54 protein-coding genes, 1 tRNA gene and 2 pseudogenes (2 of these 57 running past the window's edge) are annotated in these 55,349 nt (G+C 64.9%); 17 read left to right on the top strand and 40 right to left on the bottom strand.

Features of this window, described 5'->3' with window-relative positions:
* The 3 genes in view from ACFJI2_RS27350 to ACFJI2_RS27340 are tightly spaced (at most 4 nt apart) and all read right to left on the bottom strand, a layout consistent with a single transcriptional unit that may run on beyond the window.
* Positions 1-39, bottom strand: the beginning of a protein-coding gene (locus ACFJI2_RS27350) for a cysteine-rich CWC family protein (RefSeq protein WP_377702683.1). Its footprint begins 168 nt before the window's first position; only the first 39 of its 207 coding nucleotides appear in the window; it begins with the start codon at positions 37-39; the stop codon falls past the left edge of the window.
* The gene (locus tag ACFJI2_RS27345; protein ID WP_377702682.1) at positions 36-227 is read right to left on the bottom strand and encodes a zf-HC2 domain-containing protein; all 192 of its coding nucleotides are present in this window, start codon (positions 225-227) and stop codon (positions 36-38) included. Before ACFJI2_RS27345 ends, ACFJI2_RS27350 begins: the two co-directional genes overlap by 4 nt.
* Positions 228-231: 4 nt before the next feature.
* The gene (locus ACFJI2_RS27340; protein WP_107869656.1) at positions 232-801 is read right to left on the bottom strand and encodes a sigma-70 family RNA polymerase sigma factor; all 570 of its coding nucleotides are present in this window, start codon (positions 799-801) and stop codon (positions 232-234) included.
* A gap of 112 nt (positions 802-913) precedes the next feature.
* Between ACFJI2_RS27340 and argB the strand changes: the two genes are divergently transcribed.
* Together argB and ACFJI2_RS27330 are read left to right on the top strand one after the other, a co-directional pair.
* The gene (argB, locus tag ACFJI2_RS27335) at positions 914-1,840 is read left to right on the top strand and encodes an acetylglutamate kinase (protein ID WP_107869655.1); all 927 of its coding nucleotides are present in this window, start codon (positions 914-916) and stop codon (positions 1,838-1,840) included.
* A gap of 43 nt (positions 1,841-1,883) precedes the next feature.
* Positions 1,884-1,958: transfer RNA gene (locus tag ACFJI2_RS27330), tRNA-Thr, on the top strand.
* Between the two features lie 33 nt (positions 1,959-1,991).
* Here the strand turns inward: ACFJI2_RS27330 and ACFJI2_RS27325 are convergent.
* Positions 1,992-2,885 carry a TraB/GumN family protein gene (locus ACFJI2_RS27325; protein ID WP_377702681.1) on the bottom strand — a complete coding sequence of 298 codons (894 nt, stop codon included), beginning with the start codon at positions 2,883-2,885 and terminating at the stop codon, positions 1,992-1,994.
* A 77-nt stretch (positions 2,886-2,962) separates the two neighbouring features.
* Between ACFJI2_RS27325 and ACFJI2_RS27320 the strand changes: the two genes are divergently transcribed.
* The 4 genes from ACFJI2_RS27320 to ACFJI2_RS27305 all read left to right on the top strand — a co-directional run bounded on the left by ACFJI2_RS27320 (position 2,963) and on the right by ACFJI2_RS27305 (position 6,879).
* Positions 2,963-3,664, top strand: a complete 702-nt coding sequence (locus tag ACFJI2_RS27320) for a pyrimidine 5'-nucleotidase (RefSeq protein WP_377702680.1) — start codon at positions 2,963-2,965, stop codon at positions 3,662-3,664.
* A 26-nt stretch (positions 3,665-3,690) separates the two neighbouring features.
* Positions 3,691-4,266 (top strand): nucleoid occlusion factor SlmA, encoded by a 576-nt coding sequence (gene slmA / locus ACFJI2_RS27315; protein WP_107869652.1) that lies wholly within the window; start codon positions 3,691-3,693, stop codon positions 4,264-4,266.
* Positions 4,267-4,311: 45 nt separating this feature from the next.
* Positions 4,312-6,180 carry an aminodeoxychorismate synthase component I gene (gene pabB / locus ACFJI2_RS27310; RefSeq protein WP_377702679.1) on the top strand — a complete coding sequence of 623 codons (1,869 nt, stop codon included), beginning with the start codon at positions 4,312-4,314 and terminating at the stop codon, positions 6,178-6,180.
* Between the two features lie 84 nt (positions 6,181-6,264).
* The gene (locus ACFJI2_RS27305) at positions 6,265-6,879 is read left to right on the top strand and encodes a DUF6058 family natural product biosynthesis protein (RefSeq protein WP_377702678.1); all 615 of its coding nucleotides are present in this window, start codon (positions 6,265-6,267) and stop codon (positions 6,877-6,879) included.
* Here ACFJI2_RS27305 and ACFJI2_RS27300 read toward each other — a convergent pair.
* Both ACFJI2_RS27300 and ftrA read right to left on the bottom strand, forming a co-directional pair.
* Positions 6,866-7,225, bottom strand: a complete 360-nt coding sequence (locus tag ACFJI2_RS27300) for a DUF1428 domain-containing protein (RefSeq protein ID WP_377702677.1) — start codon at positions 7,223-7,225, stop codon at positions 6,866-6,868. The genes ACFJI2_RS27305 and ACFJI2_RS27300 overlap by 14 nt on opposite strands.
* An 86-nt stretch (positions 7,226-7,311) precedes the next feature.
* A pseudogene (ftrA, locus tag ACFJI2_RS27295) lies at positions 7,312-8,267 on the bottom strand (transcriptional regulator FtrA).
* Between the two features lie 95 nt (positions 8,268-8,362).
* Here ftrA and ACFJI2_RS27290 point away from each other — a divergent pair.
* Complete coding sequence (locus ACFJI2_RS27290) at positions 8,363-8,770, top strand: rhodanese-like domain-containing protein (protein ID WP_377702676.1); 408 nt, start codon at positions 8,363-8,365, stop codon at positions 8,768-8,770.
* A gap of 8 nt (positions 8,771-8,778) precedes the next feature.
* Here the strand turns inward: ACFJI2_RS27290 and ACFJI2_RS27285 are convergent, their stop codons facing one another.
* Together ACFJI2_RS27285 and ACFJI2_RS27280 are read right to left on the bottom strand one after the other, a co-directional pair.
* Positions 8,779-10,047 carry an alpha/beta hydrolase gene (locus ACFJI2_RS27285; RefSeq protein ID WP_377702675.1) on the bottom strand — a complete coding sequence of 423 codons (1,269 nt, stop codon included), beginning with the start codon at positions 10,045-10,047 and terminating at the stop codon, positions 8,779-8,781.
* 12 nt (positions 10,048-10,059) lie between these two features.
* On the bottom strand, positions 10,060-10,659 hold the full coding sequence (locus ACFJI2_RS27280) for a glutathione peroxidase (RefSeq protein WP_377702674.1): 600 nt from the start codon (positions 10,657-10,659) through the stop codon (positions 10,060-10,062).
* Between the two features lie 145 nt (positions 10,660-10,804).
* On the opposite strand from ACFJI2_RS27280, the gene ACFJI2_RS27275 reads away from it, so the two are divergent.
* The gene (locus ACFJI2_RS27275; RefSeq protein ID WP_377702673.1) at positions 10,805-12,073 is read left to right on the top strand and encodes a PHA-depolymerase-like protein; all 1,269 of its coding nucleotides are present in this window, start codon (positions 10,805-10,807) and stop codon (positions 12,071-12,073) included.
* A 9-nt stretch (positions 12,074-12,082) separates the two neighbouring features.
* Complete coding sequence (locus tag ACFJI2_RS27270) at positions 12,083-12,508, top strand: hypothetical protein (protein ID WP_377702672.1); 426 nt, start codon at positions 12,083-12,085, stop codon at positions 12,506-12,508.
* On the opposite strand, the gene gabD is transcribed toward ACFJI2_RS27270, so the two are convergent.
* The 15 genes from gabD to ACFJI2_RS27195 all read right to left on the bottom strand — a co-directional run bounded on the left by gabD (position 12,505) and on the right by ACFJI2_RS27195 (position 32,422).
* Positions 12,505-13,956 carry an NADP-dependent succinate-semialdehyde dehydrogenase gene (gene gabD, locus ACFJI2_RS27265; protein WP_377702671.1) on the bottom strand — a complete coding sequence of 484 codons (1,452 nt, stop codon included), beginning with the start codon at positions 13,954-13,956 and terminating at the stop codon, positions 12,505-12,507. The genes ACFJI2_RS27270 and gabD overlap by 4 nt on opposite strands.
* Positions 13,957-14,030: 74 nt before the next feature.
* Entirely contained in the window at positions 14,031-14,837 is an 807-nt protein-coding gene (locus ACFJI2_RS27260) for a PPK2 family polyphosphate kinase (protein WP_377702670.1), read from the bottom strand.
* Between the two features lie 61 nt (positions 14,838-14,898).
* Entirely contained in the window at positions 14,899-15,852 is a 954-nt protein-coding gene (locus ACFJI2_RS27255; protein WP_107869642.1) for a LysR substrate-binding domain-containing protein, read from the bottom strand.
* A gap of 25 nt (positions 15,853-15,877) precedes the next feature.
* Positions 15,878-16,651: an SDR family oxidoreductase gene (locus ACFJI2_RS27250; protein ID WP_377702669.1), complete on the bottom strand. Its 774-nt coding sequence runs from the start codon at positions 16,649-16,651 to the stop codon at positions 15,878-15,880.
* A gap of 9 nt (positions 16,652-16,660) precedes the next feature.
* Positions 16,661-17,728, bottom strand: a complete 1,068-nt coding sequence (gene araH, locus ACFJI2_RS27245; RefSeq protein ID WP_377702668.1) for an L-arabinose ABC transporter permease AraH — start codon at positions 17,726-17,728, stop codon at positions 16,661-16,663.
* Entirely contained in the window at positions 17,725-19,272 is a 1,548-nt protein-coding gene (gene araG, locus ACFJI2_RS27240; RefSeq protein WP_377702667.1) for an L-arabinose ABC transporter ATP-binding protein AraG, read from the bottom strand. The genes araH and araG overlap by 4 nt, the downstream gene beginning before the upstream one ends.
* A 1-nt stretch (position 19,273) precedes the next feature.
* Positions 19,274-20,254: an arabinose ABC transporter substrate-binding protein gene (locus ACFJI2_RS27235; RefSeq protein WP_107869638.1), complete on the bottom strand. Its 981-nt coding sequence runs from the start codon at positions 20,252-20,254 to the stop codon at positions 19,274-19,276.
* A 25-nt stretch (positions 20,255-20,279) separates the two neighbouring features.
* The gene (locus tag ACFJI2_RS27230) at positions 20,280-21,233 is read right to left on the bottom strand and encodes an SMP-30/gluconolactonase/LRE family protein (RefSeq protein ID WP_377702666.1); all 954 of its coding nucleotides are present in this window, start codon (positions 21,231-21,233) and stop codon (positions 20,280-20,282) included.
* On the bottom strand, positions 21,221-21,847 hold the full coding sequence (locus tag ACFJI2_RS27225; protein ID WP_377702665.1) for a 2-dehydro-3-deoxy-6-phosphogalactonate aldolase: 627 nt from the start codon (positions 21,845-21,847) through the stop codon (positions 21,221-21,223). Before ACFJI2_RS27225 ends, ACFJI2_RS27230 begins: the two co-directional genes overlap by 13 nt.
* Positions 21,844-22,833 (bottom strand): 2-dehydro-3-deoxygalactonokinase, encoded by a 990-nt coding sequence (locus ACFJI2_RS27220; protein WP_377702664.1) that lies wholly within the window; start codon positions 22,831-22,833, stop codon positions 21,844-21,846. The genes ACFJI2_RS27225 and ACFJI2_RS27220 overlap by 4 nt, the downstream gene beginning before the upstream one ends.
* Positions 22,827-23,975: a galactonate dehydratase gene (gene dgoD, locus ACFJI2_RS27215; RefSeq protein ID WP_107869634.1), complete on the bottom strand. Its 1,149-nt coding sequence runs from the start codon at positions 23,973-23,975 to the stop codon at positions 22,827-22,829. Before dgoD ends, ACFJI2_RS27220 begins: the two co-directional genes overlap by 7 nt.
* Positions 23,976-24,123: 148 nt before the next feature.
* Positions 24,124-26,697, bottom strand: a complete 2,574-nt coding sequence (locus ACFJI2_RS27210; protein WP_377702663.1) for a TonB-dependent receptor — start codon at positions 26,695-26,697, stop codon at positions 24,124-24,126.
* 27 nt (positions 26,698-26,724) lie between these two features.
* Positions 26,725-29,166, bottom strand: coding sequence for a beta-galactosidase (locus ACFJI2_RS27205; protein ID WP_377702662.1), 2,442 nt, complete (start codon positions 29,164-29,166; stop codon positions 26,725-26,727).
* 110 nt (positions 29,167-29,276) lie between these two features.
* The gene (locus tag ACFJI2_RS27200) at positions 29,277-30,911 is read right to left on the bottom strand and encodes an NAD(P)-binding protein (RefSeq protein ID WP_377702661.1); all 1,635 of its coding nucleotides are present in this window, start codon (positions 30,909-30,911) and stop codon (positions 29,277-29,279) included.
* A complete protein-coding gene (locus ACFJI2_RS27195) occupies positions 30,911-32,422 on the bottom strand; it encodes a polyamine aminopropyltransferase (RefSeq protein ID WP_377702660.1) in 1,512 nt (503 codons plus the stop codon). Before ACFJI2_RS27195 ends, ACFJI2_RS27200 begins: the two co-directional genes overlap by 1 nt.
* A gap of 61 nt (positions 32,423-32,483) precedes the next feature.
* Here ACFJI2_RS27195 and ACFJI2_RS27190 point away from each other — a divergent pair, with 61 nt between their 5' ends.
* From ACFJI2_RS27190 to ACFJI2_RS27160, 7 genes are all read left to right on the top strand, one after another.
* Positions 32,484-32,870 (top strand): DUF350 domain-containing protein, encoded by a 387-nt coding sequence (locus tag ACFJI2_RS27190; protein ID WP_028833692.1) that lies wholly within the window; start codon positions 32,484-32,486, stop codon positions 32,868-32,870.
* Between the two features lie 25 nt (positions 32,871-32,895).
* On the top strand, positions 32,896-33,951 hold the full coding sequence (locus tag ACFJI2_RS27185) for an SPFH domain-containing protein (protein ID WP_377702659.1): 1,056 nt from the start codon (positions 32,896-32,898) through the stop codon (positions 33,949-33,951).
* A 10-nt stretch (positions 33,952-33,961) separates the two neighbouring features.
* Complete coding sequence (locus ACFJI2_RS27180) at positions 33,962-35,428, top strand: DUF4178 domain-containing protein (protein WP_377702658.1); 1,467 nt, start codon at positions 33,962-33,964, stop codon at positions 35,426-35,428.
* A gap of 170 nt (positions 35,429-35,598) precedes the next feature.
* The gene (gene speD, locus ACFJI2_RS27175) at positions 35,599-35,967 is read left to right on the top strand and encodes an adenosylmethionine decarboxylase (RefSeq protein WP_377705920.1); all 369 of its coding nucleotides are present in this window, start codon (positions 35,599-35,601) and stop codon (positions 35,965-35,967) included.
* Between the two features lie 236 nt (positions 35,968-36,203).
* The gene (gene rsgA / locus ACFJI2_RS27170) at positions 36,204-37,253 is read left to right on the top strand and encodes a ribosome small subunit-dependent GTPase A (RefSeq protein ID WP_377702657.1); all 1,050 of its coding nucleotides are present in this window, start codon (positions 36,204-36,206) and stop codon (positions 37,251-37,253) included.
* A gap of 155 nt (positions 37,254-37,408) precedes the next feature.
* Entirely contained in the window at positions 37,409-37,774 is a 366-nt protein-coding gene (locus ACFJI2_RS27165; RefSeq protein WP_107869626.1) for a VOC family protein, read from the top strand.
* Positions 37,775-37,817: 43 nt separating this feature from the next.
* Entirely contained in the window at positions 37,818-38,369 is a 552-nt protein-coding gene (locus tag ACFJI2_RS27160; protein WP_377702656.1) for a hypothetical protein, read from the top strand.
* A 3-nt stretch (positions 38,370-38,372) separates the two neighbouring features.
* Here the strand turns inward: ACFJI2_RS27160 and ACFJI2_RS27155 are convergent, their stop codons facing one another.
* The 16 genes from ACFJI2_RS27155 to ACFJI2_RS27080 form a co-directional block, all read right to left on the bottom strand.
* Positions 38,373-38,771 carry a hypothetical protein gene (locus ACFJI2_RS27155; protein WP_377702655.1) on the bottom strand — a complete coding sequence of 133 codons (399 nt, stop codon included), beginning with the start codon at positions 38,769-38,771 and terminating at the stop codon, positions 38,373-38,375.
* A gap of 60 nt (positions 38,772-38,831) precedes the next feature.
* Entirely contained in the window at positions 38,832-39,350 is a 519-nt protein-coding gene (locus tag ACFJI2_RS27150) for a hypothetical protein (protein WP_377702654.1), read from the bottom strand.
* A 102-nt stretch (positions 39,351-39,452) separates the two neighbouring features.
* Positions 39,453-39,875 carry a F0F1 ATP synthase subunit epsilon gene (locus ACFJI2_RS27145; RefSeq protein ID WP_025595450.1) on the bottom strand — a complete coding sequence of 141 codons (423 nt, stop codon included), beginning with the start codon at positions 39,873-39,875 and terminating at the stop codon, positions 39,453-39,455.
* Between the two features lie 60 nt (positions 39,876-39,935).
* Positions 39,936-41,336: a F0F1 ATP synthase subunit beta gene (gene atpD, locus ACFJI2_RS27140; RefSeq protein ID WP_025595448.1), complete on the bottom strand. Its 1,401-nt coding sequence runs from the start codon at positions 41,334-41,336 to the stop codon at positions 39,936-39,938.
* Between the two features lie 30 nt (positions 41,337-41,366).
* Entirely contained in the window at positions 41,367-42,242 is an 876-nt protein-coding gene (atpG, locus tag ACFJI2_RS27135; protein ID WP_025595447.1) for a F0F1 ATP synthase subunit gamma, read from the bottom strand.
* 61 nt (positions 42,243-42,303) lie between these two features.
* On the bottom strand, positions 42,304-43,845 hold the full coding sequence (atpA, locus tag ACFJI2_RS27130; protein WP_025595446.1) for a F0F1 ATP synthase subunit alpha: 1,542 nt from the start codon (positions 43,843-43,845) through the stop codon (positions 42,304-42,306).
* Between the two features lie 71 nt (positions 43,846-43,916).
* A complete protein-coding gene (locus ACFJI2_RS27125) occupies positions 43,917-44,450 on the bottom strand; it encodes a F0F1 ATP synthase subunit delta (protein ID WP_025595444.1) in 534 nt (177 codons plus the stop codon).
* 2 nt (positions 44,451-44,452) lie between these two features.
* Positions 44,453-44,923 (bottom strand): F0F1 ATP synthase subunit B, encoded by a 471-nt coding sequence (locus ACFJI2_RS27120; protein ID WP_025595443.1) that lies wholly within the window; start codon positions 44,921-44,923, stop codon positions 44,453-44,455.
* A 38-nt stretch (positions 44,924-44,961) separates the two neighbouring features.
* Positions 44,962-45,237: a F0F1 ATP synthase subunit C gene (gene atpE, locus ACFJI2_RS27115; RefSeq protein WP_025595441.1), complete on the bottom strand. Its 276-nt coding sequence runs from the start codon at positions 45,235-45,237 to the stop codon at positions 44,962-44,964.
* 61 nt (positions 45,238-45,298) lie between these two features.
* Positions 45,299-46,096, bottom strand: a complete 798-nt coding sequence (gene atpB / locus ACFJI2_RS27110) for a F0F1 ATP synthase subunit A (protein ID WP_025595439.1) — start codon at positions 46,094-46,096, stop codon at positions 45,299-45,301.
* Positions 46,097-46,118: 22 nt separating this feature from the next.
* Positions 46,119-46,487 carry an ATP synthase subunit I gene (locus tag ACFJI2_RS27105; protein WP_025595438.1) on the bottom strand — a complete coding sequence of 123 codons (369 nt, stop codon included), beginning with the start codon at positions 46,485-46,487 and terminating at the stop codon, positions 46,119-46,121.
* Positions 46,488-46,692: 205 nt separating this feature from the next.
* Positions 46,693-47,580, bottom strand: coding sequence for a ParB/RepB/Spo0J family partition protein (locus ACFJI2_RS27100; RefSeq protein WP_377702653.1), 888 nt, complete (start codon positions 47,578-47,580; stop codon positions 46,693-46,695).
* 11 nt (positions 47,581-47,591) lie between these two features.
* Positions 47,592-48,362: a ParA family protein gene (locus ACFJI2_RS27095; RefSeq protein WP_025595436.1), complete on the bottom strand. Its 771-nt coding sequence runs from the start codon at positions 48,360-48,362 to the stop codon at positions 47,592-47,594.
* Between the two features lie 96 nt (positions 48,363-48,458).
* Positions 48,459-49,103, bottom strand: a complete 645-nt coding sequence (gene rsmG, locus ACFJI2_RS27090; RefSeq protein ID WP_377702652.1) for a 16S rRNA (guanine(527)-N(7))-methyltransferase RsmG — start codon at positions 49,101-49,103, stop codon at positions 48,459-48,461.
* Positions 49,100-51,031 (bottom strand): tRNA uridine-5-carboxymethylaminomethyl(34) synthesis enzyme MnmG, encoded by a 1,932-nt coding sequence (mnmG, locus tag ACFJI2_RS27085; RefSeq protein WP_025595434.1) that lies wholly within the window; start codon positions 51,029-51,031, stop codon positions 49,100-49,102. The genes rsmG and mnmG overlap by 4 nt, the downstream gene beginning before the upstream one ends.
* A 210-nt stretch (positions 51,032-51,241) precedes the next feature.
* On the bottom strand, positions 51,242-52,003 hold the full coding sequence (locus ACFJI2_RS27080) for a TSUP family transporter (RefSeq protein ID WP_107869620.1): 762 nt from the start codon (positions 52,001-52,003) through the stop codon (positions 51,242-51,244).
* 195 nt (positions 52,004-52,198) lie between these two features.
* On the opposite strand from ACFJI2_RS27080, the gene ACFJI2_RS27075 reads away from it, so the two are divergent.
* Positions 52,199-53,365, top strand: a complete 1,167-nt coding sequence (locus ACFJI2_RS27075) for an iron-containing alcohol dehydrogenase (RefSeq protein WP_377702651.1) — start codon at positions 52,199-52,201, stop codon at positions 53,363-53,365.
* A 67-nt stretch (positions 53,366-53,432) separates the two neighbouring features.
* Here ACFJI2_RS27075 and ACFJI2_RS27070 read toward each other — a convergent pair.
* Positions 53,433-55,349, bottom strand: a pseudogene (locus tag ACFJI2_RS27070) (3-hydroxybutyrate oligomer hydrolase family protein) (it continues 169 nt past the right edge of the window).

Raw genomic sequence — 55,349 nt, 5'->3', positions numbered from 1 at the left:
GCAGCTGAATTCCGCGCCGCAGCGCTTGCAGACGCTCATGGCTCGTCTCCGGGGAAAATCCGCATGGCCTTGCGCAGCGTGTCCATCTGGTTGTTGAAGCGCGTGCAGGCGCCGCACACCATCAGGTGCAGCCGCATGCGCGTGCGCTCCACCAGCGACAGGTCGCGGTCCATGCCTTCGGACACGAGCCGGTGCACTTCCTTGCAAGTCGGTTTCAAACGATCCATATTCCTATCCCCGTGCGCCGAACCAGTTCAGGTCCAGGCATTCGCGCAGGCGCAAGCGCGCGCGGTACAGCAGCACCCAGGCATTAGCCGAAGTGATCGCCAATTCCTTACAAATTTCTTCCGTTTCCAGCTCCAGCCACTCGCGCATCATGAAAATGCGCGCGTTCTTGGCGGGCAGCTTCTCCAGGCACACTTCCAGCACCTTGAAAAAATCCTTCTGCTCCAGCGTGCGGTCCGGATCGCCCCATTGGCGCGGCATCTCCACGGTGTGGCCGTCTGCGGCGAACAGCGCGTCGATGGCATCGTCCTCCGACTGGTCCTCTGCCGTGTCGATCTGGCGCTCGCGGGTGGCGGCGCGCAGGTTGTCGATGATCTTGAACTTCAGGATGCCGGTGACGTAGGTGCGCAGCGAGGACTGGCCCTGGAAGCGCTCCGGCTGCTCCAGCACCGCGATCAGCGTGTCCTGCACCGCGTCTTCGGCCAGCGATTCATTCCGCAATTGCAACAGTGCGAAGCGGACAAGCTGGGGCCGCATGGCTTCCAGCTGGCTATGAAGTGATTGGGATGGGTTCATTTCGGGCCAGCCTAGCGGAACATCCGGGAAATTACAACCGCAAAAAGCCCTATAATGCGTGCTGGAAGCCAGCCTTTGACTTAACATCGCTCACCTTTTTACCGGATTCGCCATGACCCAACTCACCAATTTGACCCTGGCCGTACCTTCTGACGACCTGACCGCGGTTTCGCCCGCGATCAAGGCGCAGATTCTGGCCGAGGCGCTGCCCTACATCCGCAATTTCCATGGCAAGACCATCGTCATCAAATACGGCGGCAACGCCATGACCGACGAACGCCTGAAACACGGCTTCGCGCGCGATGTGATCCTGTTGAAGCTGGTGGGCATGAATCCGGTGGTGGTGCACGGCGGCGGTCCCCAGATCGACAACGCGCTGAAGAAAATCGGCAAGCAAGGCACCTTCGTGCAGGGCATGCGCATCACCGACGAAGAAACCATGGAAGTGGTGGAGTGGGTACTGGGCGGCGAAGTACAGCAGGACATCGTGATGCTGATTAATCACTACGGCGGCCAGGCGGTGGGCCTGACCGGCAAGGACGGCGGCTTGATCCGCGCGCGCAAGATGGCCATGCCGGACCGCGACAATCCGGGCCAGTTCCTGGACATCGGCTTCGTCGGCGAGATCGACGCGATCAACCCGGCCGTGGTGAAGGCACTGCAGGACGACGCCTTCATTCCCATCATTTCGCCGATCGGCTTCGGCCAGGATGGCCAGGCCTACAACATCAACGCCGACGTGGTGGCCGGCAAGATCGCGGAAATCCTGAAAGCCGAAAAGCTGATCATGATGACCAATATCGCCGGCGTGCAGGACAAGAACGGCAACCTGGTGACCGACCTGTCGGCGCGTGAAATCGACGAGATGTTCGCCGACGGCACCATCTCCGGCGGCATGCTGCCTAAAATTTCGTCAGCGCTGGACGCGGCGAAGTCCGGCGTGAACACGGTGCACATCATCGACGGCCGCATCGAGCATTCTTTGTTGCTGGAAGTCTTGACGGAACAGGCTTTTGGCACTATGATCCGGTCTCACTAAAGTTTTGGCGGTGCTTTAAGCCACTTGCACCGCCGATGTGTATGCCCTTGTAGCTCAGTGGTAGAGCACTCCCTTGGTAAGGGAGAGGCCACGTGTTCAATCCACGTCAAGGGCACCATTCCTTCCCGCAGTACCTCCCGCTGTACACTCCCTAGTAAATCCGCTCCACCGCCACGCCGCGCTGCTTCAGCAATTCCGGTACGCTGCCCGTTCCCACCAGATGCAGGATGCCGATCGCCACCAGGCTGTTTTTTTCGCGCGCCATCAGTTTCACCACATTGTCCGCCAGCGCGGGATTGCGTCCGTCCAGCAGCACCTTCTGCACGAAGCGGCCCGAGAAGGTGTCGTCGTCGGCCGCTTTGCGCGCCAGCGCGTCCAGCGCGGCGGCATCGGCATGGCGCCACGCATTGGCGATCTCGCGCGCCTGCGTGGCCTGCTCCTGGTCTTCAATCGCGATAATGCCCTCCTGCAGGAACAGCGCCTGCTCGGCCATGGTCATGCGGTTGAACAGCGCCATCTGGCCCGCCACCGATTCCAGCTCCACCACGCGCAGCTTGCGCGCGCGGGCCTGCTGCGACAGCCAGGCGTCCACCGCCAGGCTGGCGTCATAGCCTTGCGCCGCGAATTCGCTCACGGTGAGCAGGCTGGCCAGCATCCACGGCTTCATGGCCGCCACGGCTTCGTCGGCAATGGAATAACGGCGCAGCAGGCGCTCCAGGCGCGGCCGGTATGGCGCGGGCAGCTCGGCCGACGCCGGGCCGCGCCCGCGCTGGTACAGGCCATGCTCGCGCACCGCGATGCCGATCTTGGCCGGGTCGCCCAGCGGATCGACTTCCAGCGCCAGCACGGTGGCGCGTTGCAAGGCTTGCATCACGCGCGGCTCGAGCGGATAGAAATCGGCGGCGCCGACGTGGATGGTGCCGAACAGATAAGCGGTGTGCCCGCCTTGCTCCAGTTTGAACAGCGCGCCCCGGTTCGGCACAGCGGTTTGCGGTCCCTCCGCATGGACGCCGCCGGGCAGCAGCAGGAAGAGACTGCAAAACATCACTATAATCTGGCGTCGCATGTTTACCTTTTGTACTGAGCTTAGCTGTGAATAATAAACCTTCCACCAGGGCGCCTGTGTGGCTGTTTGATCTGGACAATACGCTGCACAACGCGTCGCATGCCATTTTCCCGGCCATCACCGCCAATATGAACGCCTACATCGCGCGCGTGCTGGGCAAGGAAGGCGCGCCGGCCAGCACTGAAGAGGTGAACGCGGCGCGCAAGCTGTACTGGCAGCGCTACGGCGCCACCCTGCTGGGCCTGGTGAAGCACCACGGCGTGCGCTCGGAGCACTTCCTGCACGAGACGCACAGCATGCCCGACCTGGCGCGGATGATACGGGCCGAGAAGGGCCTGGGCCGCTTGCTGCGCGCCCTGCCCGGCCGCAAAATCCTGCTCACCAACGCGCCGCACCGCTATTCGGCCATGGTGCTGCGGCATATGGGCTTGCACCGCCACTTCTCGCACCACGTGGCCATCGAGTCGATGCGCATCCACCGCCAGCTGCGGCCCAAGCCTTCGCGCCTGATGCTGCGCAGCCTGATGCGCAAGCAGGGCGTGACGCCGCGCCGCTGCATTCTGGTGGAGGATACCCTGGCCAATCTGCGCACCGCGCACGGCCTGGGCATGCGCACCGCGTGGGTGACGCAATACCTGAAGATGGCCGACCCGATCGGCGCGGTCCACGTGCCAAAAAGACTAAATCGCCCCGCTTGGGTCGATGTCAAAGTAAAATCTGTAAGGCAACTGCCTGCGCATCTGTCCCGGCTGCGCTAACTTTTTCATTCACCCGTCGAGATCCCATGGCAAGCACACAGCCAGGCCAACGCAGGCAACAAATTCTGGAAGCTCTGGCCGAGATGCTGGAGCAGCCCAAAGGCGACAAGATCACCACCGCCGCGCTGGCCCGCAAACTGGAGTTTTCCGAAGCGGCCCTGTACCGCCATTTCGCCAGCAAGGCGCAGATGTTCGAGGGGCTGATCGAGTTCATCGAGGCCACCGTGTTCGGCCTGATCAACCAGATCGCCGAGCGCGAGGAAGACGGCCTGGCGCAGGCGCGCGGCATCGTCGGCATGCTGCTGCAGTTCGCCAGCAGCAATCCCGGCATGACGCGGGTGCTGATCGGCGACGCGCTGGTGAACGAGGACGAGCGCCTGCAAGCGCGCATGAACCAGTTCTACGACCGCGTGGAGCTGGCGCTGAAGCAGGCCTTGCGCCTGGCCGCCAGTGAAGGCAAGGGCCACGAGGCCGACGTGGCGGCCCGCGCGGCCATGCTGGTAAGCTATGTGACCGGCCGCTGGCACCGCTACGCCAAGAGCGGCTTCAAGCTGAACCCCGCGCAGGACGCCGCGGTGCAAATCGCCCTGCTGCTGAACTGAGCCGCAAACCAAGCGCGACCAACGAGCGCGAAACCGAGTAAGAACATGAGTGTTGAAACAAGTGCGCAGTGCTTCGCATTGCTGGACGACGCCAGCCCGGACGGCATGGCCACGGCGCGCTCGCGCCTGTACACCAGCCATGCCGTCACCTTGCGCTGCCACGACCTCGCCGGCTGGCACCGCATCCTCGAGCAGATGGAGACCGCGCTGGGCAACGGCCAGCACGCGGTGACGCTGTGCGCCTACGAACTGGGCGCGCATATCGCCGGCATGGCCGCCGCGCAGGCGGACCAGGCGGACCAGGCGGACCAGGCGGACCAGCCATTGGCGCAGATCCTGATCTTCAACCGTTGCGACCTGCTGTCGCAGGCCGAAGTGGCGGCCTGGCTGGCGGCGTGTTCGGAAGCGGATGAAACCCCGGCCGGCATTGCGGACATCCACGCCAATGTGGACCAGGCGCAGTTCACCGCCGCCATCGACCGCATCCGCGACTATATCGCCGCCGGCGACACCTACCAGGTGAACTACACCTACCGCCTGCGCTTCGACGCCTTCGGCTCCATCTTCGGCCTGTACGAGCGCCTGCGCGCGCGCCAGCCAGTGCCTTACGGCGCGCTGGTGGCGCTGGACGACGGCACGGCGGTGCTGTCGCTGTCGCCGGAACTGTTCGTGCGCCACGCGCACGGCGAGCTCACTGCGCGGCCGATGAAAGGCACGGCGCCCGCAGCGGCCGGCAATGACGATGAGGAGAACGTGAAGCGCGCCGCAGCGCTGGCGGCGGACACCAAGAACCGCGCCGAGAACCTGATGATCGTGGACCTGCTGCGCAACGACATCGGCCGCATCGCGCAAACCGGCACGGTGGAAGTGCCGGCGCTGTTTGAAGTGCGGCGCTACAGCAGCGTGCTGCAAATGACGTCCACCGTGCGCGCCAGGCTGCGCGACGACGTGGACATGGCCGCCATCTTCAGCGCGCTCTATCCCTGCGGCTCCATCACCGGCGCGCCCAAGCGGCGCACCATGGAAATCATCGCGGAGCTGGAGCCGGCGCCGCGCGGCCTGTACACCGGCGCCATCGGCTGGTTCCAGCCTTCGGACCACGGCGTGGGCGAGTTCTGCATGTCGGTGCCGATCCGCACGCTGGCGCTACAAGCGCCGCTTGATGGCACACCAGGCGGCGTACGGCGCGGCGAGATGGGCGTGGGCGCGGGCATCGTCTACGACAGCGAAGCGGCTGACGAATTCGCCGAGTGCCAGCTCAAGGCGCGCTTCCTCACCGGCCTGTCCAACGACTTCGAACTGTTCGAAACCATGTACGCCACGCGCGAGCACGGTGTGCGCAACCTGGAGCGGCATTTGCAGCGCCTGTCCGCGTCCGCGCGCTATTTCGGCTTCGCCTACAACGACAGCGCGGCGCGCGCCTATGTGGCGATGGCCTGCAATATGATGGCGCCCGCCACGCCCACGCGCCTGCGCCTGGCGCTGAACCAGGCCGGCGCCTTCGCCGTGCAGCAAGGCGTGCTGGCGCCGCTGGCCGAACCGGTGCGCGTGCTGCTGTCCGGCGACGCCATCGACAGCGGCGAGCTGTTCCTGCGCCACAAGACCAATCTGCGCGCCCGCTACGACGCCGCATGGCGCGCGGCCGAGGCGCAGGGCGCGTTCGACATGCTGTTCTTCAACCAGCGCGGCGAGCTGGCTGAAGGCGGCCGCAGCAGCGTGTTCGTCAAGCTGGAGGGCCGCTGGTACACGCCGCCGCTGGCCAGCGGCCTGCTGCCCGGCGTGATGCGCGCCGCCATGCTGGACGACCCGGCATGGAACGCGGAAGAGCGCGTGATCACGCGCGAGATGCTGGCGCAGGCGGAGGACATCGTGGTCTGCAACGCCTTGCGCGGCGCCCTGCGCGCCGTGCTGTAAGCATTCCACGTTTCGCCGCAGCTCGAAGCGAGGCTGCGGCCGTCGCCGTACAGTGAGCGCCATCGATCACCGCACGGGGCCAACATGGAACTGATACGCTACCTGGAAGACACTTACCTCACCGAAGCGCAACTGCTGTCCTCGAGCGGCTTGCGCGCCGCCGAGCTGGCGGACCTGCAGGCGCGCCGGCTGATGCCGCAGCCTTCCTACGCACTGCGGCTGGACATCGCCTGCGATTCCTATTTCGGCGCGCATGCGGAACAAACGAGCGTGCGCTACTACGCGCACGGCACCACACAATGGGCGGCTACTGTGCGAACGCTGGCGCACGAGGAAGATGGGTTCAACATGTTCGCCGGACGCTACCTGGCGCGGCTGGAAGCGCTGGGCGGTGCTGCGCACAAGCCGGACCTGCGCGAAGAGTGGCGGCACTTCCTGGGCGGCACTTACGGCCTGTGCACGCGCTCGGGACTGCCGGAGGACATCGCGGCCAAGGAACTGGCCGCCGCCACCATCCGCAGCCTGTCGACGCACGGCGTGGCGGAACTGGATGGCGCGCAGCGCGAGCGCCTGCTGGCGGCGATCGATTTGCTGGACCTGGCCAGCTCGCAGTTCGCGCCGCATGAGCGCACCCGCAGTTCGCGCCACAGCCTGATCGATGCGCTGCGCGCGCAGCTTGCCGTGTCTACAGGTCAATGATCATTTCAAAGCCGCCCCAGAACATGCGCTTGCCGTCAAACGGCATGCTTTCCGGCTTCATCCACTCGGCCAGGCGCGGGTCCTTCATCACCTTCTCGTTGACTTCATCGCGCTTGGCGCGCGACTCGTAAACGATCCACGAGAACACCACGGTCTCGCCCTCCTCCAGCTTCACGGCTTGCGGGAACGAGGTGTGCTCGCCCGGCTTCACATCGTCGCCGACGCACTCGCGGTACTCCAGCGCGCCATACTCGCGCCAGATAGCGCCGCAGGTATTGGACATCTTTTTGTACGCATCCAGGTTCTTCATGGGAACCGGCAATACAAATCCATCGACATAAGGCATGGCTGTCTCCTTCACGGTTGGTGAGCTTCCCAGATTAGGCCAAGCCCACCCGCAACACAAGCCGCGCACGATACGTGCAGGCACGGCTAAGGCGTGGCGGCGAAGCGGCGGCGGTAGGCGCCGGGGCTGGTGGCGGCGAGGCGGCGGAAATGGTGGCGCAGCGATTCTTCGGAGCCGAAGCCGGCACGCTCGGCCACCTGCGCGAGCGGGACGTCGGCCGCTTCCAGCAAGTCCTTGGCGATGGCGATGCGTTCGCGCGTGAGCCATTCGACCGGCCCCATGCCGGTGGCGTCCTGGAACTGGCGCTGCAGGGTGCGTGCACTCATGGCGGCGCGTTCGGCCATCGATTTCACGGTGTGCGGCTGCGCGGGGTTGGCGCGCAGCCAGTCCATCAGGCGCGACAGGCGGCCCTGCTCGTCGTGCGCCATGGGGCGCGGCAAGAACTGGGCCTGGCCGCCCTCACGGTGCGGCGCCACTACCAGCCGCTGCGCCACCAGGTTGCCGACGCGCGCGCCGTGGTCGCGCCGCACCAGGTGCAGCAGCATGTCGATGCCGGCTGCGGAGCCGGCCGAGGTGATGACCTGGCCCTGGTCCACGTACAGGTCGTCCGGCTGCACGACCACGCGGGGGTGGCGGCGTGCCAGCCGCTCCGTGTAGCGCCAGTGGGTGGTCGCGCGCAGGCCGTCCAGCACGCCGGCGGCGGCCAGCACGAACACGCCGGAGCAGATCGAGCACAAGCGGGCGCCGCGCGCGTGGGCGGCGCGGATGGCGTCCAGCAGCGCGGGCGGCGGCGGCTCGTCGGCGTCGCGCCAGCCGGGGATGACGATGGTGTCGGCCAGCGCCAGCAGTTCGGCTCGTAGGGCGCCTGCACGGTGATGCCGCCCGCCGCGCGGATCGGGCCGGGCTCGACGGCGCACACCTTGAAGTCGTACCAGTCCACGCCCAGCTCGGGGCGCTCCAGCGCGAACAGTTCGACCACGCAGCCGAATTCGAAGGTGCACAGCCGGTCATAGGCCAGCGCGACGACAAGATGTTTGTTCATGGCGCAATCTTACCGGATATTGGCATATGCGCCACTGCCGCATGTGGCGGCCGGCTTCGATAATGGCATCACCGCAACCAAACAGGAGAACCGCCATGTCGCTCGTCACCGAAACCGCCGCCGCCCCCAGCCAGCTCGCCCTGGCGCACTTCGAAGCCGCGTTCGCGTTCGAAACCGACTGCTGGGACGTGCACCACGCGCTCAGCACCGGCCAGCAGGATTTCGTGCTGCTCGACGTGCGCGGCACGGAAAAGTACGCGGCAGGCCACGTGCCGGGCGCGGTGGATTTGGCGCACCGCAAGATCATCGGCTCGAAGATGGCGGCCTACCCCGAGGGCACGCTGTTCGTGGTCTACTGCGCCGGCCCGCACTGCAACGGCGCCGCCCGCGCCGCCGTGCGCCTCGCCAAGCTTGGCCTGCCCGTCAAGCTCATGACCGGCGGCATCACCGGCTGGCTGGACGAAGGCTTCGAACTTGCCACCGCTGCCCTTGCCGCGGCATAAAGCCCCGCTCAGAGCCACTCGAGCAGCCGCGTAGCCGCTTGCGGGGAGTCGAGCAGTTCCATGTGGTTGACGCCGTATACGGTCGCCTGGCGTTCGGCGGGGATGGCGAGGGTGCGTTGCGGGTCGGGGTGCTGGCCCAGCGCGCTGGCAAGGGGGACGAGGCCGTCACCTGCGAGGCGGCCGCTCAGTTGGCCGGGGTCTTTGCCTATGGTGGCCGCCAGCGCGTAGCAGGCCACGCTGGCGGGCAGCGGGACAGGGGCTGGCGGGGCGCTGCGGTGGGAGAAGCGGTCTCGGCCGACCCAGTCGTCGTCGAGCAGGCTGCCATGGCGCAAGTCGGTAATGCCAGGGCTGCGCAGCTTGGCCAGGCGGGTGAAGGGGGCCGTGTAGGGGGTCAGGTCCGTCAGCAGATGCACCCAGTTGCCGCCGCGCTCCAGCGGCGCGCCATGGTGCGGCGATCCGAGGAAGACCAGCTTGCGCAGCTTCGACAGCCAGCGGTGCCCGGCTTGCGCGCCGTAGTGGCAGGCGCTGCGCGCGACCAGGCCGCCCATGCTGTGGCCCACGATAACCAGCTCGTCCACCGGCACCGGCCATTGCGCCAGCAGAGCTTCGAGGTGATGGGCGAAATCGTCGCCGTTTTCGGAAATGTGGCGGCCGGTGTTGTAGTGCAGGTAGACCGGCGTGTAGCCGCGTTCGCGCTCCAGCAGCGCGCCGTGGTCGTGGCCGTTGCGCTGCCACTGCAGGTCGTTCATGCAAAGGCCGTGCGCCAGCACGAGGATGCGGCTGCCGGGCGGCGCAGCGGTGGCGGCGGTGGCGGCGGAGGCGGACGCGGCGGCCGACGCGGCGCTGGCGCTGGCGGCAGCGGAGCCGACTGCGGGCATGTTTGCCAGCGGCTGGCCGTGGCGCCGGAATTGCATGCGGATGGCGAGCGGATTGTTGTCGCGCGCGAGCTGGTCGCCCAGCACGCCGTTCAGCGCGGCCAGCACGGCCTCGCGGCCGGCCCAGCCGCTACGCTCGCCCAGCAGGGGCTGCAGGCGCGCCAGTGCGTGCTCCACGCCGCCGCCTGCCAGCCCGGCCACGCCCCGCACGCTGCGGTACACCAGCGAGGTGGCCAACGCCAGCGGACGGCCCACCGGGGCGGGAATGTTGCCCAGGATGGCCATGTGCAGCGCTTGCGCCAAGTCGGCCACGCCGCCGACCGCGCCCGTCGCCAGGCGCGCGGCGCCGATCAGGTCGGCTACACGGGAAGGCGGGGCTGGCTGGCCTGGCTTGGCGACCATGGCGCGGGCCGCTTAGCCGCCCAGCGCTTTTTCCACCGCGCCGACCAGTTGCTTGTCGTCCGGCGTCACCTTGCTCGGGAAACTGTCCACGACCTTGCCATTGCGGTCGATCAGGTATTTATGGAAGTTCCAAGCCGGGGTCTTGCCGGTGGCCTTGATCAGGCTGGCGTAGAAGGGATTGGCGGCCGTTCCCGACACCACCGACTTGGCGAACATGGGGAACTTCACGCCATAGGTGTTGTAGCACAGGTCGGCGATCTCCTTGGCCGAGCCCGGCTCCTGCTTGCCGAAGTCGTTCGACGGGAAGCCCAGCACCACCAGGCCCTTGCCGCTGTACTTGCCGTACAGCGCTTCCAGCCCTTCGTACTGCTTGGTGTAGCCGCAGTAGCTGGCCGTGTTCACCACCAGGATCACCTTGCCGGCGTACTGGCACAAGTCCTGCGGCGCCTCGTCCTGCAGGCGGTTGAACGACTGTTTCAGGATGGCCGGGCAGGCGGCCGGCGCGACTGCGGCGGGTGCGGCGGCAGGGCCGGCCGATTGCGCATGGGCCGGCATGGCAGCCAGCGCGGCCAGCGAGGACACGAAAGCGAGGGAGAGGATTTTTTTGGACATGATGGGCGCGCAATCAGAGTAAAAAATCCATTCTATGCCAAACACCTGACTGCCGCACTTAAGTGCCGCACATTTGACGCAGATTAAACTCCGCCCCCCGCCCGGCCAGCACAATGGCTGTTTTCCTCAGCAACCGAGAGGCCTTATGCGTCACCCCCGCTCCCGCCGCCTGCTGCATGTGATCATCCTGCTGACGCTGGTCTGCATCGCACTGCTGCTGCTGCCCCTGCGCGCGCAACTGCCCGGCCTGCCCGCGATGAAGGCGGCCGACGTGTCCGTGTCCGGCCTGTCCTCCGGCGGCTACATGGCCGTGCAGTACAGCGTGGCCTATTCCGCCGGCCTGAAGGGCGCCGGCATCGTGGCCGGCGGCCCCTACAGCTGTTCCCACGGCAGCGTGGACACCGCCACCTCCGTCTGCAGCTGTACCGGCCTCGGCCTGTGCCGCGTGCGGCCCGGCGGCACCGACGTGGCGGGGCTGGCCGCGCTCACCGAGCAGTACGCCGCCAGCGGCAGCATCGACCCGGTGGCCAACCTGGCCAGCCAGCGCATCTGGATGTTTTCCGGCACCGAGGACACCGTGGTGCCGCAAGCCGTGATGAACGACCTGCACAGCTACTACCGCCGCTATATCGACAGCGCCAACATCAGCTACCGCAAGGACGTTGCCGCCCAGCACGCCATGCCCACCGACAGCTTCGGCAACGCCTGTTCCAAGCTCGGTTCGCCCTACATCAACAACTGCGGCGTCGACGCGGCCGGGCTGCTACTGCAATGGATCTACCCCGGCCTGGCGCCGCGCAGCACCAGCGCCCCGGCCGGCCGCCTGCTGGAATTCGACCAAGCCCAGTACCTGGCCGATCCCACCACGCACGGCATGGCCGCCAGCGGTTTCCTCTACATTCCGCCGGCCTGCGATGTCAGCGGCGGCAGCGGTGGCCAGGGCTGCAAGCTGCATGTGGCCTTCCACGGCTGCAAGCAGGATGCGCGCAGCATCGGCGACCAATTCATCCTCAACACCGGCTACCTGCCCTGGGCCGACAGCAACCGCATCCTGCTGCTGTTTCCGCAGGCGGCGCCGGTCTTTCCGCTGGCCAATCCGAACGCCTGCTGGGACTGGTTCAACTACGACGACGCCAATTTCGCCCGCAAGAACGGCCGCCAGATGGCCGCCGTCAAAGCCATGGTGGACCGCCTGACCGGCGCCACTGGCACGCCGCCCCCGCCGCCGCCGGACGGCGTGGCCTGCTTCACCGCCAGCAACCCGGACCATGTGCGCGCCGGCCGCGCCTACGAGCGCTTCTTTTTCGCGTATGCGCAGGGATCGGGCCAAAGCATGGGCCTGAACAGCCTGTTCATCCGCACCACGCTGCGGCGCACCGCGCCCGGCCATTTCGTTGTAGGCACCTGTCCATAGGAGGTCGTCATGTTTCCCCTGTTCTGGAATTGGTCACCGCAATATTTCCTGCCGTGGAGCGGCAGCGTCAAGCAGGACATCGAGCTGGACCGCTTTTTCAACGCCATCCCGCCATCGGCCGGCGACGGCCGGATCGAGGAAGCGGCGTTCAAGCGCGCCTCCTACGGCAGCCAGCTGGGCTGGCTCACCGAAGTGCTGCTGGAAACGATGAAGGATGTGCCGGCGGACGAGAAAAGCGCGCTGGGCAAGCTGCGCCTGGCCAACGCCGACATCCAGCGCCTGAAGCTGGCGCGGCGCGGCCCGGCGCCGGTGGAACTGAGCGGCGAACAAATCGCCGATTACCTGCACACGCTGCGCACGCAGGACAGGGCGCACTTCGACACGCTAAGCCGGCAGCTGCTGCTCCTGCTGCAGCCGCCGGCGCCGGGCGCTTAAATGCCGCCCAGGCAGATGTACTTGATGACGAGGTAGTCTTCCATGCCGTAAATCGACCCTTCGCGGCCCAGGCCGGACTGCTTGACGCCGCCGAAGGGGGCGATTTCATTGGAGATCAAGCCCGTGTTCACGCCCACCATGCCGGATTCCAGGCCTTCCGCCACGCGCCAGATGCGGCCGATGTCGCGCGAATAGAAGTAGCTGGCCAGGCCGAACTCGGTGCTGTTGGCCAGCGCCACGGCTTCGTCGTCGGTATGGAAGCGGAACAGCGGCGCCAGCGGGCCGAAGGTTTCCTCTTCGGACACGCGCATGGCCGGCGTCACGTCGGCGATCACGGTCGGCTCGAAGAAGCTGTGGCCCAGCGCATGGCGCTTGCCGCCCAGCAGCAGCCGGCCGCCCTTGGCCAGCGCGTCCGCCACGTGCTCCTCCACCTTCTGCACGGCCTTGCCGTCGATCAGCGGCCCCTGCGTCACGCCCGGTTCGGTGCCGTTGCCCACTTTCAGCTTCGACACAGCCGCCACGAACTTCTCGGCAAAGGCCTCGTACACGCCGTCCTGCACGTAGATGCGGTTGGCGCACACGCAGGTCTGGCCCGCATTGCGGTACTTGGACGCGATGGCGCCCTCCACGGCCGCGTCCAGGTCGGCGTCGTCGAACACGATGAAGGGCGCGTTGCCGCCCAGCTCCAGCGACAGCTTCTTGATGGTGGGCGCGCACTGCTCCATCAACAGGCGGCCCACGCCGGTGGAGCCGGTGAAGGTCAGCTTGCGCACGATGGGGTTGCTGGTCATTTCGCCGCCGATTTCCCTCGGCGAACCGGTCACCACGCTGAACACGCCAGCCGGCACGCCGGCGCGCTCGGCCAGCACGGCCAGCGCCAGCGCCGAGAACGGCGTCGCTTCGGCCGGCTTCAGCACCATGGGGCAGCCGGCCGCCAGCGCCGGGCCGGCCTTGCGGGTTATCATTGCTGTCGGGAAATTCCACGGCGTGATGGCGGCGCACACGCCGATCGGCTCCTTGGTCACGATCAGGCGCCGGTCCGGCCATGGCGAAGCCAGCGTGTCACCAGCGACGCGCTTGCCCTCTTCCGCGAACCATTCGATGAAGGAAGCGCCAAAGATCACCTCGCCCTTGGACTCGGCCAGCGGCTTGCCCTGCTCGGTGGTCATCAGCAGCGCCAGATCGTCCACGTTTTCCACGATCAGGTCGGCCCACTTGCGCAGCACGGCGGCGCGCTCCTTGGCGGTCTTCTTGCGCCAGGCGGGCCAGGCTGCGTTGGCGGCCTCGATGGCGCGGCGCGTTTCAGCGGCGCCGCAATCGGGCATGGTGCCGATCTGCTCGCCCGTTGCGGGGTTGAACACGGCATGGGTCTTGCCGCTGTCCGCATCGGTCCACTCGCCGTTGATATAGGCTTGCTGGCGCAGCAGGGTAGGATCTTTCAATTGCATAGCGGGTCTCCGTGCATAGTGAATATCATTGACTACTATGCCACATCGCCCGCACGCGTGCAGGAGGCGCCCGATTATTTGAATTTGAGCTTGAGCAGCTCGGGATCGGGCTTGGGCCAGCTCAGTCTCAGCTCTTCCAGCGTTTCCAGCAGCAGCGAGGCGATGGCCAGGTTGCGGTGCGCCTTGGAGTCGGCCGGCACCACGTACCAGGGCGCGTGGTCGGCGTCGGTCTCGCGCAGGGCTTCCCCGTAGGCGCGCTGGAAGGCGGGCCATTTCTTGCGCTGCTCGAAGTCGGCCGGGTCCAGCTTCCACTGCTTCTCCGGGTCGTCCAGGCGGTCCTGCAGGCGTTCGCGCTGCTCGTCCTTGGAAATGTGCAGGAAGACCTTGATGATGGTGGTGCCGCTCTCGGCCAGCATGCGTTCGAAGTCGCGGATATGGGCGTAGCGGCGCTTGCATTCCCTGGCGTCTATCATGCCCAGCACGCGGGTGATCAGCACGTCCTCATAGTGGCTGCGGTTGAACACCACCAGCTCTCCTTTGGCGGGCGTCTGCCGGTGCACGCGCCACAGGAAGTCGTGGGCCAGTTCGATTTCAGTGGGCGCCTTGAACGACACCGCGCGCAGGCCGACCGGATTGATGGCGTTGAACAGGCTGCGGATGGCGCCGTCCTTGCCGGAGGTGTCCATGCCCTGCAACACCAGCAGCACCCTGTGCTTGCCCTGCGCGTGCAGCATGGGCTGCAGCGCGGCCACGCGTTCGAGCAGGCGCTGCGCGGCTTCCTTGTCGTCCGACTTGGCGCCATTGCCGAGGGGTTTGCGCGCCGCGTCGGCGTCGCGCAGCCTGGCGTCGGGGGAAAAGCGGAACAGGGAACGTGCTTTCATGGCATGGGCTTTCACGGCGTGGCCTCACGATGCAAAAGCCCTCAGCCTAGCAGATCGGCGCTCAGGAACGCGCCGGATAGCGCGTGGCGGCCACCTCGCGCAGCGTGGCCAGCATGGCCTCGGCGCCCGGCGACAGCTGGTGCTGGCGGCGCGTGACGATGCCGTACAAGTCCATGCGCAGGCCCAGGTCGTAGGGCAGCACCACCAGCTGGCCGGCGTCCAGGTAGGGCCGCACCAGCTCCTCCGGCAGGGCCGCCACCATGCGGCTGCCACTGAGCAGGTTGGTCACCACCGGCAGCGCCAGCGTCTCCACGGTTTCCGACGGCGGCTCGAGGCCTTGCGACAGGAACAGCGCGGTGAGGCGGTCGCGCAGGATGCTGCCGGCAGGCGGCAGTACCCAGCCTTCGCGCGACAAGTCGGCCAGCTGCAGGTCGGCGCGGCCGGCCAGCGGGTGGCCGGCGCCGGCGATCACGCTGTGCGGTTCGTCCGTCAGCGGTTCGAAATGCAGTTCGGCCGTGAGCGCCGTGTCCAAAATGCGGCCGATCACCAGATCCAGTTCGCCCGCGCGCAGGCGTTCGGCCAGCACCTTGCTGGTATCGACGGTGATAGCCACCTGCAGGCGCGCATTGCGGCTCTTGATCAATTTCACGGCGTCCGTCACCAGCCCTGCCGACGGCGTCAGCACGGTGCCCAGCGCCACGCGGCCGCTCAGGCCGGACAGCAGTTCCATCACTTCCTGGTGCGCCGCGTCCATCTCCGCCAGGGCCGCGCTGGCGCGCCGTATCATCACTTCGCCGTACCAGGTCGGCACCACGCCGCGCGGCAGGCGCTCGAACAGCTGCACGTTCAGGGCGTGTTCAAGCTCGCCCAGCAGCTTGGAAGCGGCGGGTTGCGTCAGGTTGGCGGCTTGTGCGGCGTGCAGGATGGAGCCGTGCCGCCCCAGTTCTACCAGCAGAACCAGGTGGCGCGTCTTCAGGTGTGAACGGACAAATCGGTCGGATCGTGGGTCGGGCATGCAGGCCTATGGCGGCAAAAAGTCGTCATTCATGATAGAGCTGAGACCTGCCACCGTCAATCAGGATGTCCGCCGCGTTGATAAATCGTGCTTCGTCGCTGGCCAGGAACAGCGCCGTATAGGCCACTTCGCGCGGCTCGCCGATGCGGCGCGGCGGCAGCAGCGCCGCCTGGCGGGCGCGTTCGGCTTCCGGGTCCGGGCAAGCGTCCAGCCAGGCCTGCACGTTCTCGGTCATGATCAAGCCGGGGGAAATCGAGTTCACGCGGATGCCGCGCGCCGCGTATTCGATGCCCAGCGAGCGGGTCAGGCCGATCAGCGCATGCTTGGCCACCGGGTAGGGGAAGGAACCGGGAATGATCTTGTGGCCGTGCACGGAGGCGATGTTGACCACGCTGCCCGCCCCCTGCGCCAGCATGTGCGGCAGCGCCGCGCGCGTGACGTTCCAGGCGCCTTCCAGGTCCACCGCGAAGCAGCGCTGCCACTGGTCGTCCGTCATTTCCAGCGGATCGGTGAACATATTCATGCCGGCGTTGTTCACGACAATGTCGATGCGGCCGAAACGCTCCACCGCCTGCCGGGCCAGCGCCTGCATGGCAGCCTTGTCAGAGACGTCGCCCTGCACGAACAGCGTGCGCGCCGGGTCCAGCTGAGCGCGCATGGCGGCGGCGGCTTCGTCGTCGCGGTGGCTGTTCAGCACCATCAGCGCGCCCTCCTCCGCGAACAGGCGCGCCACCGCCGCGCCTATGCCCAGCGTGGAGCCGGTGACGATGGCGACTTTGTCCTGCAGACGGGCTGTCATGGCTGCGGCTTAGTCGCGGTGGCCGCCGGCGCCGCGCGTCTTGAGCTGGTCCAGCAGTACGGCGGCCAGCAGGATCAGGCCGCGCACCAGGTACTGGTAGAAGGCGTCCACGTTCATCAGGTTCATCACGTTTTCCACGGTGCCCATGATCAGCACGCCCACCAGCACGCCGATGATGCGCGCCTTGCCGCCTTGCAGCGACACGCCGCCCAGCACGCAGGCCGAGATCACGTCCAGCTCAAAGCCCTGCGCCGCATTCGGCTGGCCGCTGGTGATGCGCGATGCCAGGATCAGGCCCGCCATCGCGGTGACCAGGCCTTGCAGCAGGAAGATCCACACGCGCAGCTGCTCCACTTTCACGCCGGCCAGGCGGGCCGCTTCCGGATTGCCGCCCACGGCCAGCGTATTGCGGCCGAAGACAGTGTGATTCAGCAGCACGCCGAAGATCACGAAGCAGGCCGCCACCACCAGCACCGGCAGCGGCAGGCCGAACACGCGCGCGTCGCCGAAGCTGATGAAGGCGTCGTTGGCGATGCCCACCGCCTGGCCCTGCGAGGCGATGAAGGCCAGGCCGCGCACCATCAGCATGGTGGCCAGCGTGGCGATCAGCGCGTTGATGCGCAGGTAGGCGATCAGCACGCCGTTGCCGGCGCCGATCAGGGCGCCCGCCAGCAGGCCGCCGCCGACGGCGATGACCACGCTGCCTGTGCGTTCCAGCAGCATGGCGCCCAGCACGCCGGAGAAAGCGATGGTGGAACCGACCGACAGGTCGAAGTCGCGCGAGGCCAGGCACAGCATCATGGTGCAAGCCACCATGCCAATCTGCGCCACCGACAGCATCAGGCCGACCACGTTCCCGGCCGAGAAGAAGTTTTCAACCGTCAGCGACAGCACGGTGAACAGGGCGATGTACAGCAACGGCATGCTGTAGTCGGCCAGCCAGGCGTGCTTGCGGTGGCTGGCTGCGGGCGCCGGTGCTGCTGCGGCGGCGGGCGTGGACGATGGGGCGGACGACGGGGCGGCTGCGGACGCTGCTGCGTCCGGCGCGGCGGATGGGGTGGAACTGAGGCTGTTCATTGCAAACTCCGGGATGGGGTGTTGTCGGTCGTAGTGGCGGGCGCCGCGGCGGCGCCGTCCGGCAGCGCCAGGCGCAGCACGGCGGTTTCGCTGGCTTCGGCGCGGGACAGTTCGCCGCTGATGCGGCCTTCGCGCATCACCAGCACGCGGTCGGCCACGCCCAGCACCTCCGGCAAGTCGCTGGAGATGACGATGACGCAGCAGCCGCGCTCGGCCACTTCATGGATGATGCGGTAGATCTCGTTGCGCGCGCCGACGTCGATGCCGCGCGTGGGCTCGTCCAGGATCAGCACTTTCAGCTCGGGCTCCGCAAGCCAGCGCGCCAGGATGACCTTCTGCTGGTTGCCGCCGGAGAGCAGGCGGATTTCCTGCTCGCGGCTCGGGGTCTTGATGCGCAGGCGGCGGATGAAATCGTCGGCGCGCGCCGCTTCCTCCTTGTGGCGCAGGAACAGCCCGCCCAGCAGGCTGTTGCGGCGGCAGCTGATGTTGATGTTCTCGGCCACCGAGGCGCGCGCCAGGATGCCCTGCTCCTTGCGGTCCTCCGGGCACAGCACGATGCCGGCCGCGATGGCGGCGGAAGGCCCGCTGGCCGAAACAACTTTCCCGTCCAGCAGCACCTGGCCGGCGCTGCGGCGGTCGGCGCCGTACAGGAGGCGCATCAACTCGCTGCGGCCGGCGCCCACCAGGCCGAAGAAGCCCAGCACTTCGCCGCCGCGCACGCTGAAGTCGGCCGGGCCAGCCAGCGCCGCGCCGTCCAGGCCGCGCACCGACAGGCGTTCGCCGGTGGCCGGGCGGGTGCGGTAGTCGTAGATGTCGTTCACCTGGCGGCCCACCATATCGGCGATCAGGCGCTCGCGCGGCACGTCTTCCATTACCGGATGGGTGACGATCTTGCGGCCGTCGCGGAAGATGGTGCAGGTATCGCACAGCGCGTACAGTTCCTCCAGGCGGTGCGAGATGTAGATGATGGTGCGGCCGTCCGCGCGCAGCTCGCGCACCAGGCGGAACAGCACTTCGCTTTCGCGGTGCGACAGGCTGCTGGTCGGCTCGTCGAAGGCAATCACCTGCGCGTCCTGCATCAGGGCCTTGCAGATTTCCACCATCTGGCGCTGCGCGATGGACAGGTCGGCCAGGCGCGCAGCCGGATCGAGGTCCACGCCCAGTTCGGCCAGGCGGCGCGTCACCAGCTGCTGCGCCGCCTTGTGGTCCACGAAGCCGAAGCGGGTCGGCAGGCGGCCCAGCAGCACGTTCTCGGCCACCGTCAGCTCGGGCACGTACTGCAGCTCCTGGTGGATCACGGCCACGCCGGCGGCGATGGCGTCCGCCGCCGACGTGAAGTGGCGCTCCTTGCCGGCCACCATCAGGCGGCCGCCGTCCGGCTTGTACTGGCCGCCGAGGATTTTCAGCAGCGTGGACTTGCCGGCGCCGTTCTCGCCCAGCAGGCCGTGCACCGTGCCGGCGTGCGCTTCGAAGCTCACGCCGTTGAGCGCTTTCACGCCGGGGAAGACTTTGCTGACGTCTTCGAATTGCAGGTACGCAGACACGTTAGCCTCCGGCTTTCACCAGCTCGGCCTGATTCTTGCGCGTCATCAGGTTGCCGCTGGTGAGGGTGACGGCGGGCGGCGCCTGGTTGGCGGTGATCCACTGGTGCATCAGCAGCGAGGTTTCGTAGCCGTGGCGCTTGGGGCTGATCTGCACGGTGCCGTAGAAGCCGGTGGCGGCAGGCTTGGCGAATTCGTTCAGCGCGGTCTTGCTGCCGCCGATGCCGATGCCGATCATGGAGTCGGCGCGCAGGCCGCGTCCCTCGGCGGCGCGCACCGCGCCCAGCACCGCCTCGTCGTTCAGGCCGAAGGCCACCCAGCGCTTGAAGCGGGCCTGCTTGGTGAGCGCGATATTGGCGGCGTTGAAGGCGCTTTCGGTATCGGTGCGCGACTGCGGCGCATCGACAATGTTCGCGGCCGGGAAGCCCGCTTCCTTGAGCGCGTCCACCGCGCCCTGGGTGCGCTCCTTGGCGGTTGGCAGCTGGTCGTAGGCGATACGCAGCGCGCCCACTTCCTCCGGCTTCCAGCCGCGCGCCTTCATTTCCTCGGCCAGGCCTTTACCCACCTGGCGGCCGATCTCGTAGCCGGAAATGCCCATGTGCGGAATGCTGGCGATGGGCTTGCCGGCGCCGTCCACCAGGCGGTCGTCCACCGACATCACTTTCAGGTTCTGGCGCTTGGCCTGGCGTTCCACGGCCGCGCCCAGTTTCACGTCCGGCGCGCAGATGACGAAGCCCTGCGCCTTCTGCGCGGCCAGGTTGTCGATCGCGGCCATCATTTTCTCGCCGTTCGGCACGCCGATTTTCACCAGCGTGAAGCCCTTCTCCTTGGCGGCCTGCTCGGCGAAGCGCCATTCGTCCTGGAACCACGGTTCCTCGGCCTGCTTGACCAGGAAGCCGATCTTGACCGGGTCGGCCGCGTGGGCCATGAAGGCGGCGGTGGCCAGGGTGGCCGTCAGCGCTGCGGCGAGTAATTTGATTTTCATGCGTGTCTCCAGTGAGTTGTGTTCTTTATGTTCTTTTGTCGTCAAACAAGGCGTCGGGCAGGCCGCATGCGCCCCCGCCATCCATCAAATGCATGCCGCCGGTGGCGCCCACCAGCAGCTGCTTCAATTCGGGTCCGCCGAATGCCGGACGGACGGGATGCAGCGCAGGCGCGGGCGTGCTGCGCAATGCGCTACCGTCCGGCGCGTACTGCACCAGGCGGCCGGCGCTGCCGCTGCTGCCGCCGCTGCTGCCATGGCCGCCGGTTTGCGCGCTCCACACGCAGCCGGCGCTATCGACCACGGCGCCGCGCGGCTGGCCATCCGCCAGCTCGGCGAACGGGCGCACATTGGCCACGCGCGCAGCGGCGGCGTCGTAGTCGCACTGGTGGATGCGGCGGCTGGCCGCGTCGTTGAAATACATGGTGCGCCCGTCCGGGCTGAAACAGATGCCGTGTGCGGCGGAGACGGTTGGCAGCGCCAGGCGGCGCAGGCCGTGTTGGAGGGAATACTGGTAAAAACTGCCGATGGCGATGCCGCCCTGGGCGTTGCTGGCCGCGGTGCCGAATACGAAATTGCCGGCCCGGTCGGTGCTGCCGTCGCTGATGGCGGTGCGCGGCTCGGCCGGGTCCACCGCCACGGCAGGGTGCGGCGGACGCCGTCCCAGGCCTTCCAGCGGCGGCGCGGCCAGGTCGGCGAAGCACAGCCACTTGGCTTGCGCCAGCAGCACCCGGCCGGAGCGGCAGAATGCAAAGGCCGTGACCGAATCCGGCATCCGGCTGCGCAGCGGAACAGTGCCCGCTACGGGAGCGCCGGCGTCGCGGCCGGGCGCCCACAAGTACAGGGCGGCGCCCTCCGGGTCGGTCCACCACCAGCGGTCCGCGTGCCAGCGCAAGCCGGCCACGTGGGCGTCAGGCGCGACGGCCTTCGCCACGCCGGCCGCTGCGTCCTGGCGCGCCGCGCCGTCCATCAGCCACGCCATGCGCGGACAAAGGCGCGGGCACGCTCGCCGACTTCGTCCACGCTCAGGCCGGGCTGGTACAGCGCGCCGCCCAGGCCAAAGCCCGCCACGCCGGCCGCGCGGTAGGCCGCCATGCCTTCCGGCGTAATGCCGCCCACCGGCAGCAGGCGCAGCGCGGGCGGCAGCACGGCGCGCATGGCGCGCACCAGCGTCGGCGTAATCAGCTCGGCCGGGAACAGCTTGACCGCGTCCGCGCCCGCATGCACAGCGGCGAACGCTTCGGTCGGGGTGGCCGCGCCGGGCACGCAGTACATGCCGGCCGCCTTGGCGGCGCGGATGACTTCCGTGTCCGCGTGCGGCATCACGATCAGCTTGCCGCCGGCGCTTTTCACGTCCTGCACCGCCTGCACGCTCAGCACCGTGCCGGCGCCCAGCAGCGCGTCGGCCGGCAGGCTGCGCGACAGCAGCGCGATGGATTCGAGCGGCTGCGGCGAATTGAGCGGCACTTCGATCATGCGGAAACCCGCGTCATACAAAACGGCGCCCACGGCTTCGGCTTCCTGCGGGCGCAGGCCGCGCAGGATGGCAACCAGGGGGAGCGCTTCGAAAGCGCTGTCGAACAAAGATGGGGTCATGCTGCATTCTCCTTAGCCACCACACCGGCGGCTTGCGCCAGGCATAGCAGTCCCGCAGGCGCGGTGTTGTCCAATACCAGCGCCTGCACGCCGCTGTAGCGCCGAAGCGCCAGCTGGTAGCGCGCGCACAGCGCCGGGCTGCCGACCAGCGCCAGCGGCGCGTGGTCCAGGTTTGCGTCCGCACGCCATTCGAGGCCGGCGCGCAGTTCGTGGCCGATCAACAGGCCGGATAGATAGTCAGCCAGCGCGCCAGCAGGCATGCGGCCGGTGACGCCCAGGCTGCGGGCGGAGAAAATCTGGTGGCTCATGCCGAGGTGGCCGGCGTCGCGCGCCATTTCCACACCTTCGCAGAAGGCTGCTTCGTCGGAGCCGCTGCCGTCTTTCGCGTCCTGCATCAGGCGCCCCAGCACCGAATGCTGGCGCAGCACGGCGTACAGCTCGCCCGTCATGTGGGTGGCGAAGCGCTCCACGCGGCCGCCGCGCACCTGCGCCCATTTCGAGTGCGTGCCGGGCAGCACGATGCAAGCCTGTTCGCGCAATTCCGGGCGCAGCTGCAGCGCGCCGACGATCTGGGTTTCCTCGCCGCGCATCAGGTCCGGCGGCAAGCCGCCTTCGTCCTTCAGCAGGCCGGGAATGATGCGGGCCTTGCCGTCCGGCGTGCTGCGCATGCCGGCTGCCAGCGCGTGCGCGTCAGCCGGGCAGGCGGCGTAGGGCACGTCCACCCAGCCGTACTGACTGCCGACCATGCCGCAGGCCAGCACCGGCAGTTCCGGCCGGGCGCGCATCCAGTCGCCAGCCGCTTCGTCCAGCACTGCCGCATACGCATCCGCACCGGACACGGTGGACGCGCCCTGCGCCGTGGCGCGCTCCACCAGCGCCAGCCCGTCGGCGCCGACCAGGAAGGCGCGCAAGCCGGTGCTGCCCCAGTCGATGCCGATCAGGCGCGCTGCCGCCAGCGCGGCGGCATTGTCGGCGGTGCTTACCATTCCGCCACGCTCCCGTCGAAGTGGCGCCACAGCGGATTGGCCCAGTCAGGAGCGTTCTTGCTGGCTTCGATCACGCGCTCCTCGTCCACTTCCACGCCCAGGCCCGGCTTCGGCAGCGGCTTGATGTAGCCGTTTTCGAGGTGGAAGTCTTCCTTGTTGGTGACGTAGTCCAGCACTTCGCCGCCCTTGTTGTAGTGGATGCCCATGCTCTGCTCCTGCAGCACGGCGTTGTGCGACACGAAGTCCACTTGCAGGCAGGCCGCCAGCGCCACCGGGCCGAGCGGGCAGTGCGGCGCCAGCGCGATGTCGTAGGCTTCGGCCATGGCGGCGATCTTCACGCACTCGGTGATGCCGCCGGCGTGCGACAGGTCCGGCTGCACGATGGACAGGCCGCCGGCATGGAACACGTTCTTGAACTCGAAGCGCGAGTACATGCGCTCGCCGGCCGCCAGCGGAATCGAGGTCGATTCGGCCAGGCGCGGATAGTACTCGGCCTGCTCGGCCAGCACCGGCTCTTCCACGAACAGCGGACGGTAAGGCTCCAGCGCGCGCAGCAGCACCTTGGCCATCGGCGCGGCCACGCGGCCGTGGAAGTCGATGCCGAACTCGATCTCGTTGCCGAAGGCGCTGCGGATCTCGGCGATGCGGCCCACTGCCGCGTCCACGGCGGCGGCGCTGTCGATGATGCCGAATTCCTCGGTGCCATTCATCTTGAAAGTGTCGAAGCCGGCTTCGCGCAGCTTGCGGATGCCTTCGATCACGTCGGACGGGCGGTCGCCGCCCACCCAGCTATAGGTCTTCATGCGGTCGCGCACCAGGCCGCCCAGCAGTTCGTACACGGGCACGCCCAGGGCCTTGCCCTTGATGTCCCACAGCGCCTGGTCAATGCCGGCCATGGCGCTCATCAGGATGGCCCCGCCGCGGTAGAAACCGCCGCGGTACATGACCTGCCACAGGTCGTTGATGCGGCGCGGGTCCTGCCCGATCAGGTATTGCGCGTATTCCTGCACCGCCGTTTCAACGGTGCGCGCCTTGCCTTCGATGACAGGTTCGCCCCAGCCGACGATGCCCTCATCGGTTTCGATCTTGAGCAGCATCCAGCGCGGTGGAATACGGTAGGTAGTCAGCTTGGTAATTTTCATGGCAGTCAAAGGTGATGGTTTGATGCCAGTCTAGCGCGGCTACCTAATGCGGAAATATGCTATGTTTGCGCGAACCTATGCCGATTTGGCATATCTGGCCATCCACCGTAGGGCGGGTTAGCGCCAAGCGCGTAACCCGCCGCCAGCGTCAGAACTTATAGGTCAGGCCCAGGTTATAGCGCCTGCCGAATTCCGTCACCTCCTGCTGGTAAGGATTGTTGGCGCTGGTATAAACCACCTTCTGGTTAGTCAGGTTCTCGATGCCGAAGCGCAGTTGCAGCTGCGGCGTGAGCTGTTTGGCCAGGTTCATGGACACAAAGGTTTCATCCCCGTTCTCGATCAGCTGTCCCGCGCTCCAGGTCGGGTTGCGGACAAACGCGCTGTGATAATTGGCCGACAGGCGCGCCTCGTAGCCGCCGCGCTCGTACCACAGTGTCGCGCCGCCGTTATGCCGCATCAGCCCCTCGATCGGGAAAGGATGGCCAGCCGGGAAGTTCTCCTTGATGTCGCTGCTGGTGTAAGAGTAATTGCTCGAGATGCCGAAACCGTTGGCGAAGGACTGCTGGTAGATCAGCTCCAGGCCACGCACATTGCCGCCCTCCCCGTTCACCGAACGCGTGATGACGGCGCTGCGGCCATTGATGGTGGTGGTGTCGCCGGTGATGCCGATGTAGCGGCTGATCTTCTTGTAGAACAGGCCTGCGGACAGCAGCGAACCCTTGTCGAAGTACCACTGGTAGGCCAGGTCGGCCTGGTTGGCCATCATCGGCTTCAGGCCGGGATTGCCGGCGCTGCCGGTGAGCGGCTGGGCAGGATTCGAGTCCACGTTCAGGTTGCGCGAGCCGCGCATCTCATCCAGCGGCGCGCGCGACATGGCGCGGGCCAGGCTGAAGCGCACCTGGCGCTCCTGCTTCTCGTCCAGGTTGAAGACCAGGTTCAGGCTGGGCAGGAACTCGGTGTAGCTGCTGCTTTCGCTGACGGCGGTCGGCGCGGCGCCGTTCAGCGACTGCATGCCTTCACCGGTCTGGCGCGTGCGCACCACGCGCAGGCCCACGTTGCCGCGGTAGTTCTCGCCTTCCAGCTCGGCCTGGCCGTACAGCGAGGTGCTGCGCTCGGTGACCTTCCAGCCGGACAGCAGGTCATTCTGCGTCTGCGGGCGGCCGGCCGGATCGAAGGCGCTGGCGCCGAACACCTTGCTGGTGGTGCCCAGGAAGTCCTTCAGCGCGATGTAGGGCGCAAAGCCATTCACCACCACGCGCTCGTAGTCCGCATCGGCGATGGTGGCGCCGCCCGTGGGCGACAGGTTCCAGGTGGTCTGGCCATAGCTCTTTTCGCGGTCCGTGGCGCGCGCGCCGAACTTGACGCGCTTGAGCGGCCCGGCTTCCACGTCGCGCGAGGCGTTCAGGTGCAGCGCGGTGAGCTTGTCGTTCAGGTGGCCGTCGGTATCGACGTACAGTGTGGCGGGGCCGAAGGCGGCCGGGTTGCCGGTGTCCTGGCCGAAGGAATAGTCCTGGCGCTCGTTGCCGGTGAAGGCCCAGCTGACGGTGCCCGTGCCCTTGCTCACCTGGCGCAGGTCACGCCATTGGCTGTCGCGGCCGGAGCGCGAGCTGGACAGGTCGCCCTCCAGCTTCCAGGCGCCGGCGTTGAATTTGCCGTTCAGGCCCAGGGCCAGCGTGTCCATGTCCTGCGTCCACAGGGTGTCGTTGGTGGTCAGGCCCACGTCCTTCACGCTGGCGCCGACCACGTAGCCGTCGCGGATATCCACGTTGCTGTAGTTGGCCTTCTGCCAGCCGTCCCAGTTGCCCACGTCGCCGCTCCAGTGCGACAGGCCCGGTTCACGGATCTTCGCCTGCGAATAGTAGGCGTCGGCGGTAATGAAGGCGTCCGGGCTGGCCTTGAATTCCACCTTGCCCAGCACGCTGGAGCGCTTGTCGTTGCCGCGCTTGATGCCGTCTTCGAAGCCCCATGGGGACTTGTCCACTTTGCCGTCGCCATTCAGGTCGCCGGAATGGTCTTCATTGAAGCCCCAGTGCTTGATGTTCTTCTGCACCGAAGGCTGGTCCTGGTAGCTGAAGGCCAGCGCCACGCCCAGCGTGCGGTCGTTGAACTGGTCGATATACACGCCGCCCACGCGCGGCGCGGTCTTGTCCGCACCCGGAACATCCGTGGCAATCGGATAGTACAGCGCGTCGGCGCGCAGCGTGGCCTGGCGGCCGTTGTACTTCAGCGGCTGCACGGTCTGCAGGTCGATGGTGGTGGCTACGCCGCCCTCCACCAGTTCGGCGGACTGCGTCTTGTAGACAGTGGCGCCGCTCAGCGACTCGGACGGGAACTGCTCGAAGCGCACCGCGCGCGCCGGTTCGGACGAGGCCAGTTCACGGCCGTTCAGCGTGGCGCCGATGAAGCGCGGGCCAAGGCCGCGCGCCACGATCTGGCTGGCGTTGCCACGGTCCAGGCCGGAAGACAGGCCGGGCAGGCGCGCCAGCGATTCGGCGATGGTGGTGTCCGGCAGCTTGCCGATGTCCTCGGAGGCGATGACTTCCACCATGCTGTTGGACGCTTCCTTGACAGCCAGCGCGTTGCGCACCGAGCTGCGGATACCGGAAACGGTGACTTGCTGGACCGGTTCAGCCGCTTGCTGCGACTGCGCTCCCGCTTCGGTACAGGCGAGCGGCATCGTGAACAGACTGGCGATCAGCCAGCTGAGCTTCTTTTGTTTCATGTGGATTCTCCGTCTTTGTTTATGTTTTTATGGTTGTATTGCCAGCGTATAGACCGGCGTGACTTTCACGCCGCGCAGGGCCGCTACCTGCTGTTTGCCGCCGAAATCCGGCCGGCCTTCCTTGGGAAGATAGATGGGCGCATCGGCGCGCAACGGCAGCACGGACAAGGTCAGCGGACCTGTGCCGGCGTGCGCCGTTGCGTACTGCCAGCCGTAGCCGCTGTAGTACCAGTCGTCCAGCATGCGGGTGCCGTTGAACAGGCGGCCGATGTCGCCCACGAAGTCCAGCTCCACCAGCGCATTCTTCTCGCCCTGCGGTATCTCGATGCGCCACGCTGCGGCGTTGCGGAACGATTCCGGTATCGGCTGGATGGCGGCGCGCGCCAGGCCGCCTACAACGACGGGCGACACGTTCTTCGCTTCGCGCACCGGCGTGATCTTCGCTTCCAGGCGGCGTTCCGGCAGCGTCGCTTCGAAGGACTGGAACGCGCCGTCCGTGCCGGCGGTCAGGGCGACGCCTGCTTTCGGCGCCTTGGGCAGCGCGGGATAGACCGCAAAGCGGAAGGCGGCATTGCCATCCGAACGCAGGCGCAGCGCGCCGCCTTCGAACCACGCCTGCTGCGCGCTCAGCACCAGGCGGCGCTGGCCGGCGAACTGCTCGACCGTCATGCTTTCCGCCTGCTGCGGCGTGAGCACCAGCAGCGTAACGGGCGGCTTTTGCGCGCGCTGTATCGTCACGGCGGCGCCGGTGCCCGGCGTGATGCCCTCGATGACGACGTCGCTGTCCATGCCGCCCTGGCCGCTGCCCGCCGCCAAGACGCGCGCGCCCGGCGCCGACAAGCGGCCGGCGGCACTGCCTTCAAACGCCAGCTCCACCGGCACGCCGGCGCTGGCGGCAAACACATAGGTGATGCCGGCCTTGCCGTTGTCCAGGCGGGCCACCGGCTGCGCCGTCGCATAGGACAGGCGCGTGCCGTCCAGGTCCATATTCACCGGCCAGATGAAGTAGCTGCCGTTGGCCACGTCCACCGGCTGGCGCGGGAAGGTCTTGCTACCGCCGGGCAGCTGCACCGAGAAGCGCAGCTGCTTCTGCGCCGGCATATCGTACTGCCGCACATGGTTGCTGACGAAGAGGAAACCGCTGTCGCCCTTGCTGCGCAATGAGAAACGCGGCGCGGCCAGGTCTTGCGGGCCGCTCGGTGTGACGTCCGGTTTGCGCACCGTCATCGGCGCCAGGCGGTCGCCGAAGTCGCGCATGAACAGGTGGTAGGGACGCAGCTTGGCCAGCACCGGGCGCTGCTGCCCGTCCGGGCCGAGCGGCGCCTGGAAGTCGTAGCTGATCATCGGCGTGTCGTTATAGCCGCCGCTCAGCGAGCTTTCCTCCAGCGAGCTCAGGTCCATGGGATTGCGGCCGCCGTGGAACATGTAGTAGCCGATCAGGTTCACGCCGGAACCCAGCTGCACCGGCAGCATGGACGCGATATCGTCCGCCGACACCACGGTGCGGCGGCGGTACATGAACGGCAGGCCCGCCCCGTATTCGGCGCCGAAGAAGGGCGTGGTTTCCATGTCGGTTTCAGCCGTGCCCTTGCCCTTGCGCGTGGTCTGCGCACCGAGGTCGCCGCTGACGCGGCTGTCGAAGCGGAAGGCGTAAGTCTCTTTGGGCGGCAGCTCCTTGGTGCTGACGGCCCACGGCTCGTCCGGATAGCCGCCGAACACCGGCGTCACTTCGCCGGACGGATACACGGTCTGGTCCCAGCCGGTAACGGTGTACAGCGGCACGTCCACGCCGGCCTTGCGCGCCAGCTCCTTCAGCGCGCTGATATGCGCGGCGCCCTCGCCCGGGCCGTCCAGGTTGTATTCGTTCTCCAGCTGCACGCCGACCACGGGGCCGCCGTCCTTCCACAGCAAACCCTTGATCTGCGCGGCGGTCTGCTGGTACAGGCGCTCGGCGTGGCGCATGTATTGCGGGTCGTTGCTGCGGGTCGGCATGGCGTTCACCACCCAGTCCGGGATGCCGCCGTAGCGCACTTCCGCGTGCACCCACGGCCCCATGCGCACCACCACTTCCAGCCCGGCCTTGGCGGCCAGCTGCACGAAGCGGCGCAGGTCGCGCTGGCCTTTCCAATCGAACTGGCCGTCGCGCTGCTCGTGGTGGCTCCAGATCACGTAGGTGGCCACGATGTCGATGCCGGCGGCCTTCATCTTGCGCAGCTCGGTCTCCCATTCGGCGGCCGGGGTACGGGTGTAGTGGAATTCGCCCATCACCGGCAGCCATGGCTTGCCGTCGCGGGTCAGGTACTGGCTGTTGACGCCCAACTTGACGCCGGATGGCGACACGGAGGTTCCCATCTGGAGCTTGTTTTCAAGGGGAGTTTTGGCGGGGGCGCTGGCGTCGATGCGCAGCAGTGTTTCCGCGTTGGCCATGCCTGCGGCCAGCAAGACGCCTAGCGCGTATGCTCTTTTCATTACATTTCTCCGTAAGTCTAGTTATGTTTATTGCCAGAGAGTGTAAGTTCAGCAACTAGAACGGAAATATGAATAATGACGCTAGATCTATACAATAATCAGATAGATGATTATTTCTGCGCCAGCTGCGCGGCGCGGCAGCCCCACCAGGCGGCTTCCTCGAACACGGAAAAACCGGACAGGTCGGCGTGCGCAAACAGGATGGGGCCATCGAGCTCGCGCAGCGCCTTCAGGCCGGGATTGCTGCGGAAGCCGGGCAGCGGCGCTGCCATGGCGTGGCCACGCAGCGTGATGTCCACGCGCTCTACGCAGGATGCGAACTGCGCACCGTAGGCGGTTATCAAATCCGCGCTGGCCAGCGCCAGCAGTTCGTCCGGCGTGGCCGTCACCATCCAGCGCCGCGCGCTGGCAGGCGTGCGGTGCGACAGCGCGACGTAGGCGCTGAAGACGGTTTTCTCCGGCGGCGTCACGCGGATGTCCTGATGCGTGGAGACCACAAAGCCCAGGCCCGGCTCCTGGTACACCACGTTATCCCACGACAGCGGCGCGTGCGGCAGCTCGGACGGGAAGCGCTTGAGCAGGAAGTTCGCCACCATCCATGGCGCATAGACTGGCGTGTCGCGCTGCGGCTCGTAGCCCATCTCCCGTATGCCTTCCACCACGCGCTCGGCCACGTATAGCGGCATGGCGCAGATGGCCTTGCGCGCCTTGACCAGGTAGCTGCGCGGCTTGCCGTTCTCCAGGCGGAAGCACAGCGCTTCGGTCCGCGCGGCGGCGCCGCTGCCGGTCTGCTTCAACGACACCACGGTGCCGCCCACGCGCTTCACGCCCGACGCGCGCTCCATGCCGGAAGCCAGTGGCTGCAAGCCTCCCGGCCAGGTAAGCCAGGTGCCGTTCTCCGCGTTGGCCGCGTGGCCCCAGCGGCTGCAGTAGTAGTGCAGGCCCGCCCAGGCGGACACCTGGTCGTAGCGCGAGCCGTAGTCGTCGCGGCAGCAGTAGTTCAGATACCAGTGCAAGGTGGGCGAGCGGTAGCCGTTCTGCTCCAGCCACTGCTTGAGCGTGATGGCATCCAGTTTGCCCCACTCGGGATCGTCCGAGGACTGCACGGTGGGGAACACGAAAATCCGGCGCCCGTCGCTGCCGCGCGTCTGGCGCAGGCGCTCCACTTCGGCGAAGAAGCGCTTGTGCTCGGCCAGCTCCTCGGCCGGCACGCCCTCCGTGGGTATGAAACCTTCCTGCCATTTGCCCTTGTACAGCAAGCGTTCTTCCGGCGCGTGCAGCAGGAAGCGCTCGTCGTAATAAGGCTTATCGGCATAGGGATCGCGTTGGATGATGCCCAGGTCGGCCAGGATGTCGCGCACGTGCACGGACTCCGGCGACGGCAGCGGCAGGTAGTGGCCGCCGGTGGGAAATTCCAGCTCGCCGAAGCGCCCGCCGGCCGCATTTCCATAGGGCTGCGGGCCGTCCACCATGAGGAAGTCCTTGTGCCCCAGCTTGTTCAGCTTCCACGCGGCGGACAAGCCGCCGATGCCCGAGCCCAGGATGGCGACATCGGTTTCCAGCGCGTGGGACGGCGGCGGCAAGGCGCGGCCGTCGCGCATCAGGTCGCGCATGAAGTGGCCCTCGTCGCGGCCGGGGAAACGCAGCGTGGGCGTGACTTCCTGCCAGCGCTGGAATGCCGCCACGCTGCCCGCTGCGGCCAGCCCGCTGGCGCCGGCCCAGGCGAGGAAGGAACGGCGCAGCATCAGCGTATCACCTGGCGCCAGTCCTGCTCGAATTCGTGCACGAGGGACTGCGTGTTAAGCCGGTTGGGTTCCATCTTCAGCGGCTTCATATCCGGCGGGAAGATGAACATTTCGCGCGTGGTGTCCGCATTCAGGTAGCGCATCGGCAGCTTGTAGGCGGTGGGCGGCTTGTACGCCAGTTGCGGCGACGCCAGGATGAAGCCCCACTCGCCGAAGGAAGGAACATAGGCGTGGTAAGGATGCGTTTTCAGGCCCACTTCGTTCAGCGTGGAATTGACCGTCCAGTAGGCGTGCGGCGCGAAGAACGGCGACGTCGACTGCACCACCACCAGCCCATTGGCCGCCAGGTGCTTCTTCACCAGGCCGTAGAACGGCACCGAATACAGTTTGCCCAGCGCGAAGCTGGACGGATCGGGGAAGTCGATGATGACGGCGTCGAACATCTCGGTGGAGTTCTGCAGCCACACCGCCGCGTCGGCATTGATGACGCGGGCGCGCTTGTCGCGGAAGGAGCCGCCGTTCAGCTTGACCAGTTCCTCGCGCGTGGTGAAGGCGCCCGTCATGGCCGGGTCCAGGTCCACCACGGTGGCCTGCTCGATGTTCGGGTAGCGCAGGATTTCGCGCAGCGCCAGGCCGTCGCCGCCGCCCAGCACCAGTACGCGCCTGGCCCACGGCAGCGCCTCCAGCACCGGATGCACCAGCGCTTCGTGGTAGCGGTACTCGTCGCGCGAGGAGAATTGCAGGTTGCCGTTGATGTACAGGCGCAGATCGTCCTTCCAGCGCGTGATGACCAGGCGCTGGTAGGGCGTGGTGGTGGAATAGACGACTTCATCGCCGAACAGGCCGTGCTCGCCCCAGTGCGTCATGCGGTCCGCCGAGGCGAAGCCGAACAGCAGCACGCACATCACCGCCGACGCGCGCAACACGCGGCCGGTGACGTTGGCCAGCTCCGTGCGGAACACGTAAATTGTCCACAGGCCCACGCCGACATTCAGCATGCCGAACAGGAAGCCGGTGCGCACCAGCCCCAGGTAAGGCGCCAGCACCAGCGGGAACAGCAGCGACACGGCCAGCGCACCGAGGTAGTCGAAGGTCAGCACGCGGCTGACCAGTTCACTGAATTCAGTCTTGCGCTCGTTCAGCGCACGCATCACCAGCGGCACTTCCATGCCCACCATGCAGCCGATCATGAACACGGTGGTGTACAGCAGGCCCCGGAACGGCGCGGTCATCCACGAGAAGGTGAGGAACAGCAGCGCGGCCGACACGCCGCCGATCAGGCCCACGGCCAGTTCGATATCGACGAAGCGCGCCAGCACGTCCTCGTCCTTGATGTATTTGGACAGGTGCGCGCCCACGCCCATGGCAAACAGATAGCAGCCGATAATGGTGGAGAACTGCAGGATGGAGTCGCCCAGCAGGTAGCTGGACAGGGCACCGGCGATCAGTTCGTATGCCAATCCGCATGAAGCGACCACGAATACGGACAGGATCAGAATCTTTTTTGTCATGTGGGTGCGAATGTTTTATGATGAACAATTATCAGGATAGCCACTTTAACCGAGGAACGCCGTGCCGCCCATCCTAAACTATCTGATTCACCTGTTTCTGGCCGCTTTGCTGCTGGTGATGTTCTTTATGATCTACACCCGCCTCACGCCGTACAACGAGGTGCTGCTGATCAGGCAGGGGAACAACGCGGCCGCCTTGTCGCTGGGCGGCGCGCTGCTGGGCTTCTCGATGACGATCGCCTCCAGCCTGCTGCACACGGCGGACTACCAGCAGTTCTTCCTGTGGGCCTTCGGCGCCATGGTGGTCCAGATCCTGGCGTATTTCTGCACCACGCGCGCGCTGCGCATGGCGCAGGACCATATTGAATCGGGCAACACGGCATTTGGCGGCCTGCTGGGCACCGTCTCGCTGGCCATCGGCGCCATCAACGCCGCCTGCATTTCCTGACACCGTATTTTTAAGGACGACTATCATGGGCCTCGGCAGCTTTATCAAGAAGCAGTTTATCGACGTTCTGCAATGGACGGAAGACACGGAAGGCGTGCTGGCCTGGCGCTTCCCCATGGCGGACATGGAAATCCAGAACGGCGGCGTGCTGGTGGTGCGCGAGTCGCAAGTGGCGGTGTTCGTCAACGAGGGCCAGATCGCCGACGTGTTCGGCCCCGGCACCCATACGCTGACCACGCAAACCCTGCCCCTGCTGACCAACCTGAAGAATTGGGACAAGCTGTTCGACTCGCCGTTCAAGTCGGACGTGTACTTCTTCAGCACGCGCGTGCAGACCGGCCGCAAATGGGGCACGCAGCAGCCGATCACCATCCGCGACAAGGATTTCGACATGATCCGCGTGCGCGCCTTCGGCATGTACTCGTACCGCGTGGCCGATCCGCGCAAGTTCTACACCGAATTGAGCGGCACCCGCGAGGTGTACACGCGCGATAACGTGGAAGAACAGCTGCGCGGCATCCTGATGTCCACCATGGCCAGCTCGCTGGGCAGCGCCAACGTGGCCTTCCTGGACATGGCCGCCAACCAGGCGCTGATGGCGCAGGAAGTGCGCGGCGACCTGGCCGACGCCTTCGCGCGCTACGGCATCGGCCTGGATGAATTCAACGTGTCCAGCGTAAGCCTGCCTGAAGAACTGCAGGCGGCGCTGGACGAGCGCATCTCGGCCGGCATGAAGGGCGGCCTGGGCGCGGACAAGATGAGCGGCTTCACCAAGTTCCAGACCGCCACCGCCATTCCGCTGGCGGCGCAGAACGAAGGCGGCATTGCCGGCATCGGCGCCGGCTTGGGCGCGGGCGTGATGCTGGGGCAGGCCATGGGCCAGGCGGTCGGTTCCACGCTGGCGCCGGCCAGTTCGCATCCGGGCCCCCCCGTCGCCGCCGCCCCAGCCGCAGCCGCGCCGGCCGAAGACAGCATCGAGGCGCGCCTGGAAAAACTGAAAGGCCTGCTGGACAAGGGCCTGATCTCGGCCGCCGATTACGACAGCGCCAAGTCCGAGCTGCTCAAGAAGCTGATAGGCTAAGACCGCGTACATGCAAATCGTTTCCTGTCCCAGCTGCGGCGCGGAGGTCAAATTCCGCTCGCACGCCTCGGTCATGGCCGTGTGCGAGTACTGCACCACGCGCGTGCTGAAGGATGCGGACGCGGTCAAGGACCTGGGCAAGATGTCCTCCGTGCTGGAGGACTACTCGCCCGTGCAGATCGGCACCTCGGGCGTGCTGGGCGGGCGCGCGTTCAGTGTAATCGGCCGCATCCAGCTGCGCTATTCGGCCGGCATCTGGAACGAGTGGTACCTGATGTTCGACGACGGGTCCACGTCCTGGCTGGGCGATTCGTCCGGCCTGTACACCGTCACCACCGCGCGCGAAACCGACCCGCCGCTGCCTGCCTTCGACGAGCTGGAGGCCGGCGAAATCGTGCGCGTGGGCGGCGAGCGGCTGATGGTGTCCGAAGTGCGCACGGCCGACTGCATCGGCGGCCAGGGCGAACTGCCGTTCAAGGTCGGCGACGGCTGGCAGGCGCGCGTGGCGGACTTCCGGCGCGGCAGCACCTTCCTCACGCTGGACTATTCGGACGGCCCGGTGCCGGTGGTGTACACCGGCGTGTCGGTCACGCTGGAAGCCATGCAGTGCCAGCTGCTGCGCGACGACGAGCAGATCGAACGCAGCGCCGGGCGCTATCGCGGCAAGCTGACCGCGCTGGACTGCCCTTCCTGCGGCGGCGCCATCAACTACCTGCCGGGCCAGACCGCCAACCTGCTGTGCCCTTCCTGCCATGCGCAGATCGACGCTGCCGGTCCCAAGGCGCAGGTGCTGGCGGCCGGCGAAGCGGTGGAAAAAGTGGGCACCACGCTGCAGCTGGGCGCGGAAGCCGCGATCAACAAGCAGCGTTTCCGCATCATCGGCTTCATGGTGCGCGAGGACGACGAAGGCGCGCGCTGGACCGAATACCTGCTGTCCGGCGCGCGTTCCGGCTTCACCTGGCTGGTGGAAACCGATGACGGCTGGTGGCGCGCCAACGTCATGCCCGAGTGGCCGGCCTGGGAAAAAGTGGGTGCGGATTCCGTGATGCTGGACAAGATCAAGTACGGCAAGCTGTACGACTACGACGCCAAGGTGGTCTATGCGGCGGGCGCCTTCAACTGGCGTGTGCAGGTCGGCGACCACGTGCACGTCTACGAATTCGAGCAGGGCCAGACCCGGCTGGCGGCGGAACTGAACGACGAGGAGCTGACCTGGTCGCGTTCGACCCGGGTGCCGGCTGACCAGGTCCACCTGTGGTTCGGCGTGCCGGTTAAAAACCTGATGCGCGCCGCGCCGCCGAAAAAAGGCCGCTACGGCGCCGCTGCCAAAAAATTCATCATGGTGATGCTGGCGGTGAACGCGATTCCGCTGCTGGTGAACTTCGGCGGCTCGCTGGCCATGAACCTGCTGGGCGCGCTGGCCATCTACCTGCCGGCGCTGTTCCTGGACTCCATCGACAAAGGGGACAATTCTTGAGCCGCTACATCATTTACGCGCTGGTGGTGTTCACCATGACCAGCTGCAGCAGCTGGGCGCGCATGTTCAACTCCTTCGGCCCCTCGACCGGCAGCGGCTCCGGCTGGAGTTCGCACACGGGCGGCGGCGGCGGCAGCTTCGGCGGCGGTTCGGGGCGGCGGAGGCCACAAGTGAGCGAGGCCGGCCGCGTCCACCTGCCGGCGGGCAGCCACCTGCTGGCCGACCTGTCCGGCATCGAGGCTGGCCGGCTGAGCGACTGCGACGAGCTGGAGGCACTGCTGCGCTCTGCCGCCGCCGCAGCCGGCGCGCGCGTGCTGCACAGCCATTTTCACGGTTTCGGCGAGGGCATGGGCGTCACCGGCGTGGTGCTGCTGGCCGAATCCCATATTTCCATCCATACCTGGCCGGAAGACGGCTTTGCGGCTGTGGATATCTTCATGTGCGGCGCCAGCCAGCCGCAAACCGCGCTGGACGTGATCCGCACCGCACTCGATCCGCGACGTTGCCAGTTGAATACCATCCGTCGCAGTGCGGATTGATTGACACTTTGGCATGCCGGTGCGACACTGGCGGCTTCCATTCACTTCCCCAGGAGACTACAAAATGCAGACCTTTGACATTGTCCTCCTGTCGGCTGCCTGATCACTGAGCTGGTGTTGAGCCGCGCCTGATCGCGCGCCGGCCTATCCCTGAAAATTTTCGCGCCTCCGCATTTTGCGGATGGCTGTGCTCGCGCGCGCCGCGAGCGACCCCGAATACAGGAACACCATTCATCATGATCGAATTCAATTTCGAAGTTTTACGCCGCATCGGATTTAACCAATTCACCGCGAGCCAGTTGCACACGCTGGAGCCCGCTGCAGCGGGCGCACGCCTGATGCGATTAACAGAAGTCCAGCGCAGCTGGTTCACCGTCCACGACGGTATCAAGGAATATAAGGCACGTGCCCTGCCCCGGCTATTATCGGCGTGCACGCTGGCAGTGGGCGATTGGATCGTTGCTGAATTAAACGATTCGGAAGAGCTGTGGATAAGCCAGCAATTGTCCCCAGCCAATCATATCGCCCGCCTCGCTGCCGATGGGCAGCGGTTATCCATCGCCAGCAATATCGATACAGCGCTGCTTGTAATGGGCCTGGATCACGATTTTAATTTGCGGCGGCTGGAGCGCTATATTGCGATGGTCCAATCTGCCGGAATAGCTCCCGTTATCGTGCTGACGAAATCGGATATAGCGGACAATACCGTGCAACGGCTCGACGATATACGCCAACGACTGCCCTCTTATATTCCATTTATCTGCATTAATGCACTGAGTGCGGATGCGATAAATGAATTATCTCCCTGGCTGGGGGCCGGGCAGACAATATGTCTGCTTGGCTCGTCCGGAGCGGGAAAATCGACGCTCACCAATACATTAACTTCGGCGCACCAAGAGACTGGCGGAATTAGAAAAGGCGACGGCCGTGGACGGCATACGACCACCGCCCGCTCACTGCATTTATGCCCGGGCGGCGCCTGCATTATCGATACCCCGGGATTGCGTACCTGGCGGCCCGACGCGGACGAAGAAGCGCTGACGTCGGTATTCAGCGATATCGAGTTACTGGCGGCTGATTGCCAATTTCGCGATTGCCGGCATGAATCCGAACCGGGTTGCGCGGTGCGCGGAAATATCCATGCGGACCGCCTGTTGAATTATCACAAGCTGATGCGCGACGCGCAGCGCAGCCAGCAGACTCCGCTGGACCGCATCGCCGAAAAGGCCAAGTGGAAAGTCCTGAACCGGGCCGGCACCAAGCGCAGCCACGATAAGCGTAACTAAGGCGTATGGAAGGGCTGTTCAGCCCTTCCTGCGCCGATTTTATGCCAGCTTCTGGCTTGATCATGCTCGATTCGTGCATAGGACGCCTCCGCACGCTTGAATGCGGGCGGCAAAGAGCATAGGCTGTGAAGGTCAACTCAGCTTGGGAGATAAACATGGCGTTATCCAAAATTGGCCAGATCGCGTTGGCGGTGTCCGACGCCGACGAGGCCGAGAAGTTTTATGGCGAGGTACTAGGATTGCACAAGCTTTACCGCTTTGGCGACCTCGTGTTTTTCGACTGTGACGGTGTGCGCTTAATGCTGGAAGGCACTACACGCCAAGTCTATCCAGGCCAAGGCACGTGTATTTATTTCATGGTGAAGGACATCGAAGCGGTGGCCGACAAATTAAAGGCGAAATCCGTCCCGTTCGACGGCACGCCGCATCTGGTCACCAAGATGTCGGATCACGAATTGTGGATGGCGTTCTTCCGCGATCCGGATGGCCATTTGCTGGCCTTAATGGAAGAAAAGCGCTAATTTCTGGTACCATGCGGGTATTCGATTACTAACCGGTATTTATATGCGCCGCTACGCGCCACTTTCCCTGCTGCTCGCTCTTGCCGCATGCGGCGATAATTACAAGCCTGTCGATTTATACCAGGCGAAAACGCCCGATTGCAAGAATTGGGCGGACGAATCGCGTTTTGAACTGCCAAAAGGGATATACGTGACCGCCACCGCGCCGGTTGCGCTGCCCGAAGGTGGAGTGGAAATTGGCCTGGTGTATATGCTGCCCCGCAATACCCAGGCGCAATTCACCAACCGGGCTTTCAAAATCTCCGCGCCCAAAGGCCCCCCTTTGATGACCGCCGAAATCGCCAGTATTTATCAGCGCGGCACCAGCGCGCGGCCGGAAATGGTGGAAGTGATCAAGGAAATGCCGGTATTAATGGTGGCGACCGCCACCTCCGACGAAACGCAATTCCGTTTCCGCCTGCAATTCAAAGGCAAGCTGCCCGAACGTTTCGACTTCACGCCGCCAGCCATGGTAATTAACCGCGACCGCTACCCGGTCCGTACATTCACCTACCGCTATTTCGACGACCGTAAAGCCTACGGCATGTGCAGCTGAGTTTTATTGCTGAGCGGCCGCGTCCGTGGATCGCATTTTCAGGGCATGTATCGCGGCGCGGATCAGCGGCTTTGCATCGGCGCAGCTGAGCTTGGCCAATTGCGCCAAGCTGCGGGTTTTACCCATTTCCTGTGCCACCAGGTAGCCCAGCATATAGCCGCGCCGGGGCGGCAAGCCGTCCACGCTGGGGCCGTTCATGTGGAACAGACTGGCCAGCTGCTGCTGGTCGTCGCTGTCGAACACCTGCTCCAGTTGCGCCAGGTTCGCATACATCCGCCCCCGGATCAGCGCGGCGCTCCCTTTGGGGAAGTCGATCAGCATTTCCTGGTCACTCGCCTCGGGGTTGAGCACCTTGGAAACGTGCGTGGCAAGTCCTTCGAGCCACAGGCGCTGCCACAGCACACTATCGTCGCAGTCCGGCGCCTGGGCGCTGTGATGGACGTGGAACAGTTCGTGGTGGAATTAGGCAGCCTCATTGCCCTTGCCGTGATAGTAGACCATGCCGTCCGCGCCGAAAATCAGATAGTTGCGGCCGTCCAGCACCCGCGTGCCGCCATCCATTTCCCCCAGCGAGTGCAGGAAGTAAGTGGTTACATTCGGCTGAAAGCCTGGAAACGCGGCGTTGAAGGTGGCGATATGGCGCGGCAGTTCGGCGTTGAACTGGTCCACCTTGTCCAGATACGCCTGGCGCTGCTTGCCAAAGCCCGCCAGCGCGTGGGCGATCAGTTCGTCCTGCTGGGCCTGCGTGCGCCGGCCGGCATAGCGCTCCACGCCGTAAAACGCCGGAAACTTCGCCGCCACCTGCGTCTTGAAGGCCTGCACGCGCTCGGCCTCGGGCAGGCTCTGCGTGGCGTCCCAGAACGCCGCAAACTCCCGCGCCAGGCTATGCACCTCCATCCGGGGCGCCGCCGCCGGCGCATCGGCCGCGTGGCATGACAGGGCGGCGCTCAGGGCGAGGACGGCAATCAGCAGAAGTTTCATGGGCAAGTACTCAGCAAGGAAATGCGCAGTTTGCCATAAAAGCAACACCAGCAAAATAAAAAAGGCAGCCGAAGCTGCCTTTTTGGCGTCTGCCGACCAAGCTTATTGCTTGGAGCGCAGTTTGGCGATGGCGGCCAGTTGGCCGATCGCGGCAGCCAGCTCGGCTTGCGCTTTCGCGTAGTCGATGCTGCCAGAGTTGTTGGCCAGCGCTTCTTCCGCCAGTTTCTTGGCGGCCGAGGCTTTGGCTTCATCCAGGTCTGCACCACGGATCGCGGTGTCAGCCAGTACCGTGACGGCATTCGGCTGCACTTCCAGCAGGCCGCCGGCAACGAAGACGAACTCTTCTTCGGCCTTGCCTGCTACCTTGATGCGTACCGCGCCTGGACGAATACGGGTGATCAGCGGGGTGTGCTTGGGGTAGATACCCAGCTCGCCCTGCTCGCCCGGCAACGCGACGAATTCGGCTTCGCCCGAGAAGATCTGCTCTTCCGCGGAAACCACGTCTACGTGTATGGTATTTGCCATGTGTGTCCTATCGGGATATGACGGCCCCGCCTTGCGGCGGGGCCGAAGCAAACTCAGCGATTAGTTGAGTTTTTTGGCTTTTTCGATTGCTTCTTCGATCGTGCCGACCATGTAGAACGCCTGTTCCGGCAGGTGATCCAGTTCGCCCGAAGCGATCATCTTGAAGCCCTTGATCGTGTCTTTCAGCGAAACGTATTTACCTGGCGAACCGGTGAACACTTCAGCAACGTGGAATGGCTGCGACAGGAAACGCTGCATCTTACGTGCGCGTGCCACCAGCAGCTTGTCTTCCGGCGCCAGTTCGTCCATGCCCAGAATCGCGATAATGTCGCGCAGTTCCTTGTAGCGCTGCAGGGTGCCCTGTACGGCACGCGCGGTGTCGTAGTGGTCCTGGCCCACGACCAGCGGGTCCAGCTGGCGCGAGGTCGAATCCAGCGGGTCCACTGCAGGGTAGATACCCAGCGAGGCGATGTCACGGGACAGAACAACGGTCGAATCCAGGTGACCGAAGGTGGTCGCTGGCGACGGGTCGGTCAAGTCATCCGCTGGAACGTACACGGCCTGGATCGAGGTGATCGAACCGGTCTTGGTGGACGTAATACGCTCTTGCAGGCGGCCCATTTCTTCGGCCAGGGTAGGCTGGTAGCCCACTGCGGAAGGCATACGGCCCAGCAGTGCGGATACCTCGGTACCGGCCAGGGTGAAGCGGTAGATGTTGTCCACGAAGAACAGAACGTCCTTGCCTTCGTCACGGAACGCTTCCGCCATGGTCAGACCGGTCAGCGCAACGCGCAGACGGTTGCCTGGTGGTTCGTTCATCTGACCATAGACCATCGCTACCTTGGAGTTTTCCGGGTTCTCCAGGTCCACCACCTTGGCATCGGCCATCTCGTGGTAGAAGTCGTTACCCTCACGGGTACGCTCGCCCACGCCGGCGAACACGGACAGACCCGAGTGCGCTTTAGCGATGTTGTTGATCAGTTCCATCATGTTCACGGTCTTGCCCACACCTGCACCGCCGAACAGACCGACTTTACCGCCCTTGGCGAACGGGCACACCAGGTCAATCACCTTGATGCCGGTTTCCAGCAGGTCTTGCGATGGCGACAGTTCGTCGTACGCAGGGGCCGTGCGGTGGATCGAAGCGATCTGGTCGTGCGCAACGGGACCGCATTCGTCGATCGGGTTGCCCAGCACGTCCATGATGCGGCCCAGCGTGGCTTTGCCCACTGGAACCATGATAGGTTTGCCGGTGTTCTGGATCATCATGCCGCGGCGCAGGCCGTCGGACGAACCCAGAGCAATGGTACGGACCACGCCGTCGCCCAGCTGTTGTTGTACTTCCAGGGTCAGCTCGGAGCCTTCCATTTTCAAGGCATCAAATACCTTAGGCATCGCGTTGCGTGGAAACTCAACGTCCACCACAGCGCCGATACACTGAACGATTTTGCCATCAGCCATGTTCGTTCCTTCAAATATAGTTAAATTCGTTTAAACCGCAGCCGCACCGGCAACGATTTCGGAGAGTTCTTTGGTAATCGCAGCCTGACGCGTCTTGTTATAGATCAGCTTCAGTTCACCGATGACGCTACCTGCGTTGTCGCTGGCGGCTTTCATCGCCACCATGCGGGCCGATTGCTCGGACGCCAGGTTTTCCGCCACCGCCTGGTATACCAGCGCTTCAATGTAGCGCTCCAGCAGTTCGTCAATCACGGTCGCTGCATCCGGCTCGTAAATGTAGTCCCACTTGTGGCTACCTTTGTCGGCCGTGATGTTGTCCGCCGTCAGCGGCAGCAGCTGCTGCACTTGCGGCTCTTGCTTCATCGTGTTGATGAACTTGGTATAGCACAGGTACACTGCGTCGAGTTTGCCTTCCGTGAACTTCTCGAGCATGACCTTCACAGGTCCGATCAATTTGTCCAGGTGCGGCGTGTCGCCGATCTGCGTCGCTTGCGCCACGACAGGAACGCCAACCCGATTCAAGAACCCCAAACCTTTGTTACCGATGGCTACCGCTTCAACCTTGACGCCGGCCGTTTCCAGCTCGCGCGTTTTCGCCGTCACCATGCGCAGCACGTTGGTGTTCAGGCCACCGCACAGACCCTTGTCGGTCGTGACGATGATGAAGCCCACTGCCTTCGCTTCGGTTCCCTGGGCTTGCGCCAGGAACGGGTGCGTGTATTCAGGGTTGGCGGTTGCCAGATTAGCGGCGATATTACGAACCTTGTCACTGTAGGGACGGGCGGCGCGCATGCGATCCTGCGCCTTGCGCATTTTCGATGCGGCGACCATTTCCATCGCCTTGGTGATCTTCTTCGTATTCTCTACGCTTTTGATCTTGCCACGTATCTCTTTGCCTACTGCCATGAGTCCTTACTCCTTCTGCGCTGAAGGCGGCCCGGGGTCGTGACCCCGGCCGCCGTGCCGCTTAAAATGCGCCGGATTTTTTGAAATCAGCAATGGCGGCCGACAGGGCAGCTTCGCCGTCTTTGTCCAGTTGCTTGGTTTCTTCGATCTTGGCCAGCAGAGCAGCTTGCTTGGTCTTCAGGTAGGCGTGCAGGCCGGCTTCGAATGGCAGCACTTTCTTCACTGCCACGTCGTCCAGGAAGCCCTTGTTCACTGCGAACAGGGATGCGCCCATCAGGGAAATCGACAGCGGCGAGTACTGAGCCTGCTTCAGCAGTTCGGTCACGCGCGCGCCGCGGTCCAGCTGCTTGCGGGTCGATTCGTCCAGGTCGGAAGCGAACTGCGCGAACGCAGCCAGTTCACGGTACTGCGCCAAGTCGGTACGGATACCGCCGGACAGGTTTTTGATGACCTTGGTCTGGGCGGCGCCACCAACGCGCGATACCGAGATACCCGCGTTAATCGCAGGACGGATACCGGAGTTGAACAGCGAGGTTTCCAGGAAGATCTGGCCGTCGGTAATCGAAATCACGTTGGTTGGCACGAACGCCGAAACGTCGCCAGCCTGGGTTTCGATGATAGGCAGCGCGGTCAGCGAGCCGGTCTTGCCTTTGACGGCGCCGCCGGTGAAGGCTTCGACGTAGTCGGCGTTCACGCGCGCTGCGCGTTCCAGCAGACGGGAGTGCAGGTAGAACACGTCGCCTGGGTACGCTTCGCGGCCTGGTGGGCGGCGCAGCAGCAGGGAGATCTGACGGTAGGCAACTGCTTGCTTGGACAGGTCATCGTACACGATCAGCGCGTCTTCGCCGCGGTCGCGGAAGTATTCGCCCATGGTGCAGCCGGAGTAGGCCGAGATGTACTGCATCGCTGCCGATTCGGACGCGGTTGCAGCCACGACGATGGTGTACTCCATCGCGCCGTGCTGTTCCAGGGAACGCACGATGTTCTTGATGGTGGAAGCTTTCTGGCCGATTGCAACGTAGATGCAAGTCATGCCCTGGCCTTTTTGGTTGATGATCGCATCAACCGCCACCGCCGACTTACCAGTCTGGCGGTCGCCAATGATCAGCTCACGCTGGCCACGGCCAATTGGCACCATCGCGTCGATCGACTTCAGGCCGGTCTGCATAGGCTGCGACACGGATTCGCGGGCGATCACGCCCGGTGCGATCTTTTCGATAGGCGAGGTCAGCTTGGCATCGACCGGACCTTTGCCGTCGATCGGCTGGCCCAGGGCGTTGACCACGCGGCCGCGCAGTTCAGGACCGACTGGCACTTCCAGGATGCGGCCGGTGCACTTGACCGTGTCGCCTTCCGAGATGTGCTCGTAAGCACCCAGAATCACGGCGCCGACGGAGTCGCGCTCCAGGTTCATGGCCAGGCCGAAGGTATTGCCCGGGAATTCCAGCATCTCGCCTTGCATTACGTCCGACAGACCGTGGATGCGGCAGATACCGTCGGCTACGGAAATAACCGTGCCTTGATTGCGCACTTCAGCGCCGCCATCAATGCCTTGGATCCGGCTCTTGATCAGCTCGCTGATTTCAGATGGGTTGAGTTGCATACTAACTCCTAAATGTAGTTCTCTCCGCTTGCGCGAGGGTATATTTGGTCTGCCGTAGCGGCCAGCGGATCTTAAGCGACCAGCGCGACGCGCATCTGCTGCAGCCTGGCGCGGACCGAAGTGTCGAGCACTTCGTCACCGACGACCACGCGCACGCCACCGATCAACGATGGATCTACGGTTACGCTCGGGTTGAGCTTGCGGCTGAATTTCTTTTCCAGCGTGGCGACCAGCTCGGAAACCTGGGCGGCGCTCATGTCGAACGCGCTCGTGATCTCGGCATCCGCCGCACCTTCCGCGCTGTTTTTCAACAGCTGGAATTGGGCGCCGATTTCAGGCAGCAATTCGATACGATTGTTGGCGACCAGCATGCCGAGGAAGTTGTTCGCTTCCGCGGTCAGCGGCGATTTCACCAGGGACTGAATGGTGGCAGCGACATCGCTTTCCGAAACTTTCGGATTGCGGGCATAGTCCAGCACATCGGCGTTGCCGCCGATCTGGGCCAGTTCGGACACCAGATCGGACCACTGCGCGAGGTTGCCGGCTTGGGCTACGCGGAAGAGGGCTTCCGCGTAGGGACGGGCGACGGTTGCGAGTTCAGCCATGATTACAGCTCAGTCGCGAGGCGGGCCAGCAGGTCGGCGTGGGCCGACGCGGTGACTTCACGCTTCAAGATCTGCTCGGCACCTTTGACCGCCAGGTCGGCTACCTGGGCGCGCAGAGCTTCGCGGGCCTGGGTAACTTGCTGCTCGGCTTCGGCCTTGGCTTGCGCAATGATGCGGTCCGCTTCGGCTTTGGCGTTGGCCTTGATTTCTTCAGCCACCAGTTGCGCACGCTTCTCGGCGTCCGCGACGCGCTGGGCAGCTTCGTCGCGGGCGGAGGACAGGGCTTCGGAAGCACGCTTTTCAGCGATTTCCATCGACGCCTTGCCTTGGTCGGCCGCAGCCAGACCATCGGCGATACGCTTGGCACGCTCGTCCAGCGTGGTGTTCAACGCTGGGAAAACGAATTTCATCGAGAACCATACGAGCACCCCGAAGGTGATCATCTGGCCGATGAGCGACATATTAATGTCCATACCTTGCTCCTAAAAAGTTTCCCCGCTTGAAGCGAAGATTAGTGAGCAGCCAGAACAGCGGTCAGGAATGGGTTGTTGAAGGTGAACAGCAGAGCAACACCAACGCCAATCATGGAGATCGCATCCAGCAGACCAGCGATAACGAACAGCTTGGTTTGCAGTTGTGGCATCAGTTCTGGCTGGCGAGCCGAAGCTTCCAGGAATTTGCCGCCCAGGATAGCGAAGCCCAGTGCGGTGCCGATAGCGGCCAGACCTACGATGATGGCTACGGCCAGAACGGTCATGCTTTGTACTTGTGCGATCAGAGCTTGCATAAAATTCTCCTAAATTTAAAAAAAACGAAAGATACTAAAAAAACAAATAGAAAGTTGCTGATTAATGCTTCTCAACCGCAAGGGCCAGATACACAACCGTCAACGCCATAAACACAAAAGCTTGCAGAGTTACAATCAGAATGTGGAAGATTGCCCATGGACCACCCAACAGCCACTGCGCCCACCAAGGCAACAACGCGATCAGAATGAAAATCAGTTCGCCGGCATACATATTGCCGAACAGTCGCAGTGCCAGCGAAATAGGCTTCGCCACCAGCTCGATCATTTGGAAGATGAAGTTCACCGGGGCCAGCACGATGGCCATGGCGCCATGCGCGTGGAACGGCGCGGTAAACAGTTCTTTGGTCCAGCCACCAACGCCCTTGGCCTTGATGGAGAAAGCGATAATGCACAGCAGCACCGAGAACGACATGCCGAAGGTGTGGTTCACGTCGGCGGTCGGCACCACGCGCAGCTTGTAGACGCCGAAGAATTCCAGCACTTTCGGCAGCAGGTCAACCGGCAGGAAGTCCATCGCGTTCATCAGCCATACCCACACGAAGATGGTGATGGCCAGCGGCGCGATAACCTTGCTCTTGGCGTGGAAAGCGGAATTGACGGTGTCGTTGACCAGTTCCATGACCCATTCAACGAAATTCTGCAGCTTGCCTGGCACGCCAGGGGTAGCGCGGCGGGCCGCCATGTAGAAGATGCCCAGGAACACCAGGCCCAGAAGCGCCGAAACCCAGAACGTATCCAGGTTGATGGTGTTATCCGCGTTGCGCAGGTGCGACAAGTGGTGCTGAATGTACTCTGTGGCGTTAGCCGGAGCCGCGTGGCCCCCGTGTTCAGTGGTCATAATGTTTGTCAGATTTTGTTAATTAAACTGCTAGCAGCGCGAACCAGTAAGCCAGGGTCGCTACCGCGAAACCTATGATCAGCCATAACCATGCGGCCGACGAGAACAGTACCAGCGCAGTAATGAACAGCGCTGCCGTTATGAAAACTTTAACCATTTCGGCGCGAAAATGCGTCCGGAATGCTTTCTTGGCGTCATTCGTTCCGCCCGCGACAATCATCGCGTACACCAGGCTCCCGATGACTGCGATACCTCCGCCTAAAGCGGCAGACCAGCCTCTCTCAACGCTGCCAAAGTAAGCCGTGGCGGCGGAAAAAAACGTGGCGATTGTGAACTGCAAGGCAACAACTTTAAACACCGGAGAGGCAATGCGCTGAAAAAAATCACTCACTTGCCGGGTTCCCAGAGAAAGCGTATACACCTAAAGACACGGGATTATATTAGGAATTGCTTAGTTTGGTCAAACATGGTGCGCCGCAACATGGCAGTTTGAGCAAGAAAGATACGGTTTTGACGCCGTTTTGAGAAATTTGCACCAAGATAGCGCACGCTGGGTGCGCTATCATTGTGTCAACATTACCACGACTTTTGGTTACCTAACCGCGCAAACGGGTTAGCAAGCCATCCAGCACGTCCAGGTCGGCGAAATCGATCACCATCTGGCCGCGGCCCTTGCTGCCCATCTTGAACACCACCGGCGTGGCCAGCAAATCGGCCAGTTCTTCCTCCAGGCGCAGGATGTCGCCGGACTTGTCCTTCTGCTTGCGCTGCGCCTGCTCGGATTGCTCCTCCTGCGCGCGCTGCACCAGCTTTTCCGTCTCGCGCACCGACAGGCGTTTCGCTACGACAACATTGGCCAGCGTGATCTGGGTGGCGGCGTCCACCGCCAGCAAGGCGCGGGCGTGGCCCATGTCGATGTCGCCGGCCATCAGCATGGTCTGCACCGGGGCGGCCAGGTTGATCAGCCTTAACAGATTGGAAACAGCGCTGCGCGAACGGCCGACCGCCGTGGCCGCCTGCTCGTGGGTGAAGTCGAAGTCGGTGATCAGGCGCTGGATGCCCTGCGCCTCTTCCAGCGGGTTCAGGTCCTCGCGCTGGATGTTCTCGATCAGCGCCATGGCGGCGGCGGTCTTGTCGTCCACTTCGCGCACCAGCACCGGCACGTTTTCCAGGCCGGCCAGCTGCGCCGCGCGGAAACGGCGTTCGCCGGCGATGATTTCATATTTGACCGCGCTGCCCTTGGCCGGCGCGATTGGCCGCACCAGGATGGGCTGCATGATGCCCTGGGTCTTGATCGAGGCGGCCAACTCGGCCAGGCCGCCCTCGTCCATGCGGGTGCGCGGCTGGTATTTGCCCGCTTGCATGTGCGCTACGGCCAGCTCGGTTGGCGCACTGCCGTTCGATGCCGGGTTGGATGGATCGCCGTCGCCGCCCAACAGGGCGTCCAGGCCGCGTCCCAGGCCTTTAAGTTTCTTGGTTGCCATAATTTATCCTGTTACATCTTCTTGATGCGCTTGACCATCTCCGCGCCGAAGGCGATGTACGCCTGCGCGCCCTTGGAGGATGGATCGAAGGTCACTCCCGGCATGCCGTACGACGGCGCTTCGGCCAGGCGCACATTGCGCGGGATGATGGTCTTGAAGACCTTGTCGCCGAAGTGCTGCTCCAGCTGCGCCGACACCTGCTGCGACAGCGTCATGCGCGGATCGAACATCACGCGCAGCAGGCCGATGATCTTCAGGTCCGGATTCAGGTTGGCGTGCACCTTCTTGATGGTGTTCACCAGGTCCGACAGGCCTTCGAGCGCGTAGTACTCGCACTGCATCGGAATGATCACGCCGTGCGCGGCGCACAGGCCGTTCAGCGTGAGCATGGACAGCGCGGGCGGGCAGTCGATCAGGATGAAGTCGTACTCCTTGTCCACCGCCGCCAGCGCATCCTTCAGGCGGCGCTCGCGGTTGTCCAGCTCCACCATCTCCACTTCGGCGCCGGCCAGCTCGCGATTGGACGGCAGCACGTCGAAGCGCCCTGCCTCCGAACGCTGGCGCGCCGTGGCCACGTCCGACTGGCCCAGCAGCACTTCATAGGTCGACGCTGCAAGGCCGGCCTTGTTGATGCCTGCGCCCATCGTGGCGTTGCCCTGCGGGTCCAGGTCCACCAGCAATACGCGCTGGTTCAGTTTGGCCAGTCCGGCGGACAGGTTGACCGTGGTGGTGGTCTTGCCCACGCCGCCCTTTTGATTCGCTACACAAAAAATTTTGGCCATGTATTCTTCTTATGCTGAGTTTCGTTTATACGGTATAAATCGTTTATATAGTTTATTTGGTTTATACGGTATAAATGATTTATACCGTTTATATATTTATTGGCGGCTGATGAAAACCAGGTGGCGTTCCGCGTCCAGCCCCGGCACTTTCAGGGCTTGCAGCCGCTCCACTTTCCACGGCTCCGGCAGGCGCTCGCGCTCGTCCTGCGGCGCCGTGCCCTTCAGGGCGATGAAACGGCCGCCCTCCGCCAGCAGATGCCCGGACCAGTTCACGAAGTCGCTCAGGTCGGCAAAGGCGCGCGACGTGATCACGTCGAACGGCTGCTTCACCTCCAGCTCCTGCACCTTCTTTGTGTACACGGTCACGTTGGCCAGGCCCAGCTCCGCCTTCACCTGCGTCAGGAAGGCGGTTTTCTTGTGCACGGTATCGATCATGGACAGCTTCATGTCCGGTTTCGAAATCGCCAGCACCACGCCCGGCAGGCCACCGCCCGCCCCCACGTCCAGCACGTTCTGCGCACCTGCGAACGCCGGCACGGCGGCCAGCGAGTCCAGCAAATGCAGCGTCATCATCTGCATCGGATCGCGCACCGAGGTCAGGTTGTAGACGCTATTCCACTTGTTCAGCAGCGCCAGGTAATCCAGCAGCTGCTCCTGCTGCGCGGCGGACAGCTCCAAAGCCAGTTCCGCCACGCCCTTGTTCAACACTTCGGCCAATGCTGCACGGTCGAAAAACTTCATTGCACAGCCTCATCTTTCAAGTTCACGAACCCGCCAAAACCGGTCTTTTTCAGGTGCACCAGCAGCAGCGAGATGGCCGCCGGGGTCACGCCCGAGATGCGCGACGCCTGGCCCAGGGTCTCCGGGCGCTGCGCGTTCAGCTTCTGGCGCACCTCCACCGACAGGGCCGTGATGTCCAGATAGTTGAAACCGTCCGGCAGTTTCAGGTTTTCGTAGTGCTCGTGGCGCTCCACTTCCTTGCTCTGGCGGTCGATATAGCCCGAATATTTGAGCTGGATTTCCACCTGTTCCTGCACCGCCGCGTCGTCCACGCCGGGGCCGGCCAGGGCCTGGCCTTCGATGCCGGACATGGTCATCAGCTTGTCGTAGGCCACGCCCGGACGGCGCAGCAGATCGGCCAGCGAATACTCGCGCTCGATGGCCTGGCCGATCACGCGTTCGGACTCGTCCGCAGCCAGGATGCGCGGGTTCACCCACGTGGAACGCAGGCGCTCCAGCTCCTTCGCCACCGCTTCGCGCTTGCGGTCGAAGGCTTCCCACTGCGCGTCGCCGACCACGCCCAGCTTGCGGCCGATCTCGGTCAGGCGCATGTCCGCGTTATCCTCGCGCAGGCTCAAGCGGTACTCCGCGCGGCTGGTAAACATGCGGTACGGCTCCTGCACGCCCTGCGTGACAAGGTCGTCCACCAGCACGCCCAGGTAGGCTTCCGAGCGCGCCGGGGTCCAGGCTTCCTTGCCCTGGGTCTGCAGCGCGGCGTTGATGCCGGCCAGCATGCCCTGCGCGGCAGCCTCTTCGTAGCCTGTGGTGCCGTTGATCTGGCCGGCGAAGTACAGCCCGCCCACCGCCTTGGTTTCCAGCGACGCCTTCAGGCCGCGCGGGTCGAAATAGTCGTATTCGATGGCGTAGCCAGGGCGCAGGATGTGGGCGTTTTCCATGCCCTTCATCGAGCGCACCAGCTCGATCTGCACGTCGAACGGCAGGCTGGTGGAGATGCCGTTTGGATAGAATTCATTGGTCGTCAAGCCTTCCGGCTCCAGGAAAATCTGGTGCGATTCCTTGGACGAGAAGCGGTGAATCTTGTCCTCGATGGACGGGCAATAGCGCGGGCCGACACCCTCGATGACGCCGGTGTACATCGGGCTGCGGTCCAGGCCGGCGCGGATGATGTCGTGCGTTTTCGTGTTGGTGTGCGTCACCCAGCACGGCATCTGGCGCGGGTGCATGGCGGTGGTGCCCATGACGGAAAACACCGGCACCGGGTCCAGGTCGCCCGGCTGCTCGGTCATGGCCGACAGGTCGATGCTGCGGCCGTCGATGCGCGGCGGCGTGCCGGTTTTCAGGCGCCCCTGCGGCAACTTCAGCTCCTTCAGGCGGGCCGACAGCGAGATCGCAGGGGGGTCGCCGGCGCGGCCGGCCGAGTAGTTCTGCAGCCCGACGTGGATCTTCCCGTCCAGGAAAGTGCCGGCGGTCAGCACCACGGCTGGCGCCAGGAACTTCAGGCCGATCTGGGTGACGGCGCCCACCACGCGGTCGCCCTCCACCATCAGGTCGTCCACAGCCTGCTGGAACAGCCACAGGTTGGGCTGGTTTTCCAGGCGCGAGCGGATGGCCTGCTTGTACAGGATGCGGTCGGCCTGGGCGCGGGTGGCGCGCACGGCAGGGCCTTTGGAGGAATTCAGGATGCGGAACTGGATGCCCGCCTCGTCGGTGGCAATCGCCATGGCGCCGCCCATCGCGTCGACTTCCTTGACCAGGTGGCCTTTGCCGATGCCGCCGATGGAAGGGTTGCACGACATCTGGCCCAGCGTCTCTATGTTGTGCGTCAGCAAGAGCGTCTTCTGGCCCATGCGGGCAGAAGCGAGGGCCGCCTCGGTGCCGGCATGACCGCCACCGACGACGATGACGTCGAATTGGGTAGGAAATAACATTTTTGGTATTGGGGTGAATGCGAGGAATGAGATCAGATTATAGAGTCTTTTTGCTGCTGCGACTTTTTTAGGCAGAAAATTTAGCAAATTGTTCCACGTGGAACACTGCTACTTGCGCGGACCAGGCGTGCGGATCAGCATAAAAATGGGCGAAAAGAGGCGCAAAAAAGGGCGCCTCAGCGCCCTCATCCACTGTTCCACGTGGAACAATCACTTCAGAAACGCGTCATACCCCGTCTTGAAGATCAGTATCGTCACCACCACCAGGAACAGGCGGCGCACGAAACCGCTGCCGTGCTTCAGCGCCAGCTTGGTGCCGAGGATGGAGCCACATACCTGGCACACGGCCATCATCAGGCCCAGCTGCCAGATCAGGTGGCCGCTGTAGCCGAACCACACCAGCGCCGCAAAGTTGCACGCCACGTTAACCACCTTGGCCACGGCGGACGCGGCCAGGAAGTCGAAGCCGAAGAAGCGCACGAACAGGAACACCAGGAAGCTGCCGGTGCCCGGCCCGAAAAAGCCGTCATAGAAGCCGATGGCCGCGCCGATGATCACCGCCCACACCTGCTCGCGCAGGCCGCTGTGCAGCGGCGCATGGACACTGCCCAAGTCCTTCTTCCAGAACGTGTACGCCGCCACCGCGACCAGCACGGCAGGCAGCAGGCTGCGCATGAAGTCCGCCGGGATGCGAGTCACGGTGTACGCGCCCAGGAAAGCAAACACCAGCGCCGCGAGCGAAGCCGGCGCCGCGGTCGACCAGGCGATGCGGACCCGGCGCGCATAATTGACGGCAGCGGCAGCGGTACCGAAGATGGACGCCATCTTGTTCGTGCCCAGCAGCGTGGCCGGCGCCGTCGTCGGAAACACCGAGAAAATCGCAGGGATCTGTATCAACCCTCCCCCGCCCACCACCGCATCGACCAGCCCAGCCGAAAACGCCGCCACACCCAACACCAGATAATCGACCATCACCCGCCACCGCTCGCGCAAACAAAGAAGCCCATCATTGTACGTAAGAAACCCTATCGCCGCCCGCCGCCAGCCGGCCTCTGCCTCATTCGAAGTCTGACGGGGACGCCGAGTCCCCGAATGCGGCTCAGCTCGGCAGATTTTGGTGTAAGCTGGAATGCCAACATTCTTCGCCAGCTAACAGCCGACCTCGCCATGAATGACTTTCCTGCTTTCGCTTTCAGTACCGTTCCGCATATCGTTTCTGAACTGGGCGCGGCCCGGAAATTGGGGGAGCATGTGCGCGCCCGCTTTCCGTCGGCGCAGCGCGCGCTGTTGGTGACCGATCCGGGCTTCCTGAAAACCGGGCTGGTGCAGGCGCCCGCCGATAGCCTGGCGGCGGCCGGGTTCCACGTGCAAATCCATTCGGATGTGGTGGCCGATCCGCCGGAGCAGGTGGTGCTGGCGGCTGTGGCTGCCGCGCGCGCGCATGAGGCGGATGTGGTCATCGGCCTGGGCGGCGGCAGTTCGATGGACGTGGCCAAGCTGATCGCCGTGCTGGCGGGCAGCGAGCAGCCGCTGTCGGCCATCTACGGCATCGGCAATGTGCAGGGGTCGCGCTTGCCGCTGGTGCAGATACCAACCACGGCGGGCACCGGTTCGGAAGTCACCAACATCGCCATCGTCACCACCGGCGAAACCACCAAGATGGGCGTGGTGGCGCCGCAGCTGTATGCGGACCTGGCCATCCTGGATGCGGAGCTGACCATGGGCTTGCCCGCCATGGTGACCGCCGCCACCGGCATCGACGCGATGGTGCATGCGATCGAGGCCTACACCAGCCGCCACAAGAAGAACCCGCTGTCCGACATGCTGGCGCGACAGGCGCTGGGACTGTTGTCGCGCAATGTGATCCCGGCCTGCGAGAACGGCAAGAACCTGGCTGCGCGCCAGGCCATGCTGCTCGGGGCGATGCTGGCGGGGCAGGCGTTTTCCAACGCGCCGGTGGCGGCGGTGCACGCGCTGGCCTATCCCATCGGCGGCATCTTCCATGTGCCGCACGGGCTGTCGAATTCACTCGTGCTGCCGCACGTGCTGCGCTTCAACGCGCCGGCGGCGGCGCCGCTGTATGCGGAACTGGCGGCCATCGTGGTGCCGCACGCGGCGGGGTCGGTGGAGGCGCGGGCGGAGGCGCTCGTTGTTGCAATGCAGCAGATCGCCGCCATGTCGGGGATAGAGCGCACCCTGCAGCAAGTCGGCATCGCGGAGCGCGACCTGGACCGACTGGCGGACGACGCCATGCTGCAAACCCGTTTGCTGGGGAATAACCCGCGCGAGCTGACACGCGACGACGCGCGCGCCATTTACGCCGCTGCATTGTGAGGGAAGTGTTTTGGAACAACTCTCCTGCCGCGGCAGGAGAGTTGCAGACAGCCGGCTTAGCTGGGGCTTAGTTCGGCACGTCCACCGTGGTGCTGGTGGCGGTGATGGCGTTGGCACCGGCGGAGGCGGCGATCGGCGGCAGGTTGGCGACCGTGATCGGCACTGCGTTGCTGGCGCGCGTGGTGGTGCGCACCACTTGCGACGGCGGCAGCGGCGCCCCGGCCGGATTGCGCAGGTTGGCGTACACCGCATCGAGCGCGCGGAACAGGTACAGGTGCAGCGGCACCACGTTGCCCGGCAAGGCGTTGGAGAAGGAGTCGAAGTGGTTGGCGTTGGTCACTTCGATATAGCGCAGCTTGCTGGCACTGCCCTCCACCGTTGCGTTCAGGCCCAGGTAGGCGCGCGAGGCGTGGTTGACCGGGATTAGCGCGTCGCTGCGCCCGGCCACGATCACGGCCGGCTTGCCCTTCAAGTTGCCGCTGGCCAGCACTTCCGCGATGCCCGCCTTCACGCGCGCGCTCTGGTCCGCCAGCGTGCCTGTCAGCGCGGCGCCGGTGACCGGATTGGTGCCGGTGGCCAGCGAACGCAGGCACAGGAAACCGTCCAGCGACTGGTCGGGCGCATTGGTCGACGGCGATACGCCCAGGTTGTACGCCTTGGCGCCGCCTACCGAATTTTCATAGATCACGCTGCCGATGATGCCGTTCTGGGTGGCGAAGCTGGAGGCCTTGACGGCCGCCGTCATGGCGGCCGGGGCGCCGGTGGCGTCCACGCCCGCGAAGGTAAAGCCGCACACCTTGTCGAGCGCACTGAACTTGCCGTAAGCGTACGCATAGGTGACCGCCACCAGGATGTTGGTGCCGGCGTGCGCGGCCTGCAGCACTTCGGCTTCCGCGTTCCAGCCGTAGGCCTTCAGGCGCGCCTTGGCGTCGCTCTGCTGGTCCGCCAGGCTGGCGCCGGTCAGCAGGCCCTTGGCGGCCAGCGCGCTGCAGCGGCCGCCGGCCGCCACTTCGGCCAGGCACGGCTGGTACAGCGCGGCAAAAGTGGAGTAGTCGAACAGCGCCTTGCCCTGGGAAGGCACAGGAGCCCCGCCAAGGCGCACGGAGTAGCCGGTGGCTGTCCTGGGCTGGATTTGCGGTTCGGTGGCCGCCACGCCGCTGATAAGGCCCTTGGTGTCCTGCTCGGCAGCCAGCAGGGCGGCGCCGGCGCCGTTGGAGATGCTGGAAGCAATCGCCACGCTGTTTTTCGGGGTCAGGCGCACCAGGTGGCTCTTGCCGTCCGACGCCAGCTGGCCGTAGCGCTCGTTGAGCACGTAGTAGGCGAATTCCACCGCCTGCAGCGTGACCTTGCCCCAGTCCTTTTCCGGATTCAGCTGCGAATGCGCGTGCTTGAAGGCGACGCGGCCCGGATTGCTGGCGGCGAAGGCGGCGCGCTCGGCCTCGCTGATGGCCGGCGCGAAATTGGCGTTCTTGCCGGCCGTGGTGCGCGTGGCGCGCTGGCCGTTCTGCAGGTTCACGCTGTCGTCCTCGAAGGTGTAGAGGCCGGTGCCGCTGCCCTTGTCCGCGTAGGCCACGGCACAATTGTTCTTCAGGCCCCACTCGCCGGCGCTGCCGATGGCGCCGTAGATGCCACGCGAGCCGCTCGAGGTGCCGGTGACGATGCAGGGATTGACCGGGTCGAAGGTGGCCGGCACCTGCACCATCAGCGTCACGTTCTGCTTGCCGGTGCCGTCGTCGGCGTAGGCGATGTATTCGGTGCCGGCCACCTTGCCCTCGCCCGCGCCGGGCACGCCGGCGGCATTCACGTTGGGGCCATACAGGGTGCCGTAGCCGCTGTTGGCGCTGATGTCGAGCACGGCGCGGTAATTGGCGTAGATGGCGTTGCGGCGAAGTTCGGCGGCGGTGGGCTTCAGCGGGTCGGCGTAACTGGGGGGCGGCGGCGGCGGCCAGGCCGGTGCGGCCCAGGCCCGCCGTCAGCAGGTCGT

Source organism: Pseudoduganella sp. UC29_71 (assembly GCF_042693265.1).
In the GTDB taxonomy this organism is placed as follows: domain Bacteria; phylum Pseudomonadota; class Gammaproteobacteria; order Burkholderiales; family Burkholderiaceae_D; genus Rugamonas.
Note: the sequence above shows the minus strand (reverse complement) of the source record. Positions and strands in the feature narration are given on the sequence as shown.

Excerpts from the sequence above, each read along its gene's own strand:
- ACFJI2_RS27345 (WP_377702682.1), bottom strand. The coding sequence starts at position 227 with ATGGATCGTTTGAAACCGACTTGCAAGGAAGTGCACCGGCTCGTGTCC.
- ACFJI2_RS27340 (WP_107869656.1), bottom strand. The coding sequence starts at position 801 with ATGAACCCATCCCAATCACTTCATAGCCAGCTGGAAGCCATGCGGCCC.
- argB (WP_107869655.1), top strand. The coding sequence starts at position 914 with ATGACCCAACTCACCAATTTGACCCTGGCCGTACCTTCTGACGACCTG.
- ACFJI2_RS27325 (WP_377702681.1), bottom strand. The coding sequence starts at position 2,885 with ATGTTTTGCAGTCTCTTCCTGCTGCTGCCCGGCGGCGTCCATGCGGAG.
- slmA (WP_107869652.1), top strand. The coding sequence starts at position 3,691 with ATGGCAAGCACACAGCCAGGCCAACGCAGGCAACAAATTCTGGAAGCT.
- pabB (WP_377702679.1), top strand. The coding sequence starts at position 4,312 with ATGAGTGTTGAAACAAGTGCGCAGTGCTTCGCATTGCTGGACGACGCC.
- ACFJI2_RS27305 (WP_377702678.1), top strand. The coding sequence starts at position 6,265 with ATGGAACTGATACGCTACCTGGAAGACACTTACCTCACCGAAGCGCAA.
- ACFJI2_RS27300 (WP_377702677.1), bottom strand. The coding sequence starts at position 7,225 with ATGCCTTATGTCGATGGATTTGTATTGCCGGTTCCCATGAAGAACCTG.
- ACFJI2_RS27290 (WP_377702676.1), top strand. The coding sequence starts at position 8,363 with ATGTCGCTCGTCACCGAAACCGCCGCCGCCCCCAGCCAGCTCGCCCTG.
- ACFJI2_RS27285 (WP_377702675.1), bottom strand. The coding sequence starts at position 10,047 with ATGGTCGCCAAGCCAGGCCAGCCAGCCCCGCCTTCCCGTGTAGCCGAC.
- ACFJI2_RS27280 (WP_377702674.1), bottom strand. The coding sequence starts at position 10,659 with ATGTCCAAAAAAATCCTCTCCCTCGCTTTCGTGTCCTCGCTGGCCGCG.
- ACFJI2_RS27275 (WP_377702673.1), top strand. The coding sequence starts at position 10,805 with ATGCGTCACCCCCGCTCCCGCCGCCTGCTGCATGTGATCATCCTGCTG.
- ACFJI2_RS27270 (WP_377702672.1), top strand. The coding sequence starts at position 12,083 with ATGTTTCCCCTGTTCTGGAATTGGTCACCGCAATATTTCCTGCCGTGG.
- gabD (WP_377702671.1), bottom strand. The coding sequence starts at position 13,956 with ATGCAATTGAAAGATCCTACCCTGCTGCGCCAGCAAGCCTATATCAAC.
- ACFJI2_RS27260 (WP_377702670.1), bottom strand. The coding sequence starts at position 14,837 with ATGAAAGCACGTTCCCTGTTCCGCTTTTCCCCCGACGCCAGGCTGCGC.
- ACFJI2_RS27255 (WP_107869642.1), bottom strand. The coding sequence starts at position 15,852 with ATGCCCGACCCACGATCCGACCGATTTGTCCGTTCACACCTGAAGACG.
- ACFJI2_RS27250 (WP_377702669.1), bottom strand. The coding sequence starts at position 16,651 with ATGACAGCCCGTCTGCAGGACAAAGTCGCCATCGTCACCGGCTCCACG.
- araH (WP_377702668.1), bottom strand. The coding sequence starts at position 17,728 with ATGAACAGCCTCAGTTCCACCCCATCCGCCGCGCCGGACGCAGCAGCG.
- ACFJI2_RS27235 (WP_107869638.1), bottom strand. The coding sequence starts at position 20,254 with ATGAAAATCAAATTACTCGCCGCAGCGCTGACGGCCACCCTGGCCACC.
- ACFJI2_RS27230 (WP_377702666.1), bottom strand. The coding sequence starts at position 21,233 with ATGGCGTGGCTGATGGACGGCGCGGCGCGCCAGGACGCAGCGGCCGGC.
- ACFJI2_RS27225 (WP_377702665.1), bottom strand. The coding sequence starts at position 21,847 with ATGACCCCATCTTTGTTCGACAGCGCTTTCGAAGCGCTCCCCCTGGTT.
- ACFJI2_RS27220 (WP_377702664.1), bottom strand. The coding sequence starts at position 22,833 with ATGGTAAGCACCGCCGACAATGCCGCCGCGCTGGCGGCAGCGCGCCTG.
- dgoD (WP_107869634.1), bottom strand. The coding sequence starts at position 23,975 with ATGAAAATTACCAAGCTGACTACCTACCGTATTCCACCGCGCTGGATG.
- ACFJI2_RS27210 (WP_377702663.1), bottom strand. The coding sequence starts at position 26,697 with ATGAAACAAAAGAAGCTCAGCTGGCTGATCGCCAGTCTGTTCACGATG.
- ACFJI2_RS27205 (WP_377702662.1), bottom strand. The coding sequence starts at position 29,166 with ATGAAAAGAGCATACGCGCTAGGCGTCTTGCTGGCCGCAGGCATGGCC.
- ACFJI2_RS27200 (WP_377702661.1), bottom strand. The coding sequence starts at position 30,911 with ATGCTGCGCCGTTCCTTCCTCGCCTGGGCCGGCGCCAGCGGGCTGGCC.
- ACFJI2_RS27195 (WP_377702660.1), bottom strand. The coding sequence starts at position 32,422 with ATGACAAAAAAGATTCTGATCCTGTCCGTATTCGTGGTCGCTTCATGC.
- ACFJI2_RS27185 (WP_377702659.1), top strand. The coding sequence starts at position 32,896 with ATGGGCCTCGGCAGCTTTATCAAGAAGCAGTTTATCGACGTTCTGCAA.
- ACFJI2_RS27180 (WP_377702658.1), top strand. The coding sequence starts at position 33,962 with ATGCAAATCGTTTCCTGTCCCAGCTGCGGCGCGGAGGTCAAATTCCGC.
- rsgA (WP_377702657.1), top strand. The coding sequence starts at position 36,204 with ATGATCGAATTCAATTTCGAAGTTTTACGCCGCATCGGATTTAACCAA.
- ACFJI2_RS27165 (WP_107869626.1), top strand. The coding sequence starts at position 37,409 with ATGGCGTTATCCAAAATTGGCCAGATCGCGTTGGCGGTGTCCGACGCC.
- ACFJI2_RS27160 (WP_377702656.1), top strand. The coding sequence starts at position 37,818 with ATGCGCCGCTACGCGCCACTTTCCCTGCTGCTCGCTCTTGCCGCATGC.
- ACFJI2_RS27150 (WP_377702654.1), bottom strand. The coding sequence starts at position 39,350 with ATGAAACTTCTGCTGATTGCCGTCCTCGCCCTGAGCGCCGCCCTGTCA.
- ACFJI2_RS27145 (WP_025595450.1), bottom strand. The coding sequence starts at position 39,875 with ATGGCAAATACCATACACGTAGACGTGGTTTCCGCGGAAGAGCAGATC.
- atpD (WP_025595448.1), bottom strand. The coding sequence starts at position 41,336 with ATGGCTGATGGCAAAATCGTTCAGTGTATCGGCGCTGTGGTGGACGTT.
- atpG (WP_025595447.1), bottom strand. The coding sequence starts at position 42,242 with ATGGCAGTAGGCAAAGAGATACGTGGCAAGATCAAAAGCGTAGAGAAT.
- atpA (WP_025595446.1), bottom strand. The coding sequence starts at position 43,845 with ATGCAACTCAACCCATCTGAAATCAGCGAGCTGATCAAGAGCCGGATC.
- ACFJI2_RS27125 (WP_025595444.1), bottom strand. The coding sequence starts at position 44,450 with ATGGCTGAACTCGCAACCGTCGCCCGTCCCTACGCGGAAGCCCTCTTC.
- ACFJI2_RS27120 (WP_025595443.1), bottom strand. The coding sequence starts at position 44,923 with ATGGACATTAATATGTCGCTCATCGGCCAGATGATCACCTTCGGGGTG.
- atpE (WP_025595441.1), bottom strand. The coding sequence starts at position 45,237 with ATGCAAGCTCTGATCGCACAAGTACAAAGCATGACCGTTCTGGCCGTA.
- atpB (WP_025595439.1), bottom strand. The coding sequence starts at position 46,096 with ATGACCACTGAACACGGGGGCCACGCGGCTCCGGCTAACGCCACAGAG.
- ACFJI2_RS27100 (WP_377702653.1), bottom strand. The coding sequence starts at position 47,580 with ATGGCAACCAAGAAACTTAAAGGCCTGGGACGCGGCCTGGACGCCCTG.
- ACFJI2_RS27095 (WP_025595436.1), bottom strand. The coding sequence starts at position 48,362 with ATGGCCAAAATTTTTTGTGTAGCGAATCAAAAGGGCGGCGTGGGCAAG.
- rsmG (WP_377702652.1), bottom strand. The coding sequence starts at position 49,103 with ATGAAGTTTTTCGACCGTGCAGCATTGGCCGAAGTGTTGAACAAGGGC.
- mnmG (WP_025595434.1), bottom strand. The coding sequence starts at position 51,031 with ATGTTATTTCCTACCCAATTCGACGTCATCGTCGTCGGTGGCGGTCAT.
- ACFJI2_RS27080 (WP_107869620.1), bottom strand. The coding sequence starts at position 52,003 with ATGGTCGATTATCTGGTGTTGGGTGTGGCGGCGTTTTCGGCTGGGCTG.
- ACFJI2_RS27075 (WP_377702651.1), top strand. The coding sequence starts at position 52,199 with ATGAATGACTTTCCTGCTTTCGCTTTCAGTACCGTTCCGCATATCGTT.